At 38.6% G+C, this 57671-nt stretch carries 53 protein-coding genes (2 of these 53 cut by a window edge); 27 read left to right on the forward strand and 26 right to left on the reverse strand.

The window, feature by feature from the left end; genetic code table 11:
• The 5 genes from G521_RS0102315 to G521_RS0102345 all read right to left on the reverse strand — a co-directional run.
• Positions 1 to 641, reverse strand: partial view of a cytochrome c3 family protein gene (locus G521_RS0102315; RefSeq protein WP_026897080.1) — the 5' portion only. The gene continues 640 nt to the left of window position 1, outside the view; only the first 641 of its 1281 coding nucleotides appear in the window; it begins with the start codon at positions 639 to 641; its stop codon lies beyond the left edge, outside the window.
• 254 nt (positions 642 to 895) lie between these two features.
• The gene (locus G521_RS0102320; RefSeq protein ID WP_026897081.1) at positions 896 to 1876 is read right to left on the reverse strand and encodes a deoxyhypusine synthase family protein; all 981 of its coding nucleotides are present in this window, start codon (positions 1874 to 1876) and stop codon (positions 896 to 898) included.
• A 1048-nt stretch (positions 1877 to 2924) separates the two neighbouring features.
• Positions 2925 to 3464, reverse strand: coding sequence for a hypothetical protein (locus G521_RS0102335; RefSeq protein ID WP_026897083.1), 540 nt, complete (start codon positions 3462 to 3464; stop codon positions 2925 to 2927).
• 20 nt (positions 3465 to 3484) lie between these two features.
• The gene (locus G521_RS0102340; protein WP_155975641.1) at positions 3485 to 3772 is read right to left on the reverse strand and encodes a hypothetical protein; all 288 of its coding nucleotides are present in this window, start codon (positions 3770 to 3772) and stop codon (positions 3485 to 3487) included.
• Between the two features lie 286 nt (positions 3773 to 4058).
• Positions 4059 to 4511, reverse strand: coding sequence for a hypothetical protein (locus G521_RS0102345; protein ID WP_026897085.1), 453 nt, complete (start codon positions 4509 to 4511; stop codon positions 4059 to 4061).
• A 2206-nt stretch (positions 4512 to 6717) separates the two neighbouring features.
• Here G521_RS0102345 and G521_RS0102365 point away from each other — a divergent pair.
• From G521_RS0102365 to G521_RS17630, 3 genes are read left to right on the forward strand one after another with little or no spacing between them, the layout of a single operon-like run.
• Positions 6718 to 7866, forward strand: a complete 1149-nt coding sequence (locus tag G521_RS0102365; protein WP_026897089.1) for a BamA/TamA family outer membrane protein — start codon at positions 6718 to 6720, stop codon at positions 7864 to 7866.
• Between the two features lie 53 nt (positions 7867 to 7919).
• Positions 7920 to 9134, forward strand: coding sequence for a dipeptidase (locus tag G521_RS0102370; RefSeq protein WP_026897090.1), 1215 nt, complete (start codon positions 7920 to 7922; stop codon positions 9132 to 9134).
• A 46-nt stretch (positions 9135 to 9180) separates the two neighbouring features.
• On the forward strand, positions 9181 to 9747 hold the full coding sequence (locus G521_RS17630) for a hypothetical protein (protein ID WP_051189392.1): 567 nt from the start codon (positions 9181 to 9183) through the stop codon (positions 9745 to 9747).
• A gap of 33 nt (positions 9748 to 9780) precedes the next feature.
• On the opposite strand, the gene G521_RS0102380 is transcribed toward G521_RS17630, so the two are convergent.
• Complete coding sequence (locus G521_RS0102380) at positions 9781 to 10566, reverse strand: O-methyltransferase (RefSeq protein ID WP_026897091.1); 786 nt, start codon at positions 10564 to 10566, stop codon at positions 9781 to 9783.
• A 53-nt stretch (positions 10567 to 10619) separates the two neighbouring features.
• Between G521_RS0102380 and G521_RS0102385 the strand changes: the two genes are divergently transcribed.
• Together G521_RS0102385 and G521_RS0102390 are read left to right on the forward strand one after the other, a co-directional pair.
• Complete coding sequence (locus G521_RS0102385; RefSeq protein ID WP_026897092.1) at positions 10620 to 11474, forward strand: transglutaminase-like domain-containing protein; 855 nt, start codon at positions 10620 to 10622, stop codon at positions 11472 to 11474.
• A gap of 109 nt (positions 11475 to 11583) precedes the next feature.
• Positions 11584 to 12270, forward strand: a complete 687-nt coding sequence (locus tag G521_RS0102390) for a hypothetical protein (RefSeq protein ID WP_026897093.1) — start codon at positions 11584 to 11586, stop codon at positions 12268 to 12270.
• A gap of 238 nt (positions 12271 to 12508) precedes the next feature.
• Here the strand turns inward: G521_RS0102390 and prfB are convergent.
• Positions 12509 to 13586 (reverse strand): peptide chain release factor 2 gene (gene prfB / locus G521_RS0102395; protein WP_155975643.1). Its coding sequence is split into 2 segments (ribosomal slippage): positions 12509 to 13525 and positions 13527 to 13586, totalling 1077 coding nucleotides; the frame shifts between segments, so codons are not numbered across the junction.
• Positions 13587 to 13636: 50 nt separating this feature from the next.
• On the opposite strand from prfB, the gene G521_RS0102400 reads away from it, so the two are divergent.
• From G521_RS0102400 to G521_RS0102420, 5 genes are all read left to right on the forward strand, one after another.
• Positions 13637 to 14362 (forward strand): hypothetical protein, encoded by a 726-nt coding sequence (locus tag G521_RS0102400; RefSeq protein ID WP_026897095.1) that lies wholly within the window; start codon positions 13637 to 13639, stop codon positions 14360 to 14362.
• 396 nt (positions 14363 to 14758) lie between these two features.
• Positions 14759 to 16141, forward strand: coding sequence for an AAA family ATPase (locus G521_RS0102405; protein ID WP_026897096.1), 1383 nt, complete (start codon positions 14759 to 14761; stop codon positions 16139 to 16141).
• On the forward strand, positions 16142 to 16762 hold the full coding sequence (locus G521_RS0102410) for a DUF4276 family protein (RefSeq protein ID WP_026897097.1): 621 nt from the start codon (positions 16142 to 16144) through the stop codon (positions 16760 to 16762).
• 382 nt (positions 16763 to 17144) lie between these two features.
• Positions 17145 to 18116, forward strand: coding sequence for a DUF3887 domain-containing protein (locus G521_RS0102415; protein WP_026897098.1), 972 nt, complete (start codon positions 17145 to 17147; stop codon positions 18114 to 18116).
• A 237-nt stretch (positions 18117 to 18353) separates the two neighbouring features.
• Positions 18354 to 18749, forward strand: a complete 396-nt coding sequence (locus tag G521_RS0102420; RefSeq protein WP_026897099.1) for a hypothetical protein — start codon at positions 18354 to 18356, stop codon at positions 18747 to 18749.
• 46 nt (positions 18750 to 18795) lie between these two features.
• On the opposite strand, the gene G521_RS18270 is transcribed toward G521_RS0102420, so the two are convergent.
• The 6 genes from G521_RS18270 to G521_RS0102450 all read right to left on the reverse strand — a co-directional run bounded on the left by G521_RS18270 (position 18796) and on the right by G521_RS0102450 (position 23188).
• Positions 18796 to 19059: a hypothetical protein gene (locus G521_RS18270; RefSeq protein WP_051189393.1), complete on the reverse strand. Its 264-nt coding sequence runs from the start codon at positions 19057 to 19059 to the stop codon at positions 18796 to 18798.
• 14 nt (positions 19060 to 19073) lie between these two features.
• A complete protein-coding gene (locus tag G521_RS18275) occupies positions 19074 to 19235 on the reverse strand; it encodes a hypothetical protein (protein WP_220096040.1) in 162 nt (53 codons plus the stop codon).
• A 259-nt stretch (positions 19236 to 19494) separates the two neighbouring features.
• Positions 19495 to 19920, reverse strand: coding sequence for a tail fiber domain-containing protein (locus tag G521_RS0102430; RefSeq protein WP_026897100.1), 426 nt, complete (start codon positions 19918 to 19920; stop codon positions 19495 to 19497).
• Positions 19921 to 19953: 33 nt separating this feature from the next.
• Positions 19954 to 20271: a hypothetical protein gene (locus G521_RS0102435; RefSeq protein ID WP_155975647.1), complete on the reverse strand. Its 318-nt coding sequence runs from the start codon at positions 20269 to 20271 to the stop codon at positions 19954 to 19956.
• Positions 20272 to 20463: 192 nt separating this feature from the next.
• The gene (locus tag G521_RS0102445; RefSeq protein WP_026897102.1) at positions 20464 to 21870 is read right to left on the reverse strand and encodes a M16 family metallopeptidase; all 1407 of its coding nucleotides are present in this window, start codon (positions 21868 to 21870) and stop codon (positions 20464 to 20466) included.
• Positions 21871 to 21874: 4 nt separating this feature from the next.
• Entirely contained in the window at positions 21875 to 23188 is a 1314-nt protein-coding gene (locus G521_RS0102450; protein WP_026897103.1) for a M16 family metallopeptidase, read from the reverse strand.
• 103 nt (positions 23189 to 23291) lie between these two features.
• On the opposite strand from G521_RS0102450, the gene pgi reads away from it, so the two are divergent.
• Together pgi and G521_RS0102460 are read left to right on the forward strand one after the other, a co-directional pair.
• A complete protein-coding gene (pgi, locus tag G521_RS0102455) occupies positions 23292 to 24941 on the forward strand; it encodes a glucose-6-phosphate isomerase (RefSeq protein ID WP_026897104.1) in 1650 nt (549 codons plus the stop codon).
• Between the two features lie 82 nt (positions 24942 to 25023).
• The gene (locus G521_RS0102460) at positions 25024 to 25647 is read left to right on the forward strand and encodes a hypothetical protein (RefSeq protein ID WP_026897105.1); all 624 of its coding nucleotides are present in this window, start codon (positions 25024 to 25026) and stop codon (positions 25645 to 25647) included.
• Positions 25648 to 25701: 54 nt separating this feature from the next.
• Here G521_RS0102460 and G521_RS0102465 read toward each other — a convergent pair whose 3' ends face one another.
• The 7 genes from G521_RS0102465 to secA all read right to left on the reverse strand — a co-directional run bounded on the left by G521_RS0102465 (position 25702) and on the right by secA (position 35354).
• On the reverse strand, positions 25702 to 26835 hold the full coding sequence (locus tag G521_RS0102465; RefSeq protein WP_051189395.1) for a glutaminyl-peptide cyclotransferase: 1134 nt from the start codon (positions 26833 to 26835) through the stop codon (positions 25702 to 25704).
• A complete protein-coding gene (locus G521_RS0102470; RefSeq protein ID WP_026897107.1) occupies positions 26813 to 27178 on the reverse strand; it encodes a YraN family protein in 366 nt (121 codons plus the stop codon). The genes G521_RS0102465 and G521_RS0102470 overlap by 23 nt, the downstream gene beginning before the upstream one ends.
• A 22-nt stretch (positions 27179 to 27200) precedes the next feature.
• Positions 27201 to 29138 (reverse strand): DNA primase, encoded by a 1938-nt coding sequence (gene dnaG / locus G521_RS0102475; protein ID WP_026897108.1) that lies wholly within the window; start codon positions 29136 to 29138, stop codon positions 27201 to 27203.
• A gap of 168 nt (positions 29139 to 29306) precedes the next feature.
• Positions 29307 to 30251 (reverse strand): hypothetical protein, encoded by a 945-nt coding sequence (locus G521_RS0102480; RefSeq protein WP_026897109.1) that lies wholly within the window; start codon positions 30249 to 30251, stop codon positions 29307 to 29309.
• Positions 30252 to 30380: 129 nt separating this feature from the next.
• Positions 30381 to 31565, reverse strand: coding sequence for a M20 metallopeptidase family protein (locus G521_RS0102485; RefSeq protein WP_026897110.1), 1185 nt, complete (start codon positions 31563 to 31565; stop codon positions 30381 to 30383).
• A gap of 2 nt (positions 31566 to 31567) precedes the next feature.
• Complete coding sequence (locus G521_RS0102490; protein ID WP_026897111.1) at positions 31568 to 31975, reverse strand: SPOR domain-containing protein; 408 nt, start codon at positions 31973 to 31975, stop codon at positions 31568 to 31570.
• 73 nt (positions 31976 to 32048) lie between these two features.
• Positions 32049 to 35354 (reverse strand): preprotein translocase subunit SecA, encoded by a 3306-nt coding sequence (gene secA / locus G521_RS0102495; RefSeq protein ID WP_026897112.1) that lies wholly within the window; start codon positions 35352 to 35354, stop codon positions 32049 to 32051.
• A 257-nt stretch (positions 35355 to 35611) separates the two neighbouring features.
• Between secA and purD the strand changes: the two genes are divergently transcribed.
• Together purD and G521_RS0102505 are read left to right on the forward strand one after the other, a co-directional pair.
• Complete coding sequence (gene purD / locus G521_RS0102500) at positions 35612 to 36889, forward strand: phosphoribosylamine--glycine ligase (RefSeq protein ID WP_026897113.1); 1278 nt, start codon at positions 35612 to 35614, stop codon at positions 36887 to 36889.
• A gap of 158 nt (positions 36890 to 37047) precedes the next feature.
• Positions 37048 to 37530 carry a hypothetical protein gene (locus G521_RS0102505; RefSeq protein ID WP_026897114.1) on the forward strand — a complete coding sequence of 161 codons (483 nt, stop codon included), beginning with the start codon at positions 37048 to 37050 and terminating at the stop codon, positions 37528 to 37530.
• Here G521_RS0102505 and G521_RS16300 read toward each other — a convergent pair.
• Together G521_RS16300 and G521_RS0102515 are read right to left on the reverse strand one after the other, a co-directional pair.
• Positions 37511 to 38650, reverse strand: a complete 1140-nt coding sequence (locus tag G521_RS16300; RefSeq protein ID WP_036678417.1) for a TlpA disulfide reductase family protein — start codon at positions 38648 to 38650, stop codon at positions 37511 to 37513. The two genes, G521_RS0102505 and G521_RS16300, sit on opposite strands and share 20 nt — an antisense overlap.
• An 84-nt stretch (positions 38651 to 38734) precedes the next feature.
• A complete protein-coding gene (locus tag G521_RS0102515) occupies positions 38735 to 39916 on the reverse strand; it encodes a formimidoylglutamase (protein ID WP_026897115.1) in 1182 nt (393 codons plus the stop codon).
• A 149-nt stretch (positions 39917 to 40065) separates the two neighbouring features.
• Here G521_RS0102515 and G521_RS0102520 point away from each other — a divergent pair, with 149 nt between their 5' ends.
• From G521_RS0102520 to G521_RS0102530, 3 genes are read left to right on the forward strand one after another with little or no spacing between them, the layout of a single operon-like run.
• Positions 40066 to 41031, forward strand: coding sequence for an NAD-dependent epimerase/dehydratase family protein (locus G521_RS0102520; RefSeq protein ID WP_026897116.1), 966 nt, complete (start codon positions 40066 to 40068; stop codon positions 41029 to 41031).
• A gap of 48 nt (positions 41032 to 41079) precedes the next feature.
• Positions 41080 to 42372 carry an HAD-IB family phosphatase gene (locus tag G521_RS0102525; protein ID WP_026897117.1) on the forward strand — a complete coding sequence of 431 codons (1293 nt, stop codon included), beginning with the start codon at positions 41080 to 41082 and terminating at the stop codon, positions 42370 to 42372.
• A gap of 4 nt (positions 42373 to 42376) precedes the next feature.
• Positions 42377 to 42751, forward strand: coding sequence for a fluoride efflux transporter FluC (locus G521_RS0102530; RefSeq protein WP_026897118.1), 375 nt, complete (start codon positions 42377 to 42379; stop codon positions 42749 to 42751).
• Between the two features lie 4 nt (positions 42752 to 42755).
• Here the strand turns inward: G521_RS0102530 and G521_RS0102535 are convergent, their stop codons facing one another.
• Positions 42756 to 43709: an MBL fold metallo-hydrolase gene (locus G521_RS0102535; RefSeq protein WP_026897119.1), complete on the reverse strand. Its 954-nt coding sequence runs from the start codon at positions 43707 to 43709 to the stop codon at positions 42756 to 42758.
• Positions 43710 to 44341: 632 nt separating this feature from the next.
• Between G521_RS0102535 and G521_RS0102545 the strand changes: the two genes are divergently transcribed.
• The 3 genes from G521_RS0102545 (at position 44342) to G521_RS0102555 (ending at position 47547) form a co-directional block, all read left to right on the forward strand.
• Positions 44342 to 45301: a tryptophan 2,3-dioxygenase family protein gene (locus G521_RS0102545; protein ID WP_026897121.1), complete on the forward strand. Its 960-nt coding sequence runs from the start codon at positions 44342 to 44344 to the stop codon at positions 45299 to 45301.
• Positions 45302 to 45361: 60 nt separating this feature from the next.
• Positions 45362 to 46426 carry a branched-chain amino acid aminotransferase gene (locus tag G521_RS0102550; RefSeq protein ID WP_026897122.1) on the forward strand — a complete coding sequence of 355 codons (1065 nt, stop codon included), beginning with the start codon at positions 45362 to 45364 and terminating at the stop codon, positions 46424 to 46426.
• A gap of 191 nt (positions 46427 to 46617) precedes the next feature.
• Positions 46618 to 47547, forward strand: coding sequence for an SPFH domain-containing protein (locus G521_RS0102555; protein WP_026897123.1), 930 nt, complete (start codon positions 46618 to 46620; stop codon positions 47545 to 47547).
• Positions 47548 to 47622: 75 nt separating this feature from the next.
• Here G521_RS0102555 and G521_RS0102560 read toward each other — a convergent pair whose 3' ends face one another.
• Positions 47623 to 49362, reverse strand: a complete 1740-nt coding sequence (locus G521_RS0102560) for a hypothetical protein (protein ID WP_026897124.1) — start codon at positions 49360 to 49362, stop codon at positions 47623 to 47625.
• 198 nt (positions 49363 to 49560) lie between these two features.
• Here G521_RS0102560 and miaB point away from each other — a divergent pair, with 198 nt between their 5' ends.
• From miaB to groL, 7 genes are all read left to right on the forward strand, one after another.
• Positions 49561 to 51012 carry a tRNA (N6-isopentenyl adenosine(37)-C2)-methylthiotransferase MiaB gene (miaB, locus tag G521_RS0102565; RefSeq protein ID WP_026897125.1) on the forward strand — a complete coding sequence of 484 codons (1452 nt, stop codon included), beginning with the start codon at positions 49561 to 49563 and terminating at the stop codon, positions 51010 to 51012.
• Positions 51013 to 51070: 58 nt separating this feature from the next.
• Positions 51071 to 52309, forward strand: a complete 1239-nt coding sequence (locus G521_RS0102570; RefSeq protein WP_026897126.1) for a sigma-54 interaction domain-containing protein — start codon at positions 51071 to 51073, stop codon at positions 52307 to 52309.
• An 8-nt stretch (positions 52310 to 52317) separates the two neighbouring features.
• Positions 52318 to 52833 carry an LPS assembly lipoprotein LptE gene (lptE, locus tag G521_RS0102575; protein ID WP_026897127.1) on the forward strand — a complete coding sequence of 172 codons (516 nt, stop codon included), beginning with the start codon at positions 52318 to 52320 and terminating at the stop codon, positions 52831 to 52833.
• Positions 52834 to 52855: 22 nt separating this feature from the next.
• The gene (locus tag G521_RS16305; protein ID WP_051189399.1) at positions 52856 to 54031 is read left to right on the forward strand and encodes a hypothetical protein; all 1176 of its coding nucleotides are present in this window, start codon (positions 52856 to 52858) and stop codon (positions 54029 to 54031) included.
• A gap of 13 nt (positions 54032 to 54044) precedes the next feature.
• The gene (gene secG / locus G521_RS0102585; RefSeq protein WP_026897128.1) at positions 54045 to 54377 is read left to right on the forward strand and encodes a preprotein translocase subunit SecG; all 333 of its coding nucleotides are present in this window, start codon (positions 54045 to 54047) and stop codon (positions 54375 to 54377) included.
• A 218-nt stretch (positions 54378 to 54595) separates the two neighbouring features.
• Positions 54596 to 54871: a co-chaperone GroES gene (locus G521_RS0102590; protein WP_026897129.1), complete on the forward strand. Its 276-nt coding sequence runs from the start codon at positions 54596 to 54598 to the stop codon at positions 54869 to 54871.
• 154 nt (positions 54872 to 55025) lie between these two features.
• On the forward strand, positions 55026 to 56663 hold the full coding sequence (gene groL, locus G521_RS0102595) for a chaperonin GroEL (RefSeq protein WP_026897130.1): 1638 nt from the start codon (positions 55026 to 55028) through the stop codon (positions 56661 to 56663).
• Between the two features lie 204 nt (positions 56664 to 56867).
• On the opposite strand, the gene G521_RS16310 is transcribed toward groL, so the two are convergent.
• Together G521_RS16310 and lipB are read right to left on the reverse strand one after the other, a co-directional pair.
• Positions 56868 to 57557, reverse strand: a complete 690-nt coding sequence (locus tag G521_RS16310; protein WP_036678018.1) for an SGNH/GDSL hydrolase family protein — start codon at positions 57555 to 57557, stop codon at positions 56868 to 56870.
• A protein-coding gene (lipB, locus tag G521_RS0102605; protein ID WP_026897131.1) for a lipoyl(octanoyl) transferase LipB crosses the window boundary here: on the reverse strand, positions 57558 to 57671 show its final stretch. The gene runs 585 nt beyond the window's last position; the window shows 114 of its 699 coding nt (coding positions 586-699); its start codon lies off the right edge, out of view; the stop codon is at positions 57558 to 57560.

Consider the following 57671-nt stretch of genomic DNA (forward strand, 5'->3'; position numbering starts at 1 on the left):
AAAATGAACTTCTTATTTTTAGCGAGCTTTTTTACTCCTGCAAATCTGTCTTTTTCAACAACTTCTTCCTCTTCGGTAATAATGCCCTGTTTTTGAAGCATCACTCTTTCAAGAGTTCCTATTACACGGTTTAAAACCAGAATAACCAGGAAAGCTATAATAATAACAGCTATTAATCCGCCAAGCATGAAATCACTGATTCCGCCTGAACCTTCAGCTGCCTGTCCGCCGGCTGCACCGGGAACGGCTGCTGCGGCAGCAGGTTTGCTTTCTTCTGCTTTGATGTAAGCATAAATGTTTTTAACATCATCGTCAGAAAGCTCGCCGAATGCAGTCATCATTGCAGGCTTATACTGATCGTACAACTTTTTTGCTGCCGGATCACCCGAGGCGATCATAGCCGGCGCATTTTTAGTCCACTTAATTAACCATGCTTCATCATGACGGTCATTAACACCTTTAAGTGCCGGACCAATAACTACCTTGCCAATGGCATGGCATGATGTACATTTTTGCTTGAAGATGGCAGCCCCTGCCCCAACATCCTGCGCATGAAGGTTAAAAACCGACATTATGCTTAATGATGTTACTAAGATCAGTGACTTGCTAACACTTCTAAAAAACAATGAGATGCTTCTCATATTGAGTATTTTATGCTAAATTTTAAATGTAAATAATCGAACATGCAGTTAGTTTTTTGTATTAAAACCACATTTTTCGGTTGACAAAAGTATGCTTTATTCAAGTAAGGGTGACATTTAGGTGACCAATATTAACAATTTATAATCATTCTAAATTAATGAAAAACGCCTTTTGATTTGTTTCAAAAGACGTTTTTGATATGAATAGAAGAATAGTCTTCCAGAATCAGTTGTGATTCTGGAAAACATTTTTATTATTGTTTTAATACCCAGGCAAAAATCAAAGGAGCAACAATTGTAGCATCAGACTCTACAATAAATTTGGGAGTATGAATATCGAGCTTACCCCAGGTAATTTTTTCATTTGGAACGGCGCCCGAATAGGAACCAAAAGAAGTGGTTGAATCAGAAATCTGGCAGAAATAACTCCAGAATGGAATATTTTCCATTTCCATATCCTGATATAGCATCGGCACTACGCAAATAGGGAAATCTCCGGCAATACCGCCGCCAATCTGGAAAAAACCGATTCCTTTACCTGATGAATTTTTAATATACCAGTCAGCCAGCCAGCCCATATATTCGATTCCGCCTCTTACGGTAGATGATTTCAATTCCCCCTTCATCACGTAAGACGCAAAAATATTACCCATTGTTGAATCTTCCCATCCGGGAACAACAATAGGCAAATTCTTTTCGGCGGCAGCCAGCATCCACGAATTTTTAGGGTCTATTTCATAGTATTGTTCCAGATCTCCGCTTAAGAGCATCTTGTACATAAACTCATGCGGAAAAAAACTTTCGCCGGCATCGTTGGCATCCTTCCAGATCTTATGAATATGTTTCTGAAGTCTGCGGAAAGCTTCCTCTTCAGGGATACAGGTATCGGTAACCCGGTTGTAATGATTTTCCAGCAAATCCCACTCGTCCTGCGGACTCAGATCGCGGTAGTTTGGAACACGTTTGTAATGCGAATGCGCCACCAGGTTCATAATATCCTCTTCCAGGTTGGCACCGGTGCAGGAAATAATTGATACTTTATCCTGACGGATCATCTCAGCCAATGATATTCCCAGTTCGGCGGTACTCATGGCACCGGCCAGGGTAATCATCATTTTTCCGCCCTCGTCCAGATGGGTTTCGTATCCTTTAGCCGCATCTACCAACGCCGCAGCGTTAAAATGCAGGTAATTTTTCTCAATAAACTGAGATATAGGTCCTCTTTGAATGCTCATAGTCTTTCTGTTAAAAGGCCAAAAGTAAGTAATTGGTTTTGATGACCGAATGATAATTGGAACTTGAGAAAAAGTTTACACCTATTATTATTCTTAATGAAGCATTGAGGAGGTAAGATAGCTAAGCTGATCTAACGTATTAACCATTCCGGTAAGAATTTTAAATTCAGGATTATTTGGCAAACAATTCTTTAAATAAGTATGCGGAGCGTAAAAAGACAGTGAAACAATGCTTTGATCTGATTTTTGTATTAATTGATATGTAGCCCCATCAGATACACCGCCGAATGTGCCCCTTTGCTCTGATTCACAGGTAGCAGGCAATGCCGAAAGCTCTTATCGTCCTCGTTTGTAACGAGGATGAGCGGGAATTGCGACTTTGTCGCAATTAAAACACACAATTGTTTCAAAATAAATTTCACCAACCAATCAATTGCATTTCAGTTTGCAACTCAATGTTCGCAATTAATCAAATTGAAATGAGAGTTAATGCTTTTCTGACAATCGCTGGCCCCGACCCCCAGGTCCATCCTTTGTTTAACAAACTAAAAGGCCATGATGTGTAGGTGGTTGGTTTGAGCGATGGAATCGCAATCCTCACTCATCCTCGTTACAAACGAGGACGATATGGGGGGTAATTAGGATTAACTTCGAAAAACTTATTTTTCTTTTTAATTATTGTTGCTTTTTCTTCATGCCGGGTTACCGAGTAGGTCTCCCGATTGCCGGTACTTTTTGTTGATACACTTTGGGCTTTACATTTAAAGCATGTAAAGATCATACACATAGCTATTATTGCTTTCTTCATGTTTCTTTAATCCATGGTAACGAGCTTTTCTTGTAAGCACACTTGGTTTTTAGGTTTAATCGGATGGTAAAGAAATGTCTCATAACATTGAGGGGTTTAAAACCGATATTTTGAAAATACTAATATGTTCAAACTTTTTCAGCTGAGATAAAAACGATTTCACTGACAATCCAGAATGATAAATGTTCGGTTGGTAACATCTCGTGCGTCCTTGTAACCATATTCCGCAATTCCATTTCCCTAATATGATTGTTTTAACTGCAGTAACTTTGCAAAGTTGAAGCTTCGCAGCAAGGGTATAAAGTTAGATCCTTTCAAATCATCCTTCGAAAATGTGGCATGTATTCGGTTCTTGATGTTTGTTTCGATATATTCCAATTCCTGTGCATTAATCTTAGTTTTTTGGTCAGCAAAAAACGACAGTTCCAGTATTTCGCCTTTATCGCTCAGATAAAGAAAAATGTAAAAATCCTTTTGATCCTGCATCTGTTTAAGCTTATTAATCGACAGAGCCTCTAAAAGTATCCTCGTTAATTGGCTCTCATCTAGTTTTGCTATATTTAAATCGGGTATGACACCTGCGGACGGGGGGAAATAAGGTTTGATGTCCTTTAGTTTATTTTTTTGATTACCGACAATTATCCTACCTGTTTTTTCAACTTTGCCGGTGTTGACGTAATTAATCGTTTTACCCGAAACTCTTGTCTGGCTTACTATGGTTTGGGATTTGCAACCGAATGCAATCAATGTCAAAATTACTATGGAAATTATTTTTTTCATGCTCTATGCTTACTAGTTTGTTACTTACAATTTGTGGTCTTACTAAAAACATCAAACATAGCTCCTGGTTTAAGACCTGAATTAACTGGTTTGTTATATTGATCATATAGTTCCCTGAATTTTTCAAGGAAATAAAAATAGGTCGCTTCCTGTTCAGCGGTAAAGGATGTTGGGAATTTGGTATCGTTTTGTGTTATTGATTTAAGCCAGTCTACATAGGTCGCCTTCAAAATCTTATCGTCCTCGTTTGTAACGAGGATGAGCGGGAATTGCGACTTTGTCGAAATTAAAGTACACAATTGTTTCAAAATAAATTTTAGCAACCAATCAATTGCATCTCAGTTTGCAACTGAATGTTTGCAAGTTATCAAATTGAAATGAGACGCGATGCTTTTCTGACAATCTCTGGCCCCGACCCGCAGGTCCATCCTTAGTTTAACAACCCAAAAGGCAATGGCATGTAGGTGGTTAGTTTGAGCGATGGAATCACAAACCTCACTCATCCTCGTTATAAACGAGGACTATATGGGCAAATAATTTATGTACGTATTGTAACCTAAGGTTTCTGTCAGGCCGGTAAAAGCCATTCGACAGCTAATCAATAATAGGATCGCCTCCTCCCAGATATATTTTAAGATTATAATTGACAGGGTATAATGTAAGCAATGGGGTTTTCACCGTATTAAAATGTACCGATGAGGATTGAATTGTATAATATCCTAGTTTTAATGGAATTGTAATTTTGCCGAACTTATTGCAAGTAAATTTTTTCTCATAATTCCCGTCATTACTTTTTATCCATAAACTGGCATAGGGTATTGTTAGTCCATCAATACAGCTAGAGATATTTACGTTTAAATACACGGAGTCTTTTTTTATTCCATCAGACTTATCAATTACAAAACCATTACAGTTATAAAATTGGGTGTCTATTTCTTTTAAACTATCATCGCTTTCAAAAATGTTCTTTGATATAACTGCTTTTTTAGTAATACAGCCCAAAAGCGCAAATAAAAAAAATAGTATAATTAGAAATATATTTTTCATGATACAACCGCTACTTACAATTAGATGCTTTTCCTTTAGTACCTACTTTTAAATTGGATAAGTTGTAACCAGTCATTTCGGAAGAGTTCAAGTTTTTAATCCTGTTTTGCTCTATTGAAGACAGATTAGCAAATGCTATTGATCCCCCAATTTATTTTTTTCATTTCTAATGATTATCCTGCCTGTATTTTCAACTTTACCGGAATTTGCATAAACTATATTATTGCCCGAAGCCTTTGTTTGGCTCACCACCGTTTGGGCTTTGCAGCCGAAAGCAATGAATGATAATATGATTATTGAGATTATTTTTTTCAATCTATTCAATTTATTAACCGATGCAAAACATCTAGCGGTGTATAGTACGATCTTCATTCTGTTTGTTTTATCCGCAACAACTCGGCAAAGTTTATAAAAATCGTTATATCTACGTATGTAACCCCCCTTAAGTCTCTTATCGTCCTCGTTTGTAATGAGGATGAGCGGGAATTGCGACTTTGTCGCAATCAAAGTACACAATTATTTCAAAATAATTTTAGCAACCAATAAATTGCATTTCAGTTTGCGACTGAATGGTTGCAAGTATTCAAATTGAAATGAGAGTTAATGCTTTTCTGACAATCGCTGGCCCCGACCCGCAGGGCTATCCTTAGTTTAACAAGCCAAAAGGCCATGGTGTGAACGTGGCTGTTTTGAGCGATGGAATCGCAATCCTCACTCATCCTCGTTATAAACGAGGACGATATGGGACCCAAAGTACATATATTTTCAGACCTAAATCCATCTCCCGGCAGTATGGAATAGCACTTATTTCTAGCCTTTTTTTGGTATCAACTTAAAATAGCACACCAAATTACCAAGCCAGCTTAATGTAATTACATAAGGTAGAATCAGAGATACTATTGGCAATATTTCAGGAAAGAAAAAAGCTTTGACAATGCCATATACTGCAGGAAACGAACATATTGATATTAGTATTAAAAATCTCCTATAAAAGTCAATGTTAGCTGGGTGATAAATTGATTTCACACCCCAATCAATTATCAAATACATCAAAATAATCAATAACAAGTCGATTAAAATAATCGGCAATAGTCTTTCTTCGAATCCTTCTTCAAAACTATTGATTAGCGGAATTATGATTGCGATTTGGATTGCAAGAATTGAAAAAAGCTTTATAATATTCTCAAGATTTTGTCTGGCTATGGGCATTTTTGGGAGACTTTAACTAATATTTTATGCGTTTGCCTTTCTGCTAAACGTGCGGCATAATCACCGGCATATGTGTTTGCATTGTCCTTACTAATATAACTATGAGTATTTTCATAATTTACTCCCTCCAAAAACGCTCCAAAACTCTTTAGAAAATGAGTTGCTAGATCAAACGTTCCTGTTTTAAGTTCTGTTTGCAGGAATGCCTTTAAACTATTATACTGACCCGAAGTGTCATTAAGAACCTCTTATCGTCCTCGTTTTTAATGAGGACGATATGTGTTAATCTCTACTTTTTATGTATCCTACTTCTTGCTTTTAAAATATTCAAATATAAACGTTAAGGTAAGTGACGATGTGAAATAAGAAATAACCCTTTTTATATCAGTATATTGATGAAGAAACATGCTTAAATCGTTTGTGAAAAACCCCAAAGAATAAAGAGCAGAAGTAAGTAATATAAATAGGATCTTGTAACCTAAAGAGTATTGCTTGCTTCTTGTGAAGATAGCTACATATAGAAAGATAACAGGTATAAAAGCCCATAATCTAAAAAATAAATAATATATAAAATACCCCCAGAGATAGCTTACATTATCAATTGCAGTATTAAAATCTAAAACACAATCAATTACAAAACTACTCACGCTTAAAAGAACAGGAAATAGAAATAATAGCGGCCACAACAACTCACTCTTTCTAATTTTTAAATACATCCCCGCATGCCTTTAAGTTGTTGTAAAGATATCTTTCTCTTATCGTCCTCGTTTGTAACGAGGATGAGCGGGAATTACGACTTTGTCGCATCGAAAGTTCCGCCGGCCTGAGGTCAGAATAAAGAGCCAAAGCATTTTATTAAAATTAAGTCGATTAATAAAATGCTATTATACACAGAATATTTACAATAGATAGCCTCAAACAATGCAAGTTTATTTTCAATTACTTACAGAAACAGATAAACGGCCAATTCATACAAAATCCTATCTTGGCGCTTCGTATGAAAAAACCATTGCTGAGCCTCATCATTCTGTTTACAATAGCTTTATTTACGCCCTTTAGCGTATTTGCTCAAAAAAAACTAATCAAAAAGCTTTTTTCAAACGAAAAAGATACAACCCGGTCCAGCAGCTTTATACCCTTGCCGGCTGTAGGTTATTCGCAGGAAACCGGCCTGGAGTTTGGAGCCCTTACCCTTTATTCATTTTACTCCGACCGCCAGGATACCCTGACAAGAAATTCATCGGTTACAGGCATGGCTACCTACACTACTCAAAAGCAGGTCAACTTAAAACTTCAAACAGATTATTGGACTCCGCAAAACCGCTACCACTATTTTAATGAAATACGGTATAAAAATTTTCCCTTTAACTTTTATGGCACCGGTCCTCAAACCCGCGAATCGGATGAACTTAAAGTCACGCAGAAACTCTTTCGCGTAATTGCCGAAGCGGAGAAAAAAACAGGCAAAGTATCCTATACCGGAATAAATGCAAGCTTTGAAAAACACGATTATGACTTTGGCGATGAACCCACAAACAGTTCAAATCCACTGCTTCTCCTGAGAGGGAAAAACGGAGGCCAGGTACTATTTGCAGGAATTTCACAAATTCTGGATAGCAGAAATTCAAATACCTACAGCAGCTCAGGAACCTATCTCAAGTTGAATTACTCCTACGCACCCGCAGTTTTTGGCGACCAAAATTTTGAAGGCAGCTTTACCAAACTGGATTTCAGAACTTTTAAATCCCTTGGCAACCAGTTAATTTTGGGCGTTAATGCCAATTACCAAACCATTCAGGGCTCAAATACCCCTTTTTATTTATTGCCTCAGCTGGGCAATGACCAGATGATGCGGGGATATTATACCGGCCGCTTCCGCGATCAGAATTTAATGGCCCTGCAGGCAGAAATCCGTTATCGTTTTATTCCGCGTTTTGCGCTGGTAGGATTTGCAGGCGGCGGCACCGTTTACAGCAACGGCAATCTGAATTTTGCCAACCTGAAACCATCCCTTGGCGGAGGATTCAGGTATTTCTTTGATGTGGAGCGTGGATTAAGCATCCGAATGGATTATGGCATTGGCGAAAAAAGAGCGGGAGAAAGCCGTCAAACCGGATTCTATTTATCCCTGGGAGAAGCATTTTAAAAGCCTGTAGGTTTCAAACTTGCTTAGCTTCCGGCAAATCCTTACTTTACGGGATGATTTTTTCAGGCATTAAAATAAAAAGAACCGCTGTTCTGTTAGCAGCGCTGTTTATCCTCAGCATTCCATTTTCCTACAGTCAGGATTACAAAAAAGTACATTTTAAAAATGTACTGATCGATACCCACAATGATATTCTGACCACGGCCCTGGAAAACGGGTATCGTTTTGACCAGAACCTGAAAGGCCGTACGCATTCTGATTTAAACAGAATGAAGGAAGCCGGCATGGATGTACAAATATTTTCGGTGTGGTGCGACGGATATAAACAAAATCCGTTCTCCTATGCCAACAGGCAAATTGATACGCTCTATGCATGGATAGACCGCAATCCCGAAAAAATGATGCTGGTTAAAACTCCCTCTGATTTAAAAAAGGCCGTAAAACTTCAAAAGCTGGGTTCCATGATCGGCGTGGAAGGCGGCCACATGATCGAAAATAAACTCTCCAATCTCGACTCGCTGTTTAACCGCGGAGCCCGCTACCTGACCTTAACCTGGAACAATTCCACAGAATGGGCCAGCTCGGCAATGGAAGAAAGCAGGGCCGCAAAATCAGGTTCCGGCAGACCTTCAACGCAATTGGGCTTATCTCCTTTCGGAAAAGAAATCATCAGTAGAATGAACAAACTGGGCATGATGGTAGACCTCTCCCACGTGGGCGAAAAAACTTTTTGGGATGCTATCCAAACCAGCAGCAAACCGGTAATTGTGTCTCACAGCAATTGCTACAGTTTATGTCCTGTATTCAGAAATTTAAAAGACGAGCAGATTATCGCCATTGGCAAAAACGGCGGATTAATCAACATGAACTTTTATTCCGGATTCCTTTCTCCGGAATATCAAAAGCTGGATGATGAATTTAAGGTTAAACATAAGCAGGAGCGTGATTCATTATTGAAACTCAATCCTGAGCCTTATTTCGCCAATGAATATTTATTTAAGAAATACCCTTTGGAAGTACAGCAGATGAGGCCCGGCCTGTCGGTTATTGTCGACCATATGGACCACATTATTAAGCTCATCGGTGCAGATCATGTTGGTTTCGGATCTGACTTTGACGGCGTTAATTCCACTCCCCAGGGTTTGGACGACATTACCGCTTATCCTGAAATTATAAAAGAAATGATTAAAAGAGGCTACAGCAAAAAAGATATCCGCAAAATAATGGGCGGGAATTTTATTCGTTTGTTTAAAAATAACATGAATTGAAATCAGTTTCACCCCGAGCTGAATATCGATTTTCAAAATTAACCTGATGCTTAAAAAAACGATTGCTTTTGTTCTATTGCTGGCCCTTTTTTTCACATTTCATGAAAGCCAGGCAATGCACTCACCATACTACTATAAAGTAAAACAAGCCGAAACGCCGAAAAAAGCGGTACGCAATTTTTTAAAATGGTACGAGGAAAACATGGAACGTCTGAAGCAATTCGATTTGATTTCGGGCAAACCCGGAGATTCCACAAAAGCCTACAGGGTTAACTTCGGGGAAACTGAAAAATATTTGGCTGAACTGAAAAAAAGCGGTTTTGTATCTGATCAGTATATCAATCAGTTCCGCAACTATTTTAAAATTGCCGATGCTAATCTCGAAAAGTATCCGCAGTATGATGGTCCTGCCCAGGGATTTGAGTTTGACCTTGTTCTACAGACACATGATTTGGATGAAACATTCCATCTTGCCAAAAAAGGGCAGTACGTGTTGAAACCTCAAAGCCCGGATACCACGAAAGTATATATCAGATTAACGACTATTGTGATGCTTTTAAAGCTTACCAGAAGCGGGAATTCCTGGTTAATAGATTCTCTGGAATATGTTTAAGCAGGTTAAAGTTTTTTAATGGTACATGAACCACTAAAACCTGATTTTAAAATGCTCTTTAACCTGGCCTGGGCGCACAAATACCAGCCCGATCCAGAACAGATCAATGCTTAGCGTTACCCGCGGATGATCTTTAATTTCCTGCCAGGCCTCTTTCATTCCCCTGCTCCAGTAGATATCATCGAAAATCATAATGCCATTGGCGGAAAGCTTTGGCAGGCAGGCTTTAAAATAATCTAAAGTTGCTTCTTTACGATGATTTCCATCGATAAAAACAAAATCAAGCACCTCTTCAGAATTTATAATTTCGGGCAGAAGGGTATCAAAATTTCCAACCCGAAGATCTGCATTTTTAATTCCCAGATTCTCCAGGTTTTCGGCTGCAACAGCTGCCGTTTGCGGACAACCTTCTACGCTGATTACATTACCTTTAGGTATTGCTTTGGCAAGGTAAGCAGTGGTAATCCCCAGGCAGGTACCCAGTTCAATGGCAGTGGCGGGATTAAAATAATGTGCCAGACGGTAAATTAACTGGGCTAAGCGTGCCGGTTTCAGGGCATTTTTAGCAAGTGTTTTTACCTGTTTTTGCCGGTTGGTATTGAGTTGCGAACCCGCTCCCAGATCGGTAATGGTAATAACCCGTTCATCTTTCAGTAATCCCTCCCGGGCCTGTTCAACAGAATGATAAATTTCTTTGGCATGAAAATCGTAAATTATTTCATCAACGAGTTTATATACAAAAGGCGAGTGAACACCATGGCGGGTTTTGGAACTGAAGCGGTGACGAATATAATCCGCTGCAAATTGCAGGTTTAACATCCGGCAAAAATAATTAAAGGAATCAAAACACAACAATTATTAACGCATTGAAATTGGATCCTAAAGAAATAGAATCACTTATTAAATTGCTGGACGATCCGGATACAGAGATTTCCGCATTGGTAGAAGGAAAAATATTATCCTTTGGAAACGATGCCATCGGTTACCTGGAAAATGCATGGGAGCAATCTTTTGATGCTGTTTTGCAGGAGCGGATTGAAAACCTGGTTCATAAAATCCAGTTCAGCAATGTAAAACAGGAACTGCAACTCTGGGCCATGACCGGCTCTTTTGACCTGCTGCAGGGACTCCTCATCATCAATAAATACCAATACCCCGACCTGGACGAGCAAAAACTCATCAACCAGATTGAGGAAATTAAACGGGAAATCTGGATGCAGCTTTTATATGATATGAGCGCAATCGAGAAAGTGAAACTGATTAACCATACACTCTACCATACGTTTGGATTTTCGGGAAACACCGGCAATCACCAGGACCCAAATAATTCCTATCTCAGCCAGGTTTTGGAATCTAAAAAAGGAAACCAGATTTCTCTGGCGGCTATTTATTCCATCATCGCCCAAAAACTGGACATCCCTATATACGGAGTAAATCTGCCGCAGCATTTTATACTTGCTTATTTTGATGAAGCCCAGGAAACCGATTTTGAAAGCGGGGTTTTATTTTATATCAATGCCTTTAACAAGGGATTTATTTTTGGTAAGCGGGATGTGGATGCCTTTTTAAAACAGCTCAACATTCATCCGGATAAGCAATTTTACGAGCCCTGTACCAATGAAGATATCATCAAACGGGTTATCCGCAATCTCATCAGTTCGTACGATAAACAATCGGCCGTAGATAAAGTAAGGGAACTGGAAGAATTACTGAAGATATTAAACTGAAAAACATTAAATTTCATGAGGAAAAAATTAACAATTCTCGTATCTACACTCAAGCTTTCACCACCGAGGAGAATAGGTCATTTTTATTTCAAACAACAGTTTTAATATCATGAAAAAAATAATCTACTTTTTTTTAATGTTAATATTCATCGGATGTAAAAAAGAGAATATAGCAAGTGGTATTAATACTAGAGTTTATGGAAAATTTTCAGATTATCTTTACTCTCCAATTCCAAATGCAAAATTAAAAGTTGGAGAATATAAATTTAAATTTAATAGCGTGAATGGTGGAACTCACATCTTTCAAAAATGGACAGATTCGACATATACAAATTCAAATGGAGAATACGATTTTACATTTAGAACAAGTGGACAAGGGTCATTATACAAATTGACATTAGATAATTCATTATTAGATACTCAACAAAAATATTGGAGTTTATTAGACCCTGTCGAAATAAAAAACATTGGGAGTAGTTTTAATTACAGCACAAATGAAATAGTACTTTTATATCCTTGCGATGTGACAATAAATTTAAATAACATTGTACATTTTCCAATTGAAATTCACCACAAAACAACAAGAAAAAGTGGTAATGATGTTGCAATAAATTCTAACTCAATTTACGTAAGAAGAATTTATATAGATGAATATTTCGCTCAAACTTTAAGTTTTTATAGAACAAAACCTAATGGAGTTATTCAAAAAGCGACTTTTCAATTGCCAGCCACTAATACTCGAGCATTAACAACGCAGAATATAACTCTGAATGAAATAGATTTTATAGATATTTAAAAAGCGAACGCTATGGTTTAATTTTTTTGTATGAGCGCTCTTAAATCTAAATATAAAAACCAGGTCTCTGTCCGGCCCCTTTTTAAAGACAATATTGAAATGCATATAAATTGAATTATGGCAATCCAATAATCAAATACAAGATTTAAGTGATCCTGCTAAACAATTATTCCAAATCAATAAGCAGAAAGCAAAACGCTGCCGGTTTTTAAAATGCCGGCAGCGCTTAAAATTTCAATTAATATTCCATCATATAGGCTTTGAGGAAATCATCCAGATCGCCGTCTAAAACCGCCTGCGCATTAGACGTTTCGTGATTGGTACGCAGATCTTTCACCAGCTTATAGGGGTGCAATACGTAATTGCGGATCTGAGATCCCCATTCTATTTTCTTTTTACTGCCTTCTACCGCCGCACTGGCTTCCCGGCGCTTACGCAGTTCAATTTCATACAGCTGCGATTTTAACAAGCGAAGCGCATTCTCTTTATTCTGCAGCTGCGACCTCGATTCCTGGTTTTTAATAATAATCCCGGAAGGTTTATGGTGCAGACGAACGGCAGTTTCTACCTTGTTTACATTCTGACCACCGGCCCCGCCCGAGCGGAAAGTCTCAAAATCAACATCCGAGGGATTTACGTCAATTTCTATGGTATCATCCACCAGCGGGTACACATATACCGAAGCAAAAGAAGTATGCCGTTTGGCATTTGAATCAAACGGTGAAATACGCACCAGGCGGTGAACCCCGTTTTCTCCTTTGAGGTATCCATAGGCAAACTGGCCTTCAAACTGGATGGTTACCGTTTTAACCCCGGTTACCTCCCCTTCCTGCATATCCTGTTCAGATACTTTATAGCCGTGCTTTTCGCCCCACATTATGTACATGCGCATCAGCATAAAAGCCCAGTCGCAGCTTTCGGTACCGCCGGCACCGGCCGTAATCTGCATCACCGCATTCAGCTGATCTTCTTCAGAACTGAGCATATTTTTAAACTCCAGTTCTTCTACCTGAGTCATGGCTGCCTGGTACTGCTCTTTTAAATCGCTATCGCTGGCATCGCCCGACTGGAAAAAATCAAACATAACCGAAGCGTCATCCACAGCAGCCGTGGCTTTTTGAAAAGCGTCGGTCCAGGTTTTTTTGGCCTGTATAGAATGCAGCACCTTTTCTGCTTCTTTCGGAATATCCCAAAAATTGGGGTTGAGGGTAATCCTCTGCTCTTTGTCTAAATCGTCAATCTTCTTGTCGATGTCAAAGATGCCTCCTCAGCGACGTTATTCTGTCCCTTAAATCCTGAATTTGTTCTTTGGTCATGCCACAAAAATAGAAAAATAAGCATCTTTGAGCACAGACAATTACGAGTTATGAAAAAATATCTTTTCCTGCTATTTACAGCTATGATATTTATGGGATGTCAGTCAAACCGCAATCAGACTGCCGGTACAGACAGCGGCAGCACGATGGCGGATACGCCAGAAGTGATTGACCGGAGTCTGAAAGTATTCAAAGGATTTTACAGCACGGGCCCGGATGCAACTGAATTCCAGGAATGCGATAATCAGAAAACGTACTGGGTGAACGACAGCACCGCCGACCTGAAAACTAAATACCGGGAAGCCATACAGCCGCTGCCTTATCCCAACCAGAGTGTGTATGCCGAAGTAAAAGGATATCTCTCCGGAAAACCCGCTGGCGGAGCTTCTGCCGGGTATGAAAATGCGCTGGTGATTACCGAAATCATCAAGCTTGAAGCCAAAAACTTCCGTACCGCATGTTATGATTATGAATTTATTGCTTTGGGAAATGAGCCCTTCTGGGGACTGGATATTGTACCGGCCAGCCAGCAGATTATTTTAAAAGACCTAAGTGTAGATAAAGTTTTTGTGTTCCCCTACCAGCCAGCAAATATTGGCGGCGGCGTACACCGTTTTGAAACTCTAAACGCGGCAAAAGATAAACTCACAGTCATTATCCGCGAAGAAGAATGCAGCGACGGCATGTCTGACAATACCTATAACTACTCCGCAGAAATTGTAATTAACGGCCGCACACTGAAAGGATGCGCTGTTAAAAAAGGGGATCTGGATTAAATATTCAAAATCTATGCTTTTTTTTGTGTCAATCTTTTGCAGGTTAAACGGAACTCTTGTGAGCTAAAAGGGTACTTGAAGCCGGTTAAACCGCTCCCTTGCCGCTAAGAGTACAGATATTAGGTTTAAAAAAATCAAACAAGAAGCTCCGAGGTCAAAGGTTATAACTTAGGCTGAAATGTCTGGGTTAATAAGAGGTGTATATAATTAAATTCCCTTGATTATTTGATCATCAATTCTATCTTTAAGAAAACTTATTAAACACATACTGAACGTGATCATTAAGAAAGACCACAGTCCTCCTACTTTCAGGAAACATTCTATAACGCAGATTTTGCTTATAGTTAAAAAATGCATACAAATAATAGCTAGGCAAAATTTATAACAGTAGATAAAATGATAAATTCAATTGAAATTAAAAATTTTCGAAGTATACAAGAATGCAATGTAAAACTCAAACCTTTAACAGTAATAGTTGGTGCGAATTCAACGGGAAAAAGCAACTTAATAAAAGGAATTGATTTTATTTCAGATATTGCACAATTTGGGTTAGTAGATGCAATTTATAACAGAGGCGGATTTAATGAAATCCTACCTAAACAATATAAGGATTTAAACAATAAAGAAATTCTATTCAAACTTGAGTTTAAGATTGATCCACCCCAAGATTGGTCTGAAGCGTATGGGGAATTAAAGGTGACTTATCTTTTAAAAATAAAAAAATTGAAAACAAATGATATCAAGATTCTTCAAGAAGAATTATTTGTAGATTCTGTGTTTTTACTTGCTGACCATTTAGAAAAAATGAATTCAAATGAAAATAAAAAAATTACACCATTGAAATATGAACAGCTGGAAAAATATAAAGAATCTTCAATAAAATTTTTTAGAAATAATAAAGGTGTAGTTACTTATGAAACTAATTTTGAACTTAATAATGAAAATACAAAATTACTTTTACATTGGATTGGTCTGGGTGGATTAGTAGGAGAAGATTTAAATAGCAAAAGAGTAAATGCTCTTTTAAATACCATATTAAATAACGTAAAAAATACTAGTTCAAAAAACAATCAAACAACATTAATATCATCAGATAGGCATATTATAAACTTCAGCCAACATTTACGTAAAATTGTTAGCGAATTGCAATCGATTTCACGTTATGACTTATTTATTAATGAATTAAGACAAGAACAATCTATTTCCAACTCCAATAAAGTATCAACTTCCGGAGACAACATTCCTACAGTAGTTAAAAAATTCATTAAGAATAATAAAAAAGCTTGGAATAGAATTGTTGATACAATGTTTAATATTTCGCCATATTTTACAAAAGCATATGCAGAAACTTTAAGGGCAGGTAAAGAATATTTAGTTTTTGAAGAAATTTTTGATGGAAGACCAATCGAATCTTGGGAAGCTTCTGATGGAACATTAAGAGCTTTGGCAATTTTGCTTTGTCTTGAATCTCATTCTGAGGGTTCAACCATTCTTATTGAAGAACCTGAGCATGGTTTACATCCTTGGGCTGTAAAAGATTTAATGAGTCATATTAGAAATACAATTGAAATAAAAAAAATTCAAGTGATTCTCACAACTCACTCACAGCAAGTATTAGAGTGTTTAAAACCAGATGAATTATTAATAACAGAAAGAGACGAAAACGGCACACATTATATGACCATTGGTGATATCGTAAATATTGAAAATATCTCAATGGGTGAAGTTGGTTCACTTTGGACAAAAGGATTATTAAATGGTGTACCAAAAACTATTTAAATGTCTGATTTAGGATTAATAGTAGAAGGACATTGTGAATATGATTCTTTTCCTTCAATAATAAGTAAAATTCCAAATACGCCATATTATGTTCCAATTCTTAATGCTGGTGGCATTGGAAATATTATAAAAAATGTTCATGAACAGTTATTGTTAATGATAAAAACTCATTCTCCTAGAAAAATTGTGATAACACTTGATTATAGAGATGCCTTAAGGGAAAATTTAGTTCAAGATTGTATTGAACTGAAAAATATAGTGTCTCAAAGATGCCAAGAGTTTATCGATAGTCAACAAAATGGGAATCTAAATCTTCCTAATAGCATTGTTGTAGTAATCGCAGATAAAACATTTGAAACTTGGGTATGTGCTGACATCATTTCTCTAAAAGATAACGATAACTTTAATGCAGATTTGATAACGGAAGAATTTGAAAATGTTGATATAGAAATTCCAAATCCTAACCAATGGTTAGAATCAAAACTTGCCAAAGACATAGATATAAAAAACAGAAGAAATAGGGTCAAAATTTATAAGGGAATAAATCCTAATGTTGCAAAAGAAAAATCAAAATCTTTTAATAAATTTTATAGAGAAATTACAAATACTAACAACCATTAAAATACTCCTTTGGCGGAAGTATGTAGCGTTGCCCTTTGCATGTTGAGTAATTGAAACTTTTAATTATAAATCATCCTGGTTACCTTTTTGGGTTTAATTAGGTAAGCACTTTTCCAGGCGTACGAAATAACTATACGATGTAAATTTTTTGTATAAAATGCAAAGAGTTGTTTTTCCTGATCGCAACAAAAGCTAATTACCAAAAATCAAAAAACGCCTTGTAACAAGCCATTCTATTGGAGGGTTTAATTGCTTCTGTCACAGTGAAATTCCCTGAGTTTGTAACAAGTATTGACTATCCCGATCAAACCATAAAAATTTTCGAAACATAAATTGAAATTCACATTTGCTGTCTGTATTAAAACTTAAATCATCCATCCAAATGAAAAAAATCTTAGCCTTCTTACTCTTCACAACTTTATTAATTCCAGCTTTCGCACAAACGGAAAACGCAGTTAACAAAACTGTTTCCGAGGGTTTTGAAAGCAATTACAACGCCGACAATTTCGAGGCAATTTTTGCATCCTTTTCAACAGAAATGCAAAATGCATTGCCGCTTGAAAAAACGAAAGAATTTCTGACGGGATTAAAAAGTCAGGCAGGAAAAATTACCGGTCGCGAATTTTTAAAATATGAACAAACGTATGCGGCCTATAAAACAACTTTTGAAAAAGCGGTTTTTCAGGTAAATATTTCTGTTGACGCCAATTCAAAAATTAATGGTTTATTTTTAAAACCATTTGCAGAAAGCACTGCGCCTAAAGTGGAGCGAAATACCAGCAAACTTGTATTACCCTTTAAAGATGAGTGGACAGTTATCTGGGGCGGCGATACCAAAGAATTAAATTACCATGTGCAAAGCGCAGCTCAAAAAAATGCTTTTGACCTGGTGATTACAGACAGCAAAGGAAAATCGTTTAAAACAGACGGAAAAACCAATGAAGATTATTACGCTTTCGGTAAAGAACTTACTGCCCCCGCCGACGGTGAAATTGTTTTGGTTGTTGACGGAATAAAAGACAATAAACCGGGAGTTTTAAATCCGGTGTATGTTCCCGGAAATACGGTTATTATCAGAACCTCAAATAATGAGTATTTATTTTTTGCGCATTTTAAACAGCACTCCATAAAAGTGAAGCAGGGACAAAAAGTAAAACAAGGTCAATTACTGGGGCTTTGCGGAAATTCCGGTAATTCGACGGAGGCGCATATTCATTTTCATATTCAAAACGTGGAAGATATGAATGCGGCCACCGGAGTGAAGGCGTACTTTGATAAAGTGATGGTGAACGGCGAATTGAAAACGGATTATTCTCCTGTACAGAAAGAGAAGATTAGAAATGCTGGGAAGTGATCCCGGATCAGGTCCGGGATGACAATTGGGAAAGGATGAATGGAATCCCGGATCAGGTCCGGGATGACGGTTAAGGAAGGGATGACATAAGCAGGGACTTCGGGATGACGGTTGGAAGAAGGAATAAAGAGATCCCGGGTCGAGCCCGGGATGACAATAAGGTCCGGGATGACTTGCGCTAAAGAGATTTGACAAAACGTTACAGAGATATTTGAAATCCCTCACATAATTCAACAAATGAGTATAGTTGCAGTCCGATTTTCAATAATGATTTTGTTCTCATTATTCCTGTTCATACTTGTGATTAGAATAATTCTTAAAAAACATGAATTCGTTCAGAAGCAATATTTGATTTACATTCTTTCAATAATTGTTGTGGTATTCGGAATGCTCTTTGGAAAATATGGCGCAAATGCGGGTTTAAAATGGTGGATATATTATCCCGTACCAATGCTAATCAATGTATTTCTTCCGCCGGTAGTTCTAAAAATGAATCTCAGAAATTCACTCTTTTACCTTTTGTTAAGCTTTCTTTCTGCTCCATTTATTCATTTATTTTTCTCTTTCTTTTTCAATTGGAATGAATATATGCCATTTTGGAAAGTTGAATACATTTGGAATTATTTCGGGTAATGGCTGATACTAAAAATCCCGTTTTAGCAGGCAATCCGACAATTCTTTATTTTGCTTTTAACCTGGCAATGATTTTCAATAAGGCCACCCGATTTTTTGCTTCATGATAAAATTTAGGAAGCTTTTCTAATAACGTAAAACCTGTCCGGTCTTTGTGTTCCCGCAGTGTGGCGTTTATGTAGCGTTCCAAATAGTCCAGATGTTTGTCATTAAAAGCATAAAACAGTTCGTTTTTGAATGAACTTTGCAACCAAATTTCGGCATCAAAAAAAGCATTGGCCGGCATTTGTATGGAGGCAGTTTGATTCATAGCAGTAGAAACTTCTATGTTGTATCCGAATGCACACAAAACAAGCGGGCTGTTTTAGAATCAGAATTTACTTTGGCAATCGCTTTTTTAGCACAAGCAGGACATACAACTAATACTTCGTCATAGAAATTTGAAAGAGTCAGATTTTCGTCTTGAAAGCGGTTAGAATGTGTCATTCTGTTTCTGAATTATTACTGGAATTTACTGTTTTGGTTAGTCTACAATTTAATGTTTACGGGAACTTTCAGTCTACACTTTTCCATTTTCGCACTTCTGCATTTTCATCATTTAACAAGGTTACAATTTCTCTAGTAATTAATTGTTCGCTTATACAATTTGAGTTGTAATAAATTGCTAACAACAAGCTTAGTAAAAATAAAAAAGGAGCCTGCGGCTCCTTTTTTGTAAACTTAAATTTGAAAAATAACACAGAACTTATTTCTTCTTCAGCGCTTCAATTTCATTTTTTAAGGCGTCAATTTGTGCCTGCTGTTCATTAATAGCGGCGACCAAAACCGGAATTAAGCTTTCCATTTTCACTTCATCATACTTTGCGGTTTTAAACTGGTTTTTTCCGGCCGGATATTGTTTTGAAGTTTCAACCACTACCGACTGAAAATTTGCAGATAAGCTGGTTGTTGCAAAACCAAATTGAGAACCTGATGGCAATTTAAGATGCTTTTGCTGATCGGGATTATAATTAAAGCTGATTGGCTCCAGTGCTTTTAACTGGCTTACCGGATTGCTTATTTCGGCAACATTTACTTTTAAATCCTGGTCGGAAATTTTTTGTGCCTGTACCGTGAATGCGCAAATAGTTAGAACAGTCCCTAACAGAGACCCTTTGATTAAAGAATTCATATTGTATATAATTAGTTAGAAAAATATGTGAGTTTATGCGGAGACAAGCACCTGCTCGGGCGGAGGACTATTTAAAGAGACGCTGAGTCCCCGGATTTTATGGTCTGATCTGCCGCGAAGAATCTGAGATTTGCCATCCCCGATCCATAATGCAGATTGATTTATAAGAAAATGATCTTCATAGATTTCCTGTTCATTCTCGTTGCCATCCTGTGCGGCTGACTCCGAATTACTTTCAGTAAGCACCATACCGGCTTCATTATTTGCAAGGCCAGCAGCATACTCTAAAAAGTTAAGCTGCACCATTAGCAAAAGTAAGACAGACAGGATATGTACTGATTTTTTAATCATTCAACAGAAAATCTTAAAACTCCGGATACTGAATTATTTTTTGCCGGTTTTAACCGGGCGCAAACATATTGCTTAAATCACATTTCTAATGCCAAAAAAATCATTAATGACACAAAAAGGAAATTATATTAATCAAAAAACCCTGAGAATCTGCAGCAGATCTCAGGGTCTATACGGATTATTCAAAAGCTTTTAAAACCCGTCGGCTTTAATTTGCTTTTCAGTTACCGGACCATATTTCTCAGCAATTTTCTTAATATCTGCCGATTTACCGATCATAATAAACTGGAGTTTATCCTTCGGGAAATATTTATTAACAATCTCTTTCGCTTTCGCGGAAGTCATGCCTTCCACATTGCTCTGGAAGTTATTGATATATGATTCGTCAAAGCCATACCAGAACATTTGAGTCAGCAAGCCTGCCAATTGTTCTGAAGTTTCATAATTGGGCGGAAACTGGCCTTTCACATAGTTTTTAGCAGAAGTCAAGGTCTCATTATCAATTCCGGTTTCATGCAGTTTTTTCAGAACCTCCAGAGCCTTGTCAACGGTTTGCTCAGTAGTTGGCGTAGCGGTAAAAGTTGAAATTGCAAAAGTACCCGAGGTTTTAAGCGGAGAAAAGCGGCTGTTTGCGCCATACGTTAAACCCGAGTTCACACGCAGTTCATCATTCAGCCAGGAAGTAAAGCGGCCGCCAAATACCGTGTTCACTACCTGTAAAGCCACATAATCCGGATTGTCGCGGCGAACGCCCAGTCCGCCGATCAGGAATGTTGTTTCGCGGGCATCCTCTTTATTTACCAGTAACACACGGTTGCCTGAGGAAGCGGTAACCGCTTCTGCAGCCTGGTTTTTTTGTGACTGATTTGATTTCTTCCAGCCGCTGAACAATTTACTCAGCTTCGCTTTCATTTGCTTGCTGTTGAAATCGCCTGCAATTGCCAAGGCAGATCCGGAAGGAGAATAATTGGCCTGGTAAAAACTCTTTAGATCATTCACTGTAAACTTGCCCACAGTGGCTGGACTTCCGCTTACCGAATTTCCATACACATGATTCCCGAAAATAAACTTATCCCAGTAAGAATTAATTACCGAACGGGGACTCTCTTTGGCCTGTTCCAATCCGGCCAGAACACGTTTTTGTTCTTTTACAAATTCTTCCTGGTTAAAAACCGGATCAGCCAAAACCTCTTTCAAAATAGGCAAAACCTTATCCTGATCTTTGCTGGCAAATTTCGCACTTAATGTTGCCGATTCTTTGCTGGCATAGGTATTCAGTTCTGCGCCAACAAAATCCAGGGTTTCTTCGATTTTAGATTTGGAGAAATTCTTGGTCCCGTATTGCAAACCGGTTGCAGTTAATGAAGCCAGGCCCGATTTCGGTCCGTCGTAAATTGCTCCGGCCGGAATAATGGCAGACACGCTGATCGTTGGCACTTCGTGCTGTTCCATCAGGTAAATGGTTAATCCGTTGGGCAGGGTAAACTTTTCATAAGCCGGAACTTTAAAAGCCGCAACCTGAGCCATGGTACTATTGCCAACTGCTGCCGCGATAAAAGCAATGCAGGTAAAAACTATATTTATACTATATCTTTTCATGTTATTATTCCTCAACATTTGCTTTTAAAACACCAACGGTACGGTTCGACTTTTTAAAATATTCGTTAGCTACCCTTTTTACATCTTCCACGCTTACTTTTTCATATTCTGCCGGAGCATTAAACATCTTTTTATAATCTCCAAAGAACAATTCATACGTTCCGATATTATTGGCCTTTCCGTTAATGGTTTCTATCTGGCTGTAGAACTGCATCAGTTTCTGATTTTTGATCTTTTGTAGCTCTGCTGCAGAGATGCCATCCTTTTTTACTTTTTCAATTTCTTCATAAATGGCATTTTCAACGTCCGTTTCTTTAACACCCTTTGCCGAAGCGGCATAAAACTGGAATAAATTCGGGTCGAAGGTTTCATCATATCCCGTAAAAACTGCTGTTGCCAGTTGTTTTTTATCCACCAGAGAAGAGTACAAACGAGATGTATTTCCGCTTGAGAAAACAGAACTTAAAATATCCAGCGCATAATAATCCTTGTGTTTTGTTTCCGGAGTATGGTAAGCTACCATCAGATAAGGAGTTGCCACTTCTTTCTGAACAGTTACACGGCGTTCACCGGTTTGCGGAGGCTCTACCAGATGAACCGCTTTAGGATCTTTGTTAGCAGGAATAGGTTCCATGTATTTTTCGGCCAGTCTTTTCACTTCCGCAGTTTTTACGTTACCGGAAATAACCACCACGCAGTTGTTGGGCGCATAATAGGTTCTGAAGTATTGTTCCAGGTCTTCCTTGGTCCAGTTTTTAATGTCACTTTCATAACCAATAACCGACCAGTGATAAGGGTGTTCCTGAAAAGCGGCGGCATTTACCGCCTCGCCAAGCATTCTCCATGGCGAATTTTCCAGACCGGTGCTGCGTTCTGAAAGTACTACTCCCCGCTCACTTTCTATCATTTGGGTATCGATATTTAAACTGGAAATACGATCAGCTTCCAGATCAAATATGGTTTCCATAGCCGAAACAGGAAACCAGTTGGTATAAACGGTTACATTTTGCGTAGTGTAAGCATTATTGGCGCCGCCGTTAAATTCCATAGTGCGGTCAAACTGCTTGGGTCCGAATTTTTTGGCTCCGTTAAACATCATGTGCTCAAAGAAGTGCGATAAGCCCGTTATTCCCGGATACTCATTTCGTGAACCTACCTTATAGAACAGATACATATTCGCATTGGGAATAGAACTGTCTTCCATCACCAGGAATTTCATTCCGTTTTTTAATGTAAATGTCTTTACATCATCGGCTTTAATCTGAGCCATGAGCGGAATGCTCAGGCACATGAATAAAAGGGTTATTAATTTTTTCATTGGAGATTATCGGTTATTAATTTAAAACTGACTCCAAATTAACAGATTAAATTTAATTTTGCGGCTTCATTTCATTCCCGATCTTGATTATAACGTAAAATATATGTTAGCTAAAATAAACTTCACGCAAACCGATTCCTTTTTAAAGCTTAAGGAACACTTTAAAAATATTGAGCCTAAACATATGCGTTCATTATTCGCAGATAATGAATCAAGATTTAAAGATTTCTCTATCCAAACTGATGAAATTTTGCTTGACTATTCTAAAAACCGGATAGATGCTACAAGCAAAGCATTATTAATTGATCTTGCCCGCGAATGCAAGCTGGAACAGGCTATTGAAGCCATGTTCAGTGGTGAAAAAATAAACGAAACAGAAAACCGGGCGGTATTGCATACTGCATTACGCAATCCGGCTCAGGAAGGATTAATAATTGAAGGCCAGGATATTCTGAAGGATATTCATGACGTATTAAAGCAAATGGAAACCTTCTCTGCTCAGGTAATCGGCGGCGAGTGGAAAGGCGGCACCGGTAAAGCCATCCGGCATATCGTAAATATCGGTATAGGTGGTTCAGATCTGGGGCCTATTATGGTAACCGAGGCTTTAAAAGCTTATTCCAACCATCTTCAGCTTCATTTCGTTTCAAATGTAGACGGAACGCATATTGCCGAAACATTCAAAAATATTGATCCTGAAACTACGCTGTTCATGATCGCATCCAAAACTTTTACTACCCAGGAAACCATGGCCAATGCTTTTTCTGCAAGGGAATGGTTTTTACAAAACGGCGGAACTCAGGAAAACGTGGCGAAGCATTTTGTGGCCATTTCTACAAATGAAAAAGGTGTCAGGGAATTTGGCATCGACCCAAAGAATATGTTTGGTTTCTGGGACTGGGTTGGCGGACGATATTCATTATGGAGCGCCATCGGTTTAAGCATTTGCTGCAGCATTGGTTTTGATAATTTCAGGCAGTTGCTCAACGGAGCCAACAGCATGGATACTCACTTCCGCGAAAGTGAATTTGAAAATAACATGCCTGTGATTTTGGCATTATTGGGCATATGGTATAATAATTTTTTCGGAGCAGAAAGTCAGGCTATTTTACCTTACGACCAGTACATGCATCGTTTTGCTGCTTATTTTCAGCAGGGCGATATGGAAAGTAACGGCAAATCAAGCGACCGCAGCGGCGCTGCTATTGACTATCAAACCGGACCAATAATCTGGGGAGAACCGGGAACAAACGGGCAGCACGCCTTTTATCAGCTTATTCATCAGGGAACCAAATTAATTCCATGCGATTTTATTGTTCCGGCACAAAGCCATAATCCTATTGGTGAGCATCATCAAATATTGCTTTCTAACTTTTTTGCCCAAACCGAGGCTTTGATGAATGGCAAAACCAATGAGGAAGTAACTGCTGAATTAAAAGCATCCGGCAAAACCGCGGAAGAGATTGCCGAATTAGCCCCTTTTAAAGTTTTTGCCGGCAACCGCCCTACTAATTCTATTTTGGTAAAAAAGATCACTCCCTTTGTTCTGGGTTCGCTTATCGCGATGTATGAGCATAAAATTTTTGTGCAGGGAATAATCTGGAATGTATTTTCTTTTGACCAGTGGGGTGTGGAATTAGGCAAGCAGCTTGCAGGTCAGATCTTCCCGGAACTGAAAAATCAGGAGGAAGTAAATTCTCATGATTCTTCTACCAATGGTCTAATAAATCAGTATAAAAACTGGCGACAATAAACTTGTACAAGAATAAAAGCTTTAATTGGAATTGCAATTTCTTTTAAGTAGTATTAATTATATTTCAATTAAACCTATCGCTATGAAAAAGATACTTGTATTATTATTATCGCTGGTTACTGTTTCAACTTTAGCCCAGGACAACAATACAATCCAGATTGAAAAATTAATTTCCGATAAATCTTTTGCATTTGTATCTACGGCTTCGTATAGTGACAAAACTCAAAAATCGTATGATCCTCATAAAATATATAGTGAAAATGATAGCTATACAACGCCCTTCCCTAATTATGAGGGAAAGATTTCGCCTCCTGGCTTAAAAGACCGTATGTTATTGGTTGAAGACAGACCTTCTATGGCAAATCGAATTCCCGGCAACAATAACTCAGAGGTGCCGGTAATTTATATCAATGATGAAATTGTTGTTTTGAATCAAGCAGTTTTAAGCCCTAAATTTTATAAACTGACCGAGACTGCCCCATCTGAATTAACAAGCCCAGTAACTTATTCAAACTATTCAGTTAAGAGGTATAATAGCGGAAAAATTAAAGTTAAATTCAATGTTGATGAAAACCGTACAAAAAGGAAGGTTTTTCTTACTGTTTTACCTGATGGTCAGTCAGACTTAACACTATCTTCAAAAAGCGGTTATTCTGGCTGGGAAAGTATGTATTTTAAAGGCTATGTTACTGAAATCCTAAATTAATCTTCCGCATTCTAAAAAAAACTCCCTGTTTCATAAAAAAAGCAGAGAGTTTTTTTATGGTCTGGCATCCCCTGTAGAGGGAACAATCGTCACCTGAAACAACTTCGCCCATTTTTTCCCGGTAACAAACAAACGCTTGCCTTTTGCATCCCAGGCAATGCCGTTTAAAACATCTGCTTCCGGATTTCGGGAAGGAAAAAGTCCGGTCATGTCGATTTCTGCGGTTACCTGCCCGTTCCTCGGATTAATAATCACAATGCGGTCGGTTTGCCAAATGTTGGCATAAATCATTCCGTCTATATATTCCAGTTCGTTGAGTTGAGATACCGGTCCGTTCTGGTCGTATACTTCGATAGATCCCTCCTGATTAAAAGTGTCCTTGTTCAGAAAATAAATGCTGTTGGTTCCGTCAGAGTTATAAATCCGCTTTCCGTCAAAGCATAATCCCCAGCCTTCACGCGGGTATTGAGTATTGAACTGTTTAATTAACTTAAGCGTTTTGAGATCGTAAAGCAAACCTATATTTTCTCTGTAAGTCAGCTGAAGAATTTTATCATCAATAATGGTGATGCCTTCGGCAAAAATAGCGGGGTCCAGATCCGTTTTCTGTATAACCCGGCCGCTGCTGATCTCTACTTTCCGTAAACTTGAATGCCCGGTTTCTTCGGTGTTCCCCCCGTCGCTTTCATATAAAAAACCGTTCAGATATTCCAGCCCCTGGGTAAAGGAAGAAACATCATGATTGAATTCCTTTACAATTTTATAGGTGTATTTTTTGGGGATCAGGGTTGATTTTAAAACAATATTGGTACTTACTTCTTCAGGATCTGTACCTGCCTTATAAATTTTGGCGGTCAGGGATCTTAATCCTAAAGGCAGGGTATCTGTGGCAATACTAACCGCTTTCTGATCTGCAGATTTCAGAAGGCGTACGCCATCAGCATAATAAACAATGGAATCAATGGCGGGATCAGCCAGAGAAATTTCCAATTTAACTTTTTCGCCTAAATTAAACCCTGTCCCGGCTTCGGGACTTATCCATCCGGATGATTTAGGACTATTTCCATCAGAAGTACAGCCGGATATTATAAAAACAAACAGAAGCAAAATATAAAATGGTCTGAAATACATCGGGATTTTTTTGTGCCAAGATACATATTTCCGTTCATCCTGCAGGCCAGAATGCATCCTCAATATGTTTTAAAGTATGATTTCCGGAACGGTCAAACAGAATGGAAACAATGTCAAAACGGATTTCACCCTGATGACTCATCAGGTGAATATATTCTTCGGCGGCAATTACCATGTGTTTTTGCTTTGCGGAGTTTACAAATTCTTCCGGCTGACCGAAGAAATTTCCGCTGCGGGTTTTTACCTCAACAAAAATGATTTTGCGGTCTTTAAAAACTATTAAGTCGATTTCTGACTTTCCGGAAATCCAGTTTTCATCCAGGATTTCATATCCGGATTTTTCGAGGAAATCCTTTGCCAGCTGTTCGCCCTGTTTACCAAATAGATTGTGCTGAGCCATTTGAGCTTTCCGGAAAGTGTGTTTACTTTATAATCACGGAACCCAGGAACTGTGAAATGCCTTTTTCCACTTCCTTTACCTGCAAATACCGACGCATTAATATCGCCTGGTTGTCTTCATCGGTTTCCTGCTGAATTTCATCACGGATATTTTTCAAAATATGTTCAACCTTCCTTTTCTTAAGATGAAAAATTCCTCCCAGTATGGTTGCCCGCAAATTCTCAGTTTCATCCTTTACAAAAATTTTGCGTTTTGCGTACCAGTTTTCACTCAATATATAAGGTGATGAAACCAGTGAAATTGTCATGTCTGCAATTTGACGATTGGAATGCTTAATAAAATCCTGATCGGAGGGCAATTCGCCGGCCTCCAGTTTTTCTTTATACTCGTCAATAATCAAACGGCATTCGGTATTTTCAAAAACTACGTCAGCCAGGTTAGAGATTACATAGGGCGCAATGTAGGTATCGGTAATTCCGTCCCAGTGCACCAGTTCATGACCGTAATTTAAAAGCAGACGAATGATTTCCTTTTCCTGATTCTCGTCTGTTTCGGCAAGGGAACTGGTCTCCGGTTCCATATGCAGATCCGCAGGCGGCTCGTCCGGATGCTGATCCCGGGCAGATGGCTGTGAAGGATAACTTTCCTTTTTCGCTTTAACCATCCGCATTTTGTTAAGTTCGGAGATCAGCGAACGCTCCTCTATCTGAAGTAAGGAACTGCATTCGCGGATAAAAACCGAGGCCTTGATACTATCCGGAATCTTGGCAATACTTTCTACCACCTCCCGAATCATTCCGGCTTTTTTTATCGGATCATTGCCGGCATCCCGTAATAATATGGAGGTTTTAAACAGAATGAAATCCTGTTTATTCTTTTCAATAAATGTTTTAAAAGCGGCGCTTCCAAACTTCTGAACATAGGAATCCGGATCATGTCCATCGGCAAACAAAACAACTTTTACATTTAATCCTTCTTCAAGAATCATATCCAGACCACGCAATGAAGCCTTTATTCCGGCCGGATCGCCATCATACAGAATGGTGATGTTTTTGGTAAACCTCCCGATCAGGCGAATTTGCTCTACCGTGAGAGAAGTACCGGAAGAAGCAACCACGTTCTCCACTCCTGCCTGGTTAACCGAGAGCACATCGGCATACCCTTCAACCAGGTAGCAGTTATCCTCTTCTCGAATCGCTTTTTTAGCAAAGAAAAGACCGTAAAGAATATTGGATTTATGATAGATTTCGCTCTCCGGCGAATTGACATATTTGGGAACAGACTTTTCGGTCTTCAAAGTTCGACCGCCAAAGCCTATTACACGGCCCGTAAAACTATGAATCGGGAACATCACTCTCCCGCGGAAGCGGTCGTAAACCTTCTCATTATCCTTGCGGATAGATAAGCCGGTTTCTTCCAGAAATTCCATTTTATAACCTTCCGAAAGCGCTTTTTGTGTTAAGGCATCCCATACATCCGGAGAATAGCCCAATTCAAATTTCTTAATGACATCTTCCCGAAAACCGCGTTCCAGAAAATAACTTAAACCGATAGCCTTTCCCTCTTCGGTCTGAAGCATTTGCTGCTGGAAAAACTTAGCGGCCCAGGCCGAAACAATGAATAAACTTTCACGACGGTCATTTACAATCTGAGCTTCGGGAGAACTTTCAATTTCGGCAATTTCAATCTGGTATTTATTGGCCAGGTAACGCAGCGCATCCGGATAGGCAGCCTTTTCATGCTCCATGATAAAACGCACAGAGTCGCCGCCTTTACCGCAGCCAAAGCATTTAAAAATCCCTTTGTTTACCGATACGTTAAACGAAGGAGATTTTTCATTGTGAAAAGGACACAGGCCAATCAGACTGGTGCCACGCCGTTTTAAACTAACGAAATCACCAACAACCTCATCTATCTGAGCGGCCTCAATAATTTTATCGACGGTTTCCTGTGGGATCAAAATGATTATTTACTAAACGCTAAAATACGAATTGGGAAAGAATATATAGAGGAATAGTGCAACTCAGTTAAACAGAGACATTTTTTGCTGATGAATACATTTCCTGTTTATTGATTACATGGCAAGAATGCTGGTTGAAAGTATCAGCGGAAATAAAAATATCAATAATTACTTCCCCATTTTGTAACCCTTATGCACAATTAAGAAGCTCGCTTTTTCTTCTTTTTTAAAGGGAATATCCCAGTTTCCCTGATAGGTAATTTTGGTTGGAAGCAGGGTTTGATCCGAGCCAAAGTAACCCAGCTCTATATTCATCTGCACATCAAAATCAAAAGCCATATTATCAATTTTCATATCCACGTAACGGCCCAGAATCTGGAATGTGCGCATGTCAAAAATGGTGGTTAGTTCCTTAATCATAATTCCGTCTTTGGTCCAGTTAGAAAGATCGGGTTTCATTAACACTTTGAAACGATAAACAGGGATTGAATCCAGATACGTACCGCGGGCAAAAGAATAATTATAGTTCTGGCGCATGTTGGCCGTAAATATTTGCGTTTTATTGCTGATCAAAGGAACACCTTTTATCGGTTTCCCCGGACTAAAGATCAGGGTCTTTAATTTGTCTTTATAAGATTCATTAGAACCACCTTTTGAACCTTCTACAGGACTTGGAGGGGCAAAATCAGAATTATATGCATTCATAAAAATGTAGTCAAACATTTCTACGGTGTATAAACTGTATTTACCATTCTTCTTATAAATCCTTCCGGTATCTTGTTTAGCCAGAAACTGCATCTTGTAAGCGCCTTCATTATTGTGATAAATCTTCCGGTAAATTTTACCCTCTACCTTATTTTTCTTATCATAAGTAAATACCCTGTTTTCTGCTGTGAACGAATACTTTTTCATATTCCGAAAGGCTTCGTAAAAACTAGTATCGCGAAGAATTTCATCTATAAATGTTTGCTCCGTTAAACGGGATGAAGTAATATTTACTGCCGAATCTATATTGATAGTCAGAACGGTATCCGGATTAAACCTGGGTATCTGTTGGGCAAATCCCAGAGAAACAGCAAGCGTAAAGGTTAAAGTAAAAAGGATCTTCTTCATAATTGAACTTCTGTTGGAATAAACTCCAGAAATAGTGTATAGTATATTGTTAAGAGAAAATGATATTCTGCAAAGCTTGGACGTCAAAGCAAGCAATTTTTTAAAATCAGAATGCGAATTCCGATAGTACTAATTTCCCAGTTGCTTTAACGCAATGTAGGCCATTAAACCGGTACTCAGGTTCAGGGAATTTTCGTCCACATCAAATGTGGGTGTATGAACTGATGAAATAATACCACGTGCTTCATTTCTGGTGCCCAACCGATAAAAGCATGCATCAGCAACTTGCGAATAATAGGCAAAGTCTTCTGCTGCCATCCAAATATCCAGATCTTCTACATTTTCTTTTCCGAGGTAATCTTCTGCAAAACCTCTTACCTGTGCAGTGAGTTTTTCTTCATTCACCAAAAAGGGATATCCGCGAACAATATTAAAATCGCAGCTTCCACCCATCGCATCGGCCATTCCTTCGGCCATTTTTTTCATTTTCTGATGAGCCTTTTCTCTCCACTCTTCATCCATGGTTCTGAAAGTCCCTTCCAGAAAAACTTCATTCGGAATTATATTCGTTGCCCCGTTTGCGGTTACTTTTCCAAATGACAAAACTGAGGGAATTTTGGGATCGGCAACGCGGCTTACAATCTGCTGTAAAGCAATAATGATATGCGATGCAATAAGAACCGGGTCTATATTTTGCTGAGGCTGCGCTCCGTGTCCGCCTTTTCCATGTACAGTTACATAAATCTCGTCGGTTGAGGCCATATACTTGCCAGACCTGAAGCCAACTTTACCGCTTGGAATCAGGGGCATTACATGCTGACCGATTACAGCCTGTGGTTTTGGATTTTCAAGAACCCCTTCTTTAATCATCAAACTTGCTCCGCCGGGAAGTTTTTCTTCTGCAGGCTGAAAGATTAATTTAACCGTTCCGGCAAATTCTTCTTTCAATTGAGTTAGAATATGAGCCGTACCCAAAAGAGATGAAGTATGCACATCATGTCCGCAGGCATGCATCACACCGGTATTAAGCGATTTATAGGGAACATCATTCAACTCGGTAATAGGCAGCGCATCCATATCTGCCCGAAGGGCAATAACAGAATCTGAAGGTTTATTGCCGCGGATAAGTGCCACAATACCGGTATCAGCCATATTCTGATATTCAATTCCCATTTCATCTAAGCGGGCTTTGACAAATGCTGAGGTTTGATATTCATGAAAAGATAATTCCGGATTTGAATGCAGGTGACGGCGATTTGCGACCACCTCACTTTGAATAGTATTTGCAAGGGCAAGAATCTGATCTTTGAGCATGCTTACTTTAAATAAATTCGTTCTGAAAATATAAAGACTGACTGATAATAAGGCCGGAGCTTATTCAGGAATTTTTCAGCTTCTATCCGGGTTCTGAAATCGCCCACCCGTATTTTATAATTGGGCTGCTCATAACTGATGTAAGCGCCCACAGCGGGATATAAAACCTTAAATTTTGTTTGCTCAGCGTAAGCTTCTTTGCGATCATTACCGGAATAGATCTGCACTCGAAAACCTTTTCCTGACAGTGCTGCTCCTCCGTTAGAAGCTCTGCTTAATTCTAAACGACGGGCAATTAAACTATCAATGAGAGGATCTTTAACAACTTCGACTGTACCTGCTTTTTGCGAAAAGGCTTCTGAACTATATAGAAATCCGGCAAATAAAACAATCAGCTTCAGTATCTTCATCAACAACTAATTTATAGAAAGAAATTATACAGATAATCTGTTTCCAGATCATCTGTATAATTCATTAAAAGGTTTAAGCTACGCCTATTCCATGGCAATTTTTATATTTTTTACCGCTTCCGCAAGGACAAAGATCATTTCTGCCAATCTTGTTTTCTACGCGAATGGGCTGCGTTTTCTGTAATTCGCGGGTATCATCAACCGGAACACCGTTTGCTTCGCGAACCATTTCGGGTTTTGACACTTTAAGCTTGCTCAAATCCTGCTTTGGCTGCGGACGGGCCTCACGAACTTCATCAGATTGCTGATTATTTGGGATATTTCCTTTAAACAGGAAACTAACAATATCCTTATTTACAGTTGCAAGCATTCCTTTAAACAGGTTAAAAGCTTCCATTTTGTAAACAATCAACGGATCTTTCTGCTCGTAAACAGCGTTTTGAACAGATTGCTTTAAATCATCCATCTCACGCAGGTGTTCTTTCCATGATTCATCAATCAGGGCTAAAACCACGCTCTTTTCGAAAGATTTAAAAACTTCATGACCTTCGGTTTCAACTGCTTTTTTAAGATTTGTTGCTACCTGAATGGAACGAATTCCGTCAGAAAAAGGAACTACAATGTTCTCGATATATTCTCCGCGTTCCTGCATAACATCTTTCAAGATCGGGAACGTTTGATGCGCAATACCTTCTGACTTGCGGTGATAAAAATCATTGATTTTTAAAAATACCTTATCCGTTAAATTATTGATGGATGTATCTGTAAATTCTTTCTGACTGATCTCCGGATCTACTGAAAAGATACGGATCACTTCCAGTTGAAATCCTTCAAAATTGCCGATTTCTTTATATTCAGAAACAACATCTTCAACTACATCAAAAATGGTGTGGTTCAAATCAACATCCAGACGCTCGCCGAATAAAGCATTTTTACGCTTTGCATAAATAACCGAACGCTGAGAGTTCATTACATCATCATACTCCAGTAAACGCTTACGGATACCAAAGTTATTTTCCTCTACTTTGCGTTGTGCACGCTCAATAGATTTGGTAATCATGGAGTGCTGAATTACTTCTCCCTCCTCAATTCCCATACGAACCATAATATTCGAAATACGCTCTGAGCCGAATAAACGCATCAGATCATCTTCCAAGGAAACGAAAAACTGGGTAGAACCCGGATCTCCCTGACGACCGGCACGACCACGTAACTGGCGATCGACACGGCGGGATTCATGACGCTCTGTACCCACAATGGCCAAACCGCCTGCATCTTTAACGCCGGGCCCTAATTTAATATCGGTACCACGACCGGCCATGTTGGTGGCAATGGTAACCGTACCTGCTAAACCCGCTTCGGCCACAATATCTGCCTCTTTCTGGTGTAATTTAGCATTTAACACATTGTGTCGTATTCCGCGAAGTTTTAACATCCGGCTCAATAACTCGGAAATTTCTACTGAAGTTGTACCCACCAGAACTGGTCTTTTAGCTTCGGTTAATTTTGTAATCTCATCTGCAACCGCATTGTATTTCTCACGAATGGTACGGTAAACCATGTCTTCATGATCTTTCCGCTGCGTTGGAACATTGGTTGGAATTTCTACAACGTCTAATTTGTAGATCTGCCAAAGTTCGCCTGCTTCTGTAGTTGCCGTACCCGTCATACCGCATAATTTGTGGTACATCCGGAAATAGTTTTGAAGCGTAATGGTTGCATACGTTTGAGTTGCATCCTCTACTTTTACATTCTCCTTCGCCTCAATAGCCTGGTGCAATCCATCAGAATAACGGCGGCCATCCATAATACGGCCTGTTTGCTCATCTACAATTTTAATCTTTCCTTCATCAATAATATACTCTACATCTTTTTCAAATAATGTATAGGCTTTTAACAATTGATTTACGGAGTGAATACGTTCTGATTTGATGGAGAAATCCCGCATCAATTCATCTTTTCTGGCAATTTTCTCTTCCGCCGGAATATTTGATTTCTCTAGTTCGGCAATTTCTGAACCTACATCGGGCATCACAAAGAAACTGGTGTCTTCGCCGGAGGCGGTAATCAGTTCAATTCCCTTTTCTGTTAATTCAACCTGATTATTTTTCTCATCGATGACAAAAAACAGTTCAGAATCTACAAATGGCATTTCCTTATTCTGGTCAGCCATATAGTGGTTTTCTGTTTTAGTCAGGATTTGCTTGATTCCGGATTCACTTAAGAATTTGATCAGGGCCTTGTTTTTCGGCAATCCGCGATGAGCACGCAGTAAAGCCAAACCTCCATCATCAAAACCGGATTTTCCGGCAGTGATTGATTTTTTGGCTTCATTTAGAACTCCCGTAATAAAGCTGCGCTGATGATTTACCAGTCGCTCTATTCGTGGTTTCAGATCCATAAATTCATGCTCATCTCCACGAGGAATCGGACCAGAAATAATTAGCGGAGTACGGGCATCATCAATTAAAACTGAATCGACCTCATCCACCATTGCAAAATGAAGTTTACGCTGTACAAGACTTCCCGGCGACTGTGTCATGTTGTCACGCAGGTAGTCAAAACCAAATTCGTTGTTGGTTCCAAAAGTAATATCAGCCAGATACGCTTTTCTGCGATCATCTGAATTTGGCTGATGTTTATCAATACAATCAACACTTAAACCGTGAAATTCAAACAAGGGACCGTTCCATTCAGAGTCACGACGGGCCAGATAATCATTCACAGTTACAATATGTACGCCCTGGCCAGCCAGCGCATTTAAATACGCAGGCAATGTACCAACAAGCGTTTTACCCTCACCGGTAGCCATCTCAGCAATTTTACCTTCATGCAATACAACACCACCTATCAGCTGAACATCATAATGAATCATGTTCCAGGTAACTTCGGTGCCGGCGGCAATCCAGGTATTATGATGAATTGCTTTATCGCCTTTAATTAAGACGTTGGTTTTTTTGGCAGCCAGTTCACGGTCAAACGGCGTTGCTTCGACCTCAATGGTTTTATTTTCGGTGAACCTTCTGGCTGTATCTTTTACTACCGCAAAAGCTTCGGGAAGTATTTCTTTTAATACCACTTCAAGCTGCTTATCGCGATCTTTTTGCAATTTATCAACCTGGTCGTACAGACTGGTTTTCTGGTTTATATCCAGATCCGGAACTTCGGCCTGAGATTTAAGTTCTGAAATTTCTTGATCTATTTCTGCCAGGAAGGTTTTAATCCGGGCTTTGAAACCGGCTGTTTTCTCACGCAGTTCATCATGACTAAGGCCTGCTAATTTAGCGTACTCCTCTTTTGTTTTTTCAACCAGAGGCTGAATTAGTTTTATATCGCGTGATGATTTACTTCCAAAAAGTTTACTTAATACTCCTAACATGTTCTATTCTAATTAATCTGTACCTCCGTACAGGCAGGGCAATTATACAACAATTACGCCATGACCCGGCATAAGTCATCTTGGCATATCTGATGGGCAAAATTACTAATTAAAATAAGATTGAGAACTTAATAAAAGATAATCAAATGATAATTACCATCAATTTCAAAAGTGGAATTGCAAACAGCCGGAATACGGATCACCAACAATATCACTCAGTTTTCTAATATCTCAATTCAATAAAATATCTTTGCCTTATGAATATTCTAATCCTGGGCTCAGGTGGCCGCGAAAGTGCATTTGCATGGAAAATATCACAGAGTGAAAAATGCTCCAAATTATTTATCGCTCCGGGTAATGCCGGCACATCCGCTTATGGTAAAAATGTGAACCTTAAACCTACTGATTTTGAAGGGATCAAGAAATTTGTTCTGGGAAATGCCGTTAAAATGGTTTTAGTCGGGCCGGAAGAACCATTGGTAAAAGGTATTCATGACTATTTTTTAGCTGATGAGGAGCTACGCCGTATTCCTGTTATCGGTCCGCAAAGTGAGGGAGCCAAACTGGAAGGAAGTAAGGATTTCTCTAAGAAATTCATGATGAAGCATGGCATCCCTACTGCCGCTTTCAAAACTTTTACAAAAGCCAATTTACAGGAAGGATTCAAATATCTTGAAAGTCAAAAACTTCCTATTGTATTAAAAGCAGATGGATTGGCAGGAGGCAAAGGGGTATTGATCTGTACTACTTTAAAGGAAGCACAGCAGGAGTTACAGCAAATGCTGCAGGCTGATAAATTTGGAGAGGCAGGCAGCAAGGTGATAATTGAACAGTTTTTAGAAGGAATAGAATTATCTGTTTTTGTACTTACTGATGGCAACAGCTATAAAATATTACCCGAAGCCAAAGATTATAAACGTATTGGCGAAGGTGATACCGGATTAAATACCGGCGGTATGGGTTCGGTTTCTCCGGTCCCGTTTGCTGATGCAGACTTTATGAGAAAGGTAGAAGAGCGGGTCATTCTTCCAACCATCAATGGATTAAAAAGTGACGGCATCCCTTATAAAGGATTTATCTTCATCGGATTAATGAATGATGCGGGGAACCCTTACGTAATAGAATACAACGTACGGATGGGAGATCCGGAAACGGAAAGTGTAATTCCGAGAATAGAAAGTGATTTTGTTGATCTTTTATTGGGTGTAGCCGAAGGAAATCTGGATCAAAAAGAATTGATTGTATCTGAGAAAATTGCAACCACCATTATGCTGGTTGCAGGAGGATATCCCGGTGAATATTTAAAAGGCCGAGGCATCACCGGTATTGATAATGTGCGCCATTCAATTGTTTTCCATGCCGGAACAGAATCAGACAACGGGGTTATCAAAAGTGCCGGCGGACGAGTTCTGGCTATTACTTCTTTAAAAGATACCTTATTCGATTCTGTTCAAACTGCCACTGCAGATGCCGGCAGAATTTATTACGACGGCAGATATTTCAGACACGATATTGGGCAGGATCTTTTTCCCTGATAGCCAGTGCCAGATATTTTACTTTAAAGAAAATTAATAAATCTTTTTTTGAAAGCCTGCGTATAAAAAATCCTATGTAAGATCTGTCGCAGGGTTTTGCCGCTTAAGAATTCCAGAGTCTTAAGTGTTCAAACTTGCGCTAAAGGGATTAATTTTCAATGGCATCAATTTTTAAAAGTCTTTTACTAACTATTTTACTTTTTTTGGGAGGGTTAAACTCTTTTGCTGAAAAAATAAATCCTACTGATTCGCGGGAAATAAAATCAGGCAAAGCCGATAGTACAGAAACCAGGCTTCTGGCAAATAAAATGAGTACTGAATCTGTTCAGGAAAACCTTCCGGCAGAACAAGATAACATTCAAGAAAGTCCAATTGCAGATCAACCTGCAGAATCTAATTCTGAAAATAATTCATTGAATGAGGAAACAGATTCGGAGCCATCTCTCAGTTCCCAAAACGAATCTGCATCGAGAACTAAAATTGACGTCAACGAAACGCGAATCTTAAATAAAACTTCGTTTTATAAAATGGGCGCAATTATTACAGTTCTTGGCTTTGTGTTCGGGTTTATGTTTGGCCGCATAGCATTTTTAATGGCTACAACCGGCCTGATATTTATCATTATTGGATATCTGATTTAAACAGTTCATTCAGCTTTTCCAAAAGTGCAGGTCCGCGAAGATCTCTGGCAATAATTTTTCCGCTGGGATCTAAAAGAAAATTAGCCGGAATACTGTTTATACCGTACAATAGTGCCGCTTCGCTCGACCAGAATTTGAGATCAGAAACCTGGGTCCAGGCTAATTCATCAGATTTAATTGCCTGCAGCCAACCCTTTTTATCCCGGTCTAAAGAAACTCCGAAAACGGTAAAGCCTTTATCTTTAAATTTTGTGTAAGCCTCCACCAAGTTCGGATTCTCATCACGGCAGGGTTTACACCAGGAAGCCCAAAAATCAAGTAATACATATTTCCCTTTAACAGATGAAAGAGCCACTTTCTTACCGCTAGTATCTGCCAGACTGAAAGCAGGAGCCAATGCACCTACAGATGTTTTCTTCTCTTTATCAATATACTCTTTTATCTGCCTGGCGGTAACTCCGCTTTTAATTTTGGCATCGAGTTGGTTCCATAAAGAATCGGCCTGAATGTAGTTTTTTGATGAACGGGCCAAATCTGAAATGACTAGCAGGGAAATATAAGCTTTGGGATTCTCACTAATAAATCTTTTCTGATACGCCATCATATCCTTTTGAACAGCCTTAAAAAGAGGCTCATATTGCGCCTGTAATGAATCCATTGGCACCCCTCTTTGAGCTGCTGCCTGCGCACCGGCATTTAAACGGGCAATTTCCTGCTGAAATTTTGCCTGTCCGGCAGAGAATTTTTGAGCTCCGTCATTTGCCGGCGAGCCGGAAATTTTAGCTGTTTTAAGCGCATCATTAATTTCTACCTTAATATTACCCTGATCCAGAATAAATTGTATTGCATCATCTTTGCCGGAATTTAACTCCTCTGTAAGGGAAAGAAATACAGGAATTGGCTCTTTAAAAATTCCGGTAACCGTAAATTTTCCGTTTTCCACTTTCAGTTCTTTTGCTTTGGCATTTGGCTGACCTTTAAAATTGCTTTCAATAAAATAAATTTTGCTTATTGCAGAACCCGTAATTTTTCCATCAATGGTAAAATAGGTGGACTGCGAATACAAAGGCAGGCAGAAAAGAAGTAAAACGTGTATCGTTAATATTTTGAATAATTTCATAAACTCGAATTTAAAATTACGGCTTGCTCTTAAAGTTATAATTGCATCAATCATCCTAAAAGAGAGCCTTTAATCAATCACAAATTAGTTTAATTTCTGATAGGTTCTCCACCACAGATCGGGCATTTCGCCGGATATTGCGGTTTGATAATCTTCATAACTACACGGAACTAAATGATAGCGCTCGTTTTTTGATATTCCGGAGGGATAAGGCACCTGCATCCACCAGCGATCGGTTTTTTTGCTTTTCACAAATATCAGCTCATGAGTTCCCTGTTTTAAATTGGCCCTGTAAATTAAATATTGTGATTTTGGCTGAAGCGGGAGATCCTGCCTACGATGGTAAAATCCGTCGACCAGATACCACAGCATTTGCGCCATTAACATGGCTGTTTGCCCGTTCTGATCGAAAGCCGGGTTAAACTCATAAAAGCCGATTGAGGTTAATTTATCGTTCATTCCGGCATAGCGGCAAATCTGACAAGCCTCTTCTCCATAAAAACCATTCGGGGTAGCATTCGAGTTGGCGCAGGCATCAGAAGAGCGAATAGCCGAAATATCAAAACTTATTACATTGGCATTTCTGATGATGGGTTCAGCAGTATTTACCTTACCCAGCACATCGCCCAAACGGTGCACATCGAAATACAGTTTTTCCATCACTCGCAAACTATCCTGATTTACAAAATAAGTCTGATAACCCATATTGCTGTAATTAAACAGGTAGTTAGGCTCGTGAAGCAAAATTTTATTCAGGTAAGAAGATGAGCTGGTTTCTAATGTATTTTCCTGATTTTCATCCAGATCGAGATGAGAATCTATTACCAGGAGATCTACCTTTTGCTCGAGTTCTTCATAAGCCATATACTGAGCATATGTCAGATCCTGACTTCCGCCCAAAATTACAGGCAGAATATTTTTCTTTACCAGTTCAGTCACCAGCGTTTTTAAGGCAATGTAGGTATCAGAAACCTTTGCACCCGGTTTTATATTCCCCAGATCAACAATTCGTGTGGTGTAATTTCCCTCATGAAGCTGATAGAATTTTTCACGTAAATAATCCGGTGCCAACGCTGTTCCCTGATTATTAACAGAATTTCTGTCTTCTAAAACACCAATCAGTGCAATATCGTAAACATTGTTTTCCAGATCCGGAAAATCAGAACTATAGATCTCCATTTTTTCGGCCATCTGGCTGACAAAAAAGCCATCTTTGGGCGTTAATTTACTCAGGTTTACAGGCGACAAAAAATCAGATAAAGACATTTTAAAGTTCTAGATGAAAGAAAAGGATTCAGCCGCTTTTAACAAACTAAAAGAATTAAATCGGCAACAGATAATCCTTGTGCGAACAGAACTGGCAAATATCTATTTTATTCGAGTACTTTTGAAAGCAATTAAAAATATTCTGCATCATGATATTAATTACCGGTGCAACCGGATTTGTTGGTTCTGAACTTGCCAGACAATTAACGCTCAATGGCGATAAAATTATCTGCTTAAAGCGTGAGACTTCGCTGATTCCTCATATTCTGAAACAGCAGGTGAATATAGAATGGCGAAACGCTGATCTGCTCGATTATTTTTCCTTAAAAGAGGCTTTTGCAGGTGTAAACTATGTTTACCACTGTGCCGCTATGGTCTCTTTTAATCCTGCGGATAAGAAGAAGATGATGAAGGTGAATGTTGAGGGTACTTCCAATCTTGTAAACATCTGCCAGGAAATGAACATCAAAAAGCTGGTTCATGTAAGTTCGGTAGCTGCAGTTGGGGATAGTAAAAATGGAATTCCCATTGCCGAAAATAACCATTGGGAATTTAATTCTTCCAGATCTGCCTATTCTATTTCAAAATATGAAAGTGAGATGGAAGTTTTTAGGGCTATAGCCGAAGGATTAAATGCGGTAATTGTTAATCCTTCAATTATCATCGGCAAAAACGCAGGCACAGAAGGCAGCGGTCAGTTATTTGCAACGGTTCGCAAAGGCTTAAAATATTACCCTTCCGGGAGTTGTGGATTAGTAGCGGTGGAGGATGTAGCACGTTCGATGATTCAATTGATGAACAGTAATTTATCCGGAAAACGCTACCTGATTAACGCAGAGAATTATACATACAAAGATCTTTTCAGCCAGATTGCCCGGGGATACGGTTTAAAACCTCCTGCAACAGCTTTAAAACCCTGGATGTTACATCTGGGATATCTGGGCTCTAAAATAATCTCCGGCTTAATCGGCAATCAAACCGGTTTAACAAAAGACACTTTAAATAGCGCTTTTAAAAAGCAGAACTATTCTAATCAAAAAATAAGGGAAGCTTTAAACATGGAGTTTAAGCCCATAAATCAAAGTATTTCAGAAATTTGCCAATCATCGGAATAGAAATTGATAATTTTGGCAACTACCGAAAAAAGCAAAACCCTATAAATTTTGAAACAGTTTTATATCATTGATTTTGACAGCACGTTTACCCAGGTGGAAGCTTTGGATGAGCTGGCCAGAATTTCTCTAAGAAAGCATCCGGATAAAGAAAGCATTTTTAAAAAGATTGAAGATCTAACCAATGCCGCCATGGAAGGTAAAATGTCTTTCCGTGAAAGTTTAAATAGTCGGGTGCAGCTTCTGGAAGCCAACCGCGGACACTTGAAACAACTTATTACCCGCCTCAAAAAAAAGGTGTCGGCTTCCTTTTCACGCAATACCACTTTTTTCAAAAAGCATGCTGATGATGTTCTGATTGTTTCAGGCGGTTTTAAAGAATTTATTATTCCTGTAGTTTTACCCTATCATATTCACAAAGAGAATATTTACGCCAACACCTTTTTGTTTGATCAAAATGATGTAATCATCGGCTTTGATAAAAGCAACCCGCTCTCGGATGAAGGCGGAAAAGTAAAACTTTTAACAGAATTGGCCCTTCCGGGAGAAATTTATGGAATTGGTGACGGACATTCAGATTTTCAACTAAAAGAATTTGGTATGATAAAGAAGTTTTATGCATTTACAGAAAATATAGAGCGCAAAACTGTAGCAGAAAAAGCAGACCATATTACTCCAAGTTTTGATGAGTTTTTATACGTGAATAAGTTGCCAAGAGCTATATCATATCCTAAAAACAGAATTTTGTGTTTAACGATCGGAGAAATTCCTGAAAGCTCACTGGCTGTTTTAAAAAAAGACGGATTTTCTATCAGGCATAAAAAAAGCTTCGAAGAAAAATACGTTGCCGATGTAGGAATGCTGTTGCTGGGCAAGGGTGAACGACTGGAAGATGGTGCTTTACAAAGAGCTGTCAAGCTAAAGACCATCGGCTATTTGGGCAACTCAAAGCAAAAATTATCCCTTGACATTTGCAATCAAATGGGAATTGTTGTTTTTGATGATCCCAAAGACAATCCACGGAATGCGGAATTCATCCCCAAAAGGATGATTGATTTTATTAATAAAGGGCATACGCATTTAAGTGCCAATTTTCCTGAATTGCAATTGCCACGCATGAAAGGTTCGCACCGCTTAATTCATATCCATAGCAACGTGCCGGGAGTAATGGCGCAGATAAACCAGGTTTTTGCGCATCATAATATAAATATTGTAGGCCAGTTTTTAATGACCAATGCAGAGATTGGCTACGTGATTACGGATGTAAACTCCGAATATGATAAGCAGGTTTTAAAGGACCTGAAGCAGATAGATCATACTATTAAATTCAGAATCCTTTATTAATATTATGAAAGAAATTTTATTGGTTTTTGCCGGCGGAGGACTTGGAAGTGTTTGCCGCTTAATGGTAAGCAAGCTAGTTAATTTATATTCTCCGGTTTTCCCAATGGCTACACTAGCCTCCAATTTTTTAAGCTGCGTGATATTCGGAGCTTTGGTGATGCTTGGATTTAACCGAATGGATTTCTCTTATTCTTTAAAATTATTATTGATAACCGGTTTTTGCGGCGGTTTTAGCACGTATTCTGCATTTACTTTTGAGACGGTAGAGTTATTTAAAAATGGTCAGCAATGGATGGGAATCAGCAATATTATTTTAAATTTTGGAATAAGTGTAGCGGGTTTATACTTAGGAATGTTTGCCATTAAAAGTTTTGCATAATCAATTAGAAGTCCATTAAAACTCCCTGCCTGGGATACATCAATTTCAGACCTAATGTATTGACCTGTTCCAACTGCCGCTTAATTTTTAATTCTTTATCGGCGGAAGGCTTAATATGAGTTATCACCATGGGAAAATTTCGCAAGGCTTTTTGGCCGGTGAAGACACTCAGCTGTTTCATTTCTTTCATCAGCCAGTTTGGTGTAAGATGCCCAAATAATAGTTTATCCGGCTGTTCATTAGGATAAGAAACTTCCATAAAAATTGCCTTCAACTTTTTACTTTTTACAAGGGGAGAAATTTGCTGCCATAGCAATTTTAGCTGTTCTGATTTTTCTACTTCATCCGGTCCGGTATCTCCCAGATAAAGTATATAGCTATCATCTGAGCGAATTAAAAACGCGGTGCTCAAACCCGGAGAAGCATGACTGAGTGGAAATGCCTGCACAGAAAGTTCGGTTGAATCGATAGTGATTTCTGTGCCGGATGAAAAAGTATGATACGTATACTTATTTAATGTTGGCTTGTCGCCTTCATTTGCAAAATTGGCCCAATTTTGCCAGGTGAAATATCTATCCTTAAATACATCAATAACAAACGGAAGGGCGTAGATATTCTTTGCTGTATCTTCGGGTGAATTAATTACCAAACCGGAAACATGATCCAGGTGACCATGTGATATCAGATAGGCTTTGATGTATTTTTGCAGGACAATTTGTGCACTATCTCTGAAAACTTTGTTATCCACCGCTTTCTGAATACCAGAATGAATTGTTCCCGCATCCAGACAAATGAATTTATTTGAATTGGCCGGAGCCAGCATATAAGCTGATAGATTGCTCTCATCAGCGCCTCCTTTAACACCCAATGGAACTACCTTAAATGATTTCTGACCGTATCCCGGCAGGTTAAAAAGCAATCCTGATAAAAGCAAAAAAACGCGAAATGTTAAAATCATGTCTGTAAGTTAATTCTGAGCAAAAGACCATCCGTTTAAAGACGATAATCACTGATGGCTCAGAGTAAAATAAAGTACATAATTACGAAAAAGCATTTGCAAGGAACACTCTAATCAGCTGAATAGCTGCTCAACTTTGTCAAAAATAATTAACCCGCCGGCTAACAGCAGCATCATATTCCACCTGATGGAAGATTTTGTCATTGTTTTACTTTTTCGGAAATGTTGAAAGAGATCTGACAGGATTGCTGCCATGCCTAAAATGATTATAACAAGGATTACGAGAGAGATAATTAAATTAATCATATTAAAGAATTTGCCTGAAATCATGTTTAACACCCCAAAATCATACGGCTTAATCACGGCCATAATTTGATATATGAAATTTCCTCAGGTTAATAATTTTTTAAGCTACACCATTCGATAAAATTAATTGACAAAAAAAGTGTGAACGGTAGGTATTATTTAGGGAACGGCAAAAAATTCAGTTTTAGGGTGCATGAAAAATGACATCGCTTAAAATTGGTACAGAATATTAAAAAACGCAGAACTTTTAAACGTTCATTTTAATTACCGGCAATTTCTAAACTTGCCCAGAGATTAAATATGTATAAGATTAATAACTTTGCCCAATGAGTATCACTCCGGAAATTCAACAAAAAATAGAGCTTTTACAGGAAAAATATGCTGCAATGGGCCAGGATATGGCTTCTTACCTCGATGGGTTATTGTATGCAGATTTCTTAACCTATTGGGATTACATCCATCTGGATACTTTATTAAGCCTTCAAAGTCCAAAAACACCGTTTCCGGATGAACAAATATTCATCATGTATCACCAGATTACTGAACTTTATTTTAAGCTGGCTTTACATGAATGCAGTCAAATCAGTAAGAATCAATCTTTAACTTCTGATTTTTTTGCTGCCCGCTTAAAGCGGATAAATTCCTATTTCCAGGCCTTAACCAACTCTTTTGAAATTATGGTGGATGGAATGGAAAAAGAGCAGTTCCTGAAATTCAGGATGTCGTTGTTGCCCGCCAGCGGATTTCAATCAGGTCAGTACCGAATGATTGAAATTTATTCCACAGACTTTATCAATCTGGTTGCCAAAGACAAACGGGAAGAATTACAATCTGCTTCTGTAGAGGAGCAATTCGAATATATTTACTGGAAATTTGGAGCTACCGAACTGGCCTCCGGAAAACAAACTTTAACCTTAAAACAATTTGAGAAAAAGTATGCTTCCGAATTTATAGAGCTTGCAAAAAATGCACAATTCAGCAATTTCAGAGCTTTATTCAACAAATTTAAAGCAGAAGGTTCTGCAACCGATGAGATTGAAAAAGAATTAAAACTGCTGGATACACTGGTAAATGTAAACTGGCCTCTGGCGCATTATAAATCGGCGGTTAGATATTTGAATCGTCAGCCTGAAGAAATCAAAGCCACCGGCGGTACAAACTGGCAAAAATACCTGCCTCCGCGTTTTCAGAAAAGGATATTTTACCCGGAGCTTTGGAACGATGAAGAGCATGAAAACTGGGGTAAAAACTGGGTTCTAAGTGTACTCAATACACCTTCTATATGAAACTTTATTAAGGATTTAAGCTTGATTTAAGTAATTTTGCTCCACAAAAACCAACAAATAGTGATAGACACTCTCAACATTAAAGTTAATAAAACCCCTGCTTCCAGGTTGGAACAAACCGACTTTAGCAACCTTGCTTTTGGCCGCACATTTTCAGACCACATGTTTGTAGCTGATTTTGAAGACGGCGAATGGAAAAATTTACAGATAATGCCTTACGGCGATTTACCTTTCAGTCCGGCAATGTCTGCCCTGCATTATGGACAGGCCATTTTCGAAGGCATAAAAGCTTATAAACTACAAAACGGAGATATCTCTATATTCCGACCCTTAAAGAATTATGAGCGTTTTAATATTTCGGCAGAACGTATGTCTATGCCTGCGGTTCCGGAAGATTTGTTTATGCAGGGAATGACCCAATTGATAGCTTTGGATAAAAACTGGGTTCCCGGAAATGAAGGACAATCATTATATATTCGTCCGGTAATGTTTGCAACTGATCCGGTCTTGGGCGTTCATGCATCAGAAACATACAAATTCATCATTTTAACCGGACCATCAGGCGCATATTATTCAAAGCCATTACGGGTGAAAATAGAAACTCATTATGCCAGAGCCGCAGAAGGTGGTGTTGGTTATGCAAAAACCGCGGGCAATTATGGTCGTGCTTTGTTACCTACCAAGCAAGCTCAAAAAGAAGGGTTTGACCAGTTGATCTGGACAGATGCCCGTGATCATGGATATATTGAAGAGTCGGGAACAATGAATGTAATGTTTGTAATTGATGATGTTTTAATTACGCCTTCTACCCGTGATACTATATTGGATGGCGTTACCCGGAAAAGTATTTTGCAATTGGCCCAATCATGGGGTGTTAAAGTTGAAGAGCGCCGGGTAACTGTAGAAGAAGTGGTTAAAGCTGCCAAAGAAGGCACTTTACAGGAAGCTTTCGGTGCCGGCACCGCAGCAACCGTTGCCCATATAGCCCAAATTGGTTACGAAAGTGAAATTTACACACTGCCGGAACCTTTATCCCGCAAATTTTCTAATAAAGTTTCAAAAGCTTTAAGCGATATCCGCTATGGAATTACGGCTGATGAATTTGGGTGGAATTATATTCTATAAATAAATATTAAAATATATCGATAAACTGCCCGGCTAAAACCGGGCTTTTTTGTGAAAAAAATCTTTCACCAGTAGAACTTTGATAAAAATCAGGTAATTAAATCTGCCCGATTCGAGAAGTTTTTATGGAGTCATAAAGGAAATCAATCCAAATTCCAAATACTTCTCTATATTCAACAAAATTAATTTATATGATTCCTTCTTTAATTATTGGCTTTGTTTTGCTGGTCATTTTGTTCAGTTCATTTGTTACCGTTAGTCAGGGCACTATTGCCGTAGTAACTATATTCGGTAAGTACCGCAGAATTCTTACCCCGGGTTTAAATTTAAAAATCCCCTTAATTGAATTTATCCATTCCCGTATTTCTATTCAAAACCGTTCTGTAGAACTGGAGTTTCAGGCCGTAACCATGGACCAGGCGAATGTTTATTTTAAAGCGATGCTGCTTTATTCGGTGAATAACCAGAATGAAGAAACGATTAAAAATGTGGCATTTAAATTTGTGAACGATCAGAACTTAATGCAAGCTTTGATCCGCACCATCGAAGGAACCATCCGCTCGTTTGTTGCTACCAAAAAACAGTCAGAAGTTTTAAGTCTGAGAAAAGATATTGTAGATCACGTAAAAGATCAGATCGATACGGTTTTAGAAAGCTGGGGGTATCATTTACAAGATCTTCAACTCAACGACATCACTTTTGATGAAGTTATCTTAACATCCATGAGCCGGGTTGTGGCTTCAAACAACTTGAAAGCCGCAGCCGAAAACGAAGGACAGGCTTTACTGATCACCAAAACAAAAGCCGCCGAAGCGGATGGAAATGCAATTAAAATTGCGGCTAATGCCGAGCGGGAAGCAGCGCAGTTAAGAGGTCAGGGAATTGCTTTATTTCGCGAAGAAGTAGCAAAAGGTATGACCCATGCTGCTAAGGAAATGCAGTCTGCGGATCTGGATACATCTGTAATCTTATTTACGATGTGGACAGAAGCAATCAAGCATTTTGCGGAGAACGGAAAAGGAAATGTAATATTTCTCGACGGATCTTCAGAAGGCATGAAAAGAACCATGGATCAGATGATGAGCCTGAATTTAATAGATAAAGCCGCGAAAAACCTGTAAATATTTGTATCAAAAATTTAAAATCAATCTAATAAATCCACCGGAAATTATCTCCGTGTGGATTTATTTCACCATTCAGGGTTGCTGCCTATTATCCTTTCTTTCAGAGCGCTCCCTTCTCCTTTTATCCCGCTGAATCTTTTCCTTCTGATACTGTTTCATTTTTGCGGCAATCATCTGCTGGGTTTTTTCATCCAGTCCCACAGTTTCCTGTATCCCCATAAATAAGCCTTTCCACAACATATTAAAAAATGATGCATCTGGCGGGCGCATATATTGATACGATGCAACTCTTAATTTCTCAGAATAGGATGGATTATCACTTTTAAGTATGAGAATATTGGCCGCCATAGTTGCAATGTTCATGGTTTTTAAGCGTGAGTCACCTTCCTTTTTTTGAAGCAGTTTCACTTTTAAACCGTTATATCTTAAAGCAACCTTGCCTTTATTTTTATAGATGTCTCCACTTCCATCAAAAATCATATCCTTGATTAAGCCGGAGCGTATCTCAACTAAAGCGAGTGGTTTGATGGCTTTATTTAAAACCTGCGGCTTCATTAAACCCAATTTTCCCCGGTAGGTAAATGCAGAATTTTTATCACTCAGGTCAAAATTAACGTTTAAATCTAATCGCCCGCGGGCCATTAGCAGGCAGGTAATGCTGGCCTTGCAAAAGTGATTTATTTTTAGTGCCGCAGAATCATTGCTGATGTTATACAAATTCCCTTCTATCTCATTAAAATGCACCGTGCCCCTGCGCTGAGATTCTGCATTGTACTCAGAATAATTAATCTGAATATTATTTAACGCAACAGTATCCAGCCAGGTAGTTAAATCAAAATCCTGTAATGCCTTTTGAGGCAATTTTTTAATGCTTTTTGTACCACTTTCTTTAATTTCCGTATTTACAAAAACACTCATCATACTATTAGATATTGATAGTTTTGATGCCCGAAGTTTACGCTGACTATTAAACATCCGATAATTAATATTTTCTAAAAACGCCTCATCTACCCTTACCGAATATCTTTGTTTCCGGTCTGTAGCTATTTTTGAAAATTCCATTGCTCCATATCTGGGAACAATTCTGAATCCTTTCAACTTAGCATATTTATGAGAAGTTGATGCCGTAAACTCTTTCAGTTTCAGATCATACATATTATCTGATGTGCGGTAACTGTAATCGCGGAGACTCACAGAAATATCCTTGGTATAATATAATTTAGACTTGTCATATTGTGACATTGAATCGATTAGTAAACCGGAGATGCGAATGTTAAAATTTTTGAGCGAAGTAACCTGCCGGCGAGGAGCACTTTTATCGATATATTTAAAATCAGCATCTCTGAAAAGAATAGATTCTACATCAATAGATTTAAGATACTTTGAAAGGCGCAGGTATGCACTTCTGTTATCCATTACAGTATCCTGTGGAATATCAGTTTTCTGATAGATCATATCCACAGCAGGATTTTCTATAATAATTGATTTAAGAATTAATGACTTTTGAAAATAAACTTTCCATGGATTGAGCCGGTTTAATTCAAGTTTAGATACTTCGACCCTGTACAAATGCTTTGGTGCTTTTCCCTGCTTAATCAGCTTTTGATAAATCAATGTATCGGGATTAAACGAAATTCCTTTTAAACTGGCACTTCCGGTTAAAACATTCACATTGATCTTTTTAAAAGAAATATGATACAAACTATCTGTTGATGTGCTAATTGCTTCCTGAATTTGCTGAGTTAAAAATGGCCTCCAGTGACTATTAATATAATAAGCAAACGCGGCAAGGGCTGAAAATAAAACAATCAAAAAGATTAAAAGCCTCCTCCAGAACAAAGGAAGTTTACGGTGTACAGTCAGGGCTTTAGTATTAAAATTACTTCGCAATTGAAACTTTGTTAAGCTCTAAACTAAACTAATTTTACCGTTTTATTACTGCAAGTTTAGCTGACAAACTGTCATTATGTAAAAAAATAGTGTATTTTTGTATCCTTAAATTTATAAAAAATGCTGGGTTTACAAGCTTCTTTAAAAGATCATGATGAATCAAGACAAGGCGAAGCTTTAGTCCTTGATGGTGCGGATGTAAAACACAACAGAAAACTGTTTATTGAAAGTTACGGCTGTGCAATGAATTTCTCTGATAGCGAAATTGTTGCCTCCATTATGTCTGATATGGGTTTTTCTACCACTTCAGATTACAAGGAAGCTGACGTCATATTTATTAATACATGTTCTATCCGCGATAATGCAGAGCAGCGGGTTCGTAATAGGCTCAAAGAATTTAGTGCGGCAAAAGTTAAAAATCCTGGTATTACTATCGGGGTTTTAGGATGCATGGCCGAGCGCCTTAAGTCTAAATTTTTGGAAGAGGAAAAATTAGTAGATCTGGTAATTGGTCCGGATGCTTACCGCGATCTTCCAAATTTGATAGGCCAGGTTGATGACGGTAACCGAGCAGTAAACGTTCTACTTTCGAGGGAAGAAACCTATGCTGATATAAGTCCCGTAAGGTTAAATACGAACGGAATCTCTGCCTTCATTTCTATAATGCGGGGCTGTGATAATATGTGTTCATTCTGCGTGGTTCCTTTTACACGCGGAAGAGAACGTAGCCGTGATCCGCAGTCTATTGTGAGAGAAGCAGAAGAACTTTTCAATAAGGGCTACCGCGAAGTAACTTTATTAGGTCAGAATGTTGACTCTTATAAATATCCCGGTGCTGAAGCAAAAGAAGTTAATGATGAATCTCCATCGGGATACGGTCAAACAGTTAATTTTGCCCGACTTCTGGAATTGGTGGCCAATATTAATCCGGAATTAAGAGTGCGGTTTTCAACCTCACATCCTAAGGATATTACTGATGAAGTTTTATATACTATGGCCAGGCATGAAAATATCTGCAAGCATATTCACTTGCCGGTACAATCCGGCAACAGCCGGATTTTAGAAATGATGAACAGGACCTATACCCGCGAATGGTACATAGATCGTGTGGATGCCATCAGAAGAATCATGCCTGAATGCGGGATATCCACTGATATTATTATTGGTTTTTGCAGCGAAACGGAAGAAGAACATCAGGAAACATTGAGCATGATGGAATACGTTAAATACGATTTTGCATACATGTTTACTTATTCTGAACGCCCCGGCACATTAGCCGCTAAACGGTATCCGGATGATATTCCTGAAGAAGTTAAAAAAAGAAGGTTTAATGAAATTCTGGCGAAGCAACAGGAATGTTCTTCTATACGGCTGGAGCAACGCGTGGGCAAGACTTTTAAAGTTTTAATCGAGCGGAATTCAAAAAAATCTGCCACTGACTTTTCCGGAAAAAGTGATCAGAATACTACGGTAGTTTTCCCGGCAGACAACAAATCCAGGCCGGGTGATTATGTACATGTCCTGATTGAAAAATGTACACCTGCAACCTTAATCGGTAAAATTGTTGGTTAAAACCGGGTAGACCTAATTGACAGATTTCATTCATTATCTAATCAATACTCAGTAAAAAATGGACGTTCAGGAAATAAAGAACCGTTTCGGAATTATTGGAAATTCTCCCTTACTAAACCGTGCAATTGATATTGCAAGACAGGTTGCTCCTACAGATATTTCTGTATTGATAACCGGCGAAAGCGGTAGCGGGAAAGAAGTTTTTTCACACATTATCCATTCTATGAGTCCGCGGAAACATGGGCCCTTTATTGCTGTTAACTGCGGCGCTATCCCCGAAGGGACCATTGATTCTGAATTATTCGGTCACGAAAAAGGATCATTTACCGGAGCACATGAAGCCCGTAAAGGCTATTTTGAAGTGGTAGATGGAGGAACTATATTTTTAGATGAAGTAGCCGAACTGCCAATTGGTACGCAGGCCCGTTTGTTACGAGTATTAGAAACCGGAGAATACATTCGTGTTGGATCTTCAAAAGTTCAGAAAACAAATGTGCGTGTAATTGCGGCAACTAATAAAGATGTTTTTGATGCCGTAAAAGAAGGAAAATTCAGAGAAGATCTTTATTACAGACTCAACACGGTCCCTTTAAAAATACCTGCCCTACGCGAACGCAAGGAAGATATATACCTTTTATTCAGAAAATTCATTGCTGACTTTACTGATAAATACCGTAGTCCCTCTGTTCAGTTAGATCCGGATGCCCAGCAAATGCTTATGAATTACAGCTGGCCGGGGAATGTAAGACAGCTTAAAAATATAGCAGAGCAAATAGCCGTTTTAGAAAAAAACAGAGATATTACTGCTGAAGGAATGCTTAATTACATTCCGAATGAGTCTGGCAATAATCTGCCCATGCGTATAGAAAAGAGCAGTAAAGACGATTTTTCGGAGAGAGATATTCTTTATAAAGTTCTTTTTGATATGAAGAAAGACATGGTTGAATTAAAAAAGCTGGTGGCCGAAATTATCCGGAACGAAGGCAATTCGGCTGATTTTTCTTCACACCAGCAAGCTATCAATCAGTTATACAGGGATATCGAATTGCCGCAAAGCAGCGCCGGAAGCAATGATCAGCATACCTTAACCATTCATCAGCCGAAGAGTGAAAAAAATTATGGCCGGATGGATGAAGCGCATGAAGTTGAAGAATCTCTGTCATTGTTTGAAAAAGAATCAGATCTTATAAAAAAAGCACTTAAAAAACACAAAGGCAAACGTAAATTAGCAGCACAGGAATTGGGAATTTCTGAACGCACTCTTTATCGTAAAATAAAAGAGCTCGATTTAAACTAAAAATCAGAATGCAGAAAACAATTAGATACATCATCGGCTTAGTAATTTTCCCTTTACTGTTAATGCAGCAATCCTGCGGTTACAAATTATCCGGGGCCTCTATTCCACCGGAAATGAAAACGATATCCGTTCAATTTTTTGAAAATAACTCCTCACTGGTAGTACCTTATTTAAGCCAGCAATTTACAGAAGCATTAAAAGAACGTATCAGAAGTCAATCAAGGCTAAATATAATTAGGTCTGACGCAGATGCAAATTTTGAAGGCCGTATCTCTGATTACAGCATTCGCCCGGTAGCAATACAGGGGAATGAACGAGCCGGATTAAACAGATTAACTATTACCGTATTTGTAAAATATACAAACACATTAAAACCTGAACAGGGTTTTGAGCAATCATTTAGCCGGTTTAAAGATTTTTCAGTTCAGACGCGAACGCTGCAGGCACAGGAAGCTGATTTAATAAAAGAAATCAACGTACAATTAACCGAGGATATTTTTAACCGGGCTTTTGCCAACTGGTAAGTTCTATTAACAGGGAAACATTTTGGAAACAATAAACAATCAGGCTAATTTAAAACAGACTTTTTCAGGTTACGTTACTGATCCGGTAAATATCCTGCATTCAGAATCTGCCACCCTGGAAAAAATGATTCAGAAATTTCCATATTGCCAGCTATTACATGCTTTCAGTTGTAAAATCCATCAGGATATTGATCCCGCAAAGTTCGAGTTATTAGTACAAAAAGCAGCAGTTTATGCTCCTGACAGAAAAATTCTCTTTTCAATTATTCATGAGCCCGAAACTTTCAAAGCAATCAATTACGCTGATCAAAAAGAAAAAATTGAACTGAATGAAAAACAGGTTCAGGATCTTGCAGAGCTGTCTGAGGTGCCCGTTACTGATGCTGAAATTATAGAAACTGTAGAATATTCTGAAAATGAAGATGATTCTTATATTGAGATTATTGAGGAAGACCTGATTGAACCGGTTGAAACTCCTGCTCAAAAAATTGAAATTGATGATGAGGAAAAAATACTGCTTGAAAATATCGCTTCCGCGGATTTTTTCGCCTTCGAGAAAAAACTCACTTATCAAACAAATGAACATGTTGCCCAGCGTACGGTAAATATTAATCCGGCGGAAGCCGAACCTGCAAAGCAGGAGAAACAGGAAATTGCAGAATCTTCTATAGAAAAGCAGGAGGTCTCCAGATATGATGATGACCAAATGCCCTACTCTTTTTTATGGTGGCTGCATAAAACACGTAAAGAACACGCTGATACCTACCAGCCGTATGTAGAGTTTAAATTAGATACCAGCAAAGGCATTCAAAAAACTACCGGCGAAGAATTAGACCATCAGATCAAAGAAAATATTTTTCATCTTCAATCACCGCTGGATGATATAGAAAAGAAAAGTATTCCCAACACCATCCACTTTGAGCTAAGGCGCAAGGAAGAGGTTATTATAGAAAAATTTATACGCGAAGAACCGCAAATCAAACCTCCTGCTCCTAATAAACTGGATAATGAAAATAAGGCCCGCAAAAGTGCCGAAGATACAAATGACCTGGTATCAGAAACTTTGGCGACCATCTATTCAGAGCAAATGCTATTTCACAAAGCCATTGATACTTACAAAAAATTAAGTTTGAAATTCCCGGAAAAAAGAGCTTACTTTGCCGACCAAATTCGGGAATTAGAAAAGAAAATAAATTAAATAAATAAACAATATGTATTTCGCATTAGTTATTCTGGCCATCGTGGTGTGTGTGTTACTTGGATTGATCATTCTGATCCAGAACCCTAAAGGTGGTGGCTTGTCTTCAGGTTTCTCAGGCTCTAATAATGTTATGGGCGTACAGCGTACCGGCGATTTTTTAGAAAAAGGAACCTGGGTATTAGCTGTTATTTTAATGGTATTGGCGCTTTTAATTAATGTTACCATCCCTAGAGGTGGCGATGTAGATGAAAACAGAGATATTCAGAATCAAATTAATAAAACTGCACCTGCTGCAGCTCCAAGTACTTTACCCGTTTTACCGGCAGACAGTACCAAAAGATAGTTTATAGAAATCTTAAAAAAAGGCTTCCCACAGTGGAAGCTTTTTTTTTGGCTGACATTTTAACTGACACGATGACACCGACCTATTCTTTAAAACAAGGGTACTTACACAGTTGATGAAATTTTGACAAGAATCAGTTTTATAAGCCCTTTGGCATAATAACTGACGTTAAAAGAATGGATAAAAATTAATTAATTTAATAATCACACAAATATACTATGGCATTAAATATTAAACCCATTGGAGACCGAGTAGTTATAGAAGCTGCTCCGGCTGAAGAGAAAACAGCATCAGGACTTTACATTCCGGATACGGCAAAAGAAAAGCCACAGCGCGGAACTGTTGTAGCGGTTGGAAATGGTAAAGTTGATGAGCCAATGACTGTTAAGGTTGGCGATGATGTTTTGTACGGAAAATACGCAGGAACTGAAATCACTCATGAGGGTAAAGAATATTTGATCATGCGTGAAGCAGATATTTTTGCGATCCTATAAAAAATATGAGAATTCAGATATGAGGCATAAAAAATACCCGTATCAGAAAATTGTATCCTGTTTAGAAATCCTAAATTATTAAAACTTACAATCTAAATTTTAGAATATAGGCGCAAGTCTCAGATCTAGAATTTCACAACTAAAATCTTAAAAAATGTCAAAACAAGTTAAATACAATGTTGAAGCACGCGATGCCCTGAAAAGAGGTGTTGATATTTTAGCCAATGCGGTTAAAGTAACTTTAGGCCCAAAAGGTCGTAATGTAATTATTGATAAAAAATTTGGTTCACCTTCTATCACTAAAGATGGTGTTACTGTAGCCAAAGAAATTGAGTTAAAAGATCCATTGGAAAACATGGGTGCTCAAATGGTTAAAGAAGTAGCCTCTAAAACTGCTGATATTGCTGGTGATGGTACAACTACCGCTACCGTTTTAGCTCAGGCAATTATTACTGCTGGAATTAAAAACGTAGCTGCGGGCGCAAATCCAATGGATTTAAAGCGTGGTATTGACAAAGCTGTTTTAGCTGTTGTAAATAATCTTAAAGCACAGTCACAGGCCGTTGGAGAAGATAATAACAAGATTAAACAAGTAGCATCTATTTCTGCTAACAATGATGAAGTGATCGGAACTCTGATTGCTGATGCAATGGCAAAAGTTGGAAAAGATGGTGTAATTACTGTTGAAGAAGCAAAAGGTACTGAAACAGAAATGAAAACTGTGGAAGGTATGCAATTCGACCGTGGATATTTATCTCCATATTTTGTAACTAATACAGATAAAATGGAAGCGGAATTAGAAAATCCGTACATTTTAATCTACGACAAAAAGATCTCTTCAATGAAAGAGTTACTTCCGGTATTAGAAAAACAAGTTCAAACAGGAAAACCTCTTTTAATTATTGCCGAGGATTTAGATGGCGAGGCTTTAGCAACATTAGTTGTAAATAAAATCCGTGGTTCTTTAAAAGTAGTTGCTGTTAAAGCTCCTGGATTTGGCGACCGTCGTAAAGCAATGCTTGAAGATATCGCTATCCTTACAGGTGGTACCGTAATTTCTGAAGAAAGAGGCTACAAATTAGAAAATGCAGATTTAACTTATTTAGGTCAGGCAGAAAAGGTTGTTGTTGATAAAGACAATACCATCATGATCAATGGTGCCGGCAAATCTGACGACATCAAAGCTCGCGTAAGCCAGATCAAAGCACAGGTAGAAAGCACTACTTCTGATTACGATAAAGAAAAATTACAGGAACGCTTAGCTAAGTTAGCTGGTGGTGTTGCCGTATTATACGTTGGTGCAGCTACCGAAGTAGAAATGAAAGAGAAAAAAGACCGTGTAGATGATGCTTTACATGCAACACGTGCTGCGGTTGAAGAAGGTATTGTTGCCGGTGGTGGTGTTGCTTTCATTCGTGCGGTTTCTTCTTTAGCCGATCTTAAAGGCGATAACGAAGATGAGAATACAGGTATTCAGATCATCCGTCGTGCGATCGAAGAGCCATTACGTCAGATTTGTGAAAATGCAGGTATTGAAGGTTCAATCGTTGTTCAAAAAGTTAAAGAAGGAACAGGCGATTTCGGTTACAATGCACGTACCGATGTTTACGAGAATTTAATTGGTGCCGGTGTTATCGATCCAACTAAAGTTGGTCGTGTAGCATTAGAGAATGCTGCTTCTATTGCTTCTATGCTTTTAACTACAGAGGTTGTCTTAGCTGACGATCCTGAAGACGAAAAAGGTGGTGGTATGCCTCCAATGGGTGGCGGTGGTATGGGCGGAATGATGTAATTCTTTCCCGGCTCACCTTTAAACAAGAGGCCATCAGTTTAAAAAACCCTTTCCGGAAATCCGGAAAGGGTTTTTTAATTGATAGAGGGATAAGTCTGTTATATAAGGCTCAGTTATATTGATTAAACCTCATCTTCCATACTAAAAAATGCGTCAGGTGTGATGGTATTTACTAAATGACAGAATGCGTTTACGAAAATTTTTCTAATAAGTAGCTTTCAAAACCTGTTCGCCAAGCATTTCTGCCCATTCTGCATACATTTTGGCCGAAGGATGCAATCCATCTGTTGCAATAAGCGAATCATCTGAACCCGCTCTACGTGAACCTGCAGTAATATCTATGTATTGAATGTTTTCAGCCAAAGTTTCATCTTTATTTATAGCGTTAAATAAATCAATTTCTTCTGAAATCTTTGCGATATCCCGGTTGCTTTTTTGGGCAAACGCTGTAACACCCCAATCGGGAATAGACACGACGAATACATGAGATTTATTCCCTCCGGCAAAATTGATAGCGGTTTTTAAAAGTTCTTTAAATTCCCGACGGTAAACATCCGGAGAATATCCCCGGTATTGATTATTAACTCCGATCAGCAAAGTAACCAGATCATATTTTTTTTGCAGGTTATTTTGTGGGATAGCTTTGATAAGATCATCGGTAGTCCAACCGGTAGTGGCTACAATTTCCGGGGGAGACACTTTCATCCCGGCAAGGTTAAGTTTTGCTGTTAACTGGTACGGAAAAGATTGATCCCTTGTAACAGATTCTCCGATGGTGTACGAATCGCCTAAAGCGAGGTAAGTTTTATTCATAGAAACTGGCTGGCTGATATTAATCTTCTTCTGACAAGAGGAAGCAAGAATGACAAGGGTAAGAATTCCGAATATTTTCATTTAAACAATTTCCATTTCAAATGATACGGAAATATGGTTCATAAGGATTTTTTTGACTTCTGATAGATCAGGTTTGTAGCCTAGTTCGAGCTCCATGGAAGTAACCTGCTTATC

The sequence above is a fragment of the Daejeonella oryzae DSM 19973 genome (assembly GCF_000422945.1).
Classification (GTDB): domain Bacteria; phylum Bacteroidota; class Bacteroidia; order Sphingobacteriales; family Sphingobacteriaceae; genus Daejeonella; species Daejeonella oryzae.

Excerpts from the sequence above, each read along its gene's own strand:
- lptE (WP_026897127.1), top strand. The coding sequence starts at position 52,318 with ATGCAGAAAACAATTAGATACATCATCGGCTTAGTAATTTTCCCTTTA.
- miaB (WP_026897125.1), top strand. The coding sequence starts at position 49,561 with ATGCTGGGTTTACAAGCTTCTTTAAAAGATCATGATGAATCAAGACAA.
- G521_RS16300 (WP_036678417.1), bottom strand. The coding sequence starts at position 38,650 with ATGAAATTATTCAAAATATTAACGATACACGTTTTACTTCTTTTCTGC.
- G521_RS0102430 (WP_026897100.1), bottom strand. The coding sequence starts at position 19,920 with ATGAATTCTTTAATCAAAGGGTCTCTGTTAGGGACTGTTCTAACTATT.
- G521_RS0102465 (WP_051189395.1), bottom strand. The coding sequence starts at position 26,835 with ATGCATTCTGGCCTGCAGGATGAACGGAAATATGTATCTTGGCACAAA.
- purD (WP_026897113.1), top strand. The coding sequence starts at position 35,612 with ATGAATATTCTAATCCTGGGCTCAGGTGGCCGCGAAAGTGCATTTGCA.
- secA (WP_026897112.1), bottom strand. The coding sequence starts at position 35,354 with ATGTTAGGAGTATTAAGTAAACTTTTTGGAAGTAAATCATCACGCGAT.
- G521_RS0102505 (WP_026897114.1), top strand. The coding sequence starts at position 37,048 with ATGGCATCAATTTTTAAAAGTCTTTTACTAACTATTTTACTTTTTTTG.
- G521_RS18275 (WP_220096040.1), bottom strand. The coding sequence starts at position 19,235 with ATGACACATTCTAACCGCTTTCAAGACGAAAATCTGACTCTTTCAAAT.
- G521_RS0102365 (WP_026897089.1), top strand. The coding sequence starts at position 6,718 with ATGAAAAAACCATTGCTGAGCCTCATCATTCTGTTTACAATAGCTTTA.
- G521_RS0102570 (WP_026897126.1), top strand. The coding sequence starts at position 51,071 with ATGGACGTTCAGGAAATAAAGAACCGTTTCGGAATTATTGGAAATTCT.
- G521_RS16310 (WP_036678018.1), bottom strand. The coding sequence starts at position 57,557 with ATGAAAATATTCGGAATTCTTACCCTTGTCATTCTTGCTTCCTCTTGT.
- pgi (WP_026897104.1), top strand. The coding sequence starts at position 23,292 with ATGTTAGCTAAAATAAACTTCACGCAAACCGATTCCTTTTTAAAGCTT.
- G521_RS0102405 (WP_026897096.1), top strand. The coding sequence starts at position 14,759 with ATGATAAATTCAATTGAAATTAAAAATTTTCGAAGTATACAAGAATGC.
- G521_RS18270 (WP_051189393.1), bottom strand. The coding sequence starts at position 19,059 with ATGAATCAAACTGCCTCCATACAAATGCCGGCCAATGCTTTTTTTGAT.
- G521_RS0102390 (WP_026897093.1), top strand. The coding sequence starts at position 11,584 with ATGAAAAAAATAATCTACTTTTTTTTAATGTTAATATTCATCGGATGT.
- G521_RS0102470 (WP_026897107.1), bottom strand. The coding sequence starts at position 27,178 with ATGGCTCAGCACAATCTATTTGGTAAACAGGGCGAACAGCTGGCAAAG.
- groL (WP_026897130.1), top strand. The coding sequence starts at position 55,026 with ATGTCAAAACAAGTTAAATACAATGTTGAAGCACGCGATGCCCTGAAA.
- G521_RS0102400 (WP_026897095.1), top strand. The coding sequence starts at position 13,637 with ATGAAAAAATATCTTTTCCTGCTATTTACAGCTATGATATTTATGGGA.
- G521_RS0102345 (WP_026897085.1), bottom strand. The coding sequence starts at position 4,511 with ATGAAAAATATATTTCTAATTATACTATTTTTTTTATTTGCGCTTTTG.
- G521_RS0102415 (WP_026897098.1), top strand. The coding sequence starts at position 17,145 with ATGAAAAAAATCTTAGCCTTCTTACTCTTCACAACTTTATTAATTCCA.
- G521_RS0102450 (WP_026897103.1), bottom strand. The coding sequence starts at position 23,188 with ATGAAAAAATTAATAACCCTTTTATTCATGTGCCTGAGCATTCCGCTC.
- G521_RS0102530 (WP_026897118.1), top strand. The coding sequence starts at position 42,377 with ATGAAAGAAATTTTATTGGTTTTTGCCGGCGGAGGACTTGGAAGTGTT.
- G521_RS0102320 (WP_026897081.1), bottom strand. The coding sequence starts at position 1,876 with ATGAGCATTCAAAGAGGACCTATATCTCAGTTTATTGAGAAAAATTAC.
- G521_RS0102545 (WP_026897121.1), top strand. The coding sequence starts at position 44,342 with ATGAGTATCACTCCGGAAATTCAACAAAAAATAGAGCTTTTACAGGAA.
- G521_RS0102480 (WP_026897109.1), bottom strand. The coding sequence starts at position 30,251 with ATGAAGAAGATCCTTTTTACTTTAACCTTTACGCTTGCTGTTTCTCTG.
- G521_RS0102535 (WP_026897119.1), bottom strand. The coding sequence starts at position 43,709 with ATGATTTTAACATTTCGCGTTTTTTTGCTTTTATCAGGATTGCTTTTT.
- secG (WP_026897128.1), top strand. The coding sequence starts at position 54,045 with ATGTATTTCGCATTAGTTATTCTGGCCATCGTGGTGTGTGTGTTACTT.
- G521_RS0102420 (WP_026897099.1), top strand. The coding sequence starts at position 18,354 with ATGAGTATAGTTGCAGTCCGATTTTCAATAATGATTTTGTTCTCATTA.
- G521_RS17630 (WP_051189392.1), top strand. The coding sequence starts at position 9,181 with ATGCTTAAAAAAACGATTGCTTTTGTTCTATTGCTGGCCCTTTTTTTC.
- G521_RS0102435 (WP_155975647.1), bottom strand. The coding sequence starts at position 20,271 with ATGATTAAAAAATCAGTACATATCCTGTCTGTCTTACTTTTGCTAATG.
- G521_RS0102590 (WP_026897129.1), top strand. The coding sequence starts at position 54,596 with ATGGCATTAAATATTAAACCCATTGGAGACCGAGTAGTTATAGAAGCT.
- G521_RS0102380 (WP_026897091.1), bottom strand. The coding sequence starts at position 10,566 with ATGTTAAACCTGCAATTTGCAGCGGATTATATTCGTCACCGCTTCAGT.
- G521_RS0102460 (WP_026897105.1), top strand. The coding sequence starts at position 25,024 with ATGAAAAAGATACTTGTATTATTATTATCGCTGGTTACTGTTTCAACT.
- G521_RS0102445 (WP_026897102.1), bottom strand. The coding sequence starts at position 21,870 with ATGAAAAGATATAGTATAAATATAGTTTTTACCTGCATTGCTTTTATC.
- G521_RS0102370 (WP_026897090.1), top strand. The coding sequence starts at position 7,920 with ATGATTTTTTCAGGCATTAAAATAAAAAGAACCGCTGTTCTGTTAGCA.
- G521_RS0102520 (WP_026897116.1), top strand. The coding sequence starts at position 40,066 with ATGATATTAATTACCGGTGCAACCGGATTTGTTGGTTCTGAACTTGCC.
- G521_RS0102490 (WP_026897111.1), bottom strand. The coding sequence starts at position 31,975 with ATGAAGATACTGAAGCTGATTGTTTTATTTGCCGGATTTCTATATAGT.
- G521_RS0102555 (WP_026897123.1), top strand. The coding sequence starts at position 46,618 with ATGATTCCTTCTTTAATTATTGGCTTTGTTTTGCTGGTCATTTTGTTC.
- G521_RS0102515 (WP_026897115.1), bottom strand. The coding sequence starts at position 39,916 with ATGTCTTTATCTGATTTTTTGTCGCCTGTAAACCTGAGTAAATTAACG.
- G521_RS0102335 (WP_026897083.1), bottom strand. The coding sequence starts at position 3,464 with ATGAAAAAAATAATTTCCATAGTAATTTTGACATTGATTGCATTCGGT.
- G521_RS0102410 (WP_026897097.1), top strand. The coding sequence starts at position 16,142 with ATGTCTGATTTAGGATTAATAGTAGAAGGACATTGTGAATATGATTCT.
- G521_RS0102485 (WP_026897110.1), bottom strand. The coding sequence starts at position 31,565 with ATGCTCAAAGATCAGATTCTTGCCCTTGCAAATACTATTCAAAGTGAG.